The 57385-nt window shown below is 38.1% G+C and carries 49 protein-coding genes and 1 riboswitch; of the genes, 14 read left to right on the top strand and 35 right to left on the bottom strand.

Annotated features, from left to right (window positions below):
* Positions 1-146: 146 nt before the first annotated feature.
* The 7 genes from IC621_RS22080 to IC621_RS22050 all read right to left on the bottom strand — a co-directional run bounded on the left by IC621_RS22080 (position 147) and on the right by IC621_RS22050 (position 10488).
* Entirely contained in the window at positions 147-1562 is a 1416-nt protein-coding gene (locus tag IC621_RS22080; RefSeq protein WP_191161510.1) for a response regulator, read from the bottom strand.
* Positions 1559-2986, bottom strand: coding sequence for a sensor histidine kinase (locus tag IC621_RS22075; RefSeq protein WP_191161508.1), 1428 nt, complete (start codon positions 2984-2986; stop codon positions 1559-1561). Before IC621_RS22075 ends, IC621_RS22080 begins: the two co-directional genes overlap by 4 nt.
* The gene (locus IC621_RS22070; RefSeq protein WP_191161505.1) at positions 2983-3978 is read right to left on the bottom strand and encodes a sugar-binding protein; all 996 of its coding nucleotides are present in this window, start codon (positions 3976-3978) and stop codon (positions 2983-2985) included. Before IC621_RS22070 ends, IC621_RS22075 begins: the two co-directional genes overlap by 4 nt.
* A gap of 398 nt (positions 3979-4376) precedes the next feature.
* Entirely contained in the window at positions 4377-5300 is a 924-nt protein-coding gene (gene hprK / locus IC621_RS22065) for an HPr(Ser) kinase/phosphatase (RefSeq protein ID WP_191161503.1), read from the bottom strand.
* Between the two features lie 1065 nt (positions 5301-6365).
* Positions 6366-7601: a PucR family transcriptional regulator gene (locus IC621_RS22060; protein WP_191161501.1), complete on the bottom strand. Its 1236-nt coding sequence runs from the start codon at positions 7599-7601 to the stop codon at positions 6366-6368.
* 336 nt (positions 7602-7937) lie between these two features.
* Positions 7938-9485, bottom strand: a complete 1548-nt coding sequence (gene pruA, locus IC621_RS22055; RefSeq protein ID WP_191161499.1) for an L-glutamate gamma-semialdehyde dehydrogenase — start codon at positions 9483-9485, stop codon at positions 7938-7940.
* Between the two features lie 85 nt (positions 9486-9570).
* A complete protein-coding gene (locus IC621_RS22050; protein ID WP_191161498.1) occupies positions 9571-10488 on the bottom strand; it encodes a proline dehydrogenase family protein in 918 nt (305 codons plus the stop codon).
* 417 nt (positions 10489-10905) lie between these two features.
* Here IC621_RS22050 and IC621_RS22045 point away from each other — a divergent pair, with 417 nt between their 5' ends.
* Entirely contained in the window at positions 10906-11379 is a 474-nt protein-coding gene (locus IC621_RS22045; RefSeq protein ID WP_191161496.1) for a Rok-like winged helix domain-containing protein, read from the top strand.
* 386 nt (positions 11380-11765) lie between these two features.
* Here the strand turns inward: IC621_RS22045 and IC621_RS22040 are convergent, their stop codons facing one another.
* A complete protein-coding gene (locus IC621_RS22040) occupies positions 11766-12812 on the bottom strand; it encodes an aldose epimerase family protein (RefSeq protein WP_191161494.1) in 1047 nt (348 codons plus the stop codon).
* 159 nt (positions 12813-12971) lie between these two features.
* Here IC621_RS22040 and IC621_RS22035 point away from each other — a divergent pair, with 159 nt between their 5' ends.
* From IC621_RS22035 to IC621_RS22020, 4 genes are all read left to right on the top strand, one after another.
* Complete coding sequence (locus IC621_RS22035) at positions 12972-13577, top strand: YesL family protein (RefSeq protein ID WP_191161492.1); 606 nt, start codon at positions 12972-12974, stop codon at positions 13575-13577.
* A 197-nt stretch (positions 13578-13774) separates the two neighbouring features.
* Positions 13775-14038, top strand: coding sequence for a hypothetical protein (locus IC621_RS22030; RefSeq protein WP_191161490.1), 264 nt, complete (start codon positions 13775-13777; stop codon positions 14036-14038).
* Between the two features lie 440 nt (positions 14039-14478).
* A complete protein-coding gene (locus IC621_RS22025) occupies positions 14479-16047 on the top strand; it encodes a catalase (RefSeq protein WP_396653102.1) in 1569 nt (522 codons plus the stop codon).
* Positions 16048-16575: 528 nt separating this feature from the next.
* Positions 16576-17502, top strand: a complete 927-nt coding sequence (locus IC621_RS22020; RefSeq protein WP_191161486.1) for a patatin-like phospholipase family protein — start codon at positions 16576-16578, stop codon at positions 17500-17502.
* Between the two features lie 301 nt (positions 17503-17803).
* Here the strand turns inward: IC621_RS22020 and IC621_RS22015 are convergent, their stop codons facing one another.
* The 9 genes from IC621_RS22015 to IC621_RS21975 all read right to left on the bottom strand — a co-directional run bounded on the left by IC621_RS22015 (position 17804) and on the right by IC621_RS21975 (position 28475).
* A complete protein-coding gene (locus IC621_RS22015) occupies positions 17804-18889 on the bottom strand; it encodes a hypothetical protein (RefSeq protein WP_191161484.1) in 1086 nt (361 codons plus the stop codon).
* 617 nt (positions 18890-19506) lie between these two features.
* A complete protein-coding gene (locus IC621_RS22010; RefSeq protein ID WP_191161482.1) occupies positions 19507-20523 on the bottom strand; it encodes a 4-hydroxythreonine-4-phosphate dehydrogenase PdxA in 1017 nt (338 codons plus the stop codon).
* A gap of 41 nt (positions 20524-20564) precedes the next feature.
* Positions 20565-22067: a tripartite tricarboxylate transporter permease gene (locus IC621_RS22005; protein WP_191161480.1), complete on the bottom strand. Its 1503-nt coding sequence runs from the start codon at positions 22065-22067 to the stop codon at positions 20565-20567.
* A gap of 181 nt (positions 22068-22248) precedes the next feature.
* Positions 22249-22770 carry a tripartite tricarboxylate transporter TctB family protein gene (locus IC621_RS22000; RefSeq protein ID WP_191161477.1) on the bottom strand — a complete coding sequence of 174 codons (522 nt, stop codon included), beginning with the start codon at positions 22768-22770 and terminating at the stop codon, positions 22249-22251.
* 21 nt (positions 22771-22791) lie between these two features.
* Positions 22792-23784, bottom strand: a complete 993-nt coding sequence (locus tag IC621_RS21995) for a Bug family tripartite tricarboxylate transporter substrate binding protein (protein ID WP_191161475.1) — start codon at positions 23782-23784, stop codon at positions 22792-22794.
* A gap of 46 nt (positions 23785-23830) precedes the next feature.
* On the bottom strand, positions 23831-25300 hold the full coding sequence (gene gucD, locus IC621_RS21990; RefSeq protein WP_191161473.1) for an alpha-ketoglutaric semialdehyde dehydrogenase GucD: 1470 nt from the start codon (positions 25298-25300) through the stop codon (positions 23831-23833).
* 198 nt (positions 25301-25498) lie between these two features.
* Positions 25499-26449: a U32 family peptidase gene (locus IC621_RS21985; RefSeq protein ID WP_396653101.1), complete on the bottom strand. Its 951-nt coding sequence runs from the start codon at positions 26447-26449 to the stop codon at positions 25499-25501.
* A gap of 25 nt (positions 26450-26474) precedes the next feature.
* Positions 26475-27677, bottom strand: a complete 1203-nt coding sequence (rhmD, locus tag IC621_RS21980) for an L-rhamnonate dehydratase (RefSeq protein WP_191161469.1) — start codon at positions 27675-27677, stop codon at positions 26475-26477.
* A gap of 21 nt (positions 27678-27698) precedes the next feature.
* Positions 27699-28475 (bottom strand): IclR family transcriptional regulator, encoded by a 777-nt coding sequence (locus tag IC621_RS21975; RefSeq protein ID WP_191161467.1) that lies wholly within the window; start codon positions 28473-28475, stop codon positions 27699-27701.
* Positions 28476-28951: 476 nt separating this feature from the next.
* On the opposite strand from IC621_RS21975, the gene IC621_RS21970 reads away from it, so the two are divergent.
* From IC621_RS21970 to IC621_RS21960, 3 genes are all read left to right on the top strand, one after another.
* Positions 28952-31069 (top strand): BglG family transcription antiterminator, encoded by a 2118-nt coding sequence (locus tag IC621_RS21970; protein WP_191161465.1) that lies wholly within the window; start codon positions 28952-28954, stop codon positions 31067-31069.
* 16 nt (positions 31070-31085) lie between these two features.
* Positions 31086-31355: a PTS sugar transporter subunit IIB gene (locus tag IC621_RS21965; RefSeq protein ID WP_191161463.1), complete on the top strand. Its 270-nt coding sequence runs from the start codon at positions 31086-31088 to the stop codon at positions 31353-31355.
* Between the two features lie 203 nt (positions 31356-31558).
* Positions 31559-32821 (top strand): PTS ascorbate transporter subunit IIC, encoded by a 1263-nt coding sequence (locus IC621_RS21960; protein ID WP_191161462.1) that lies wholly within the window; start codon positions 31559-31561, stop codon positions 32819-32821.
* A gap of 503 nt (positions 32822-33324) precedes the next feature.
* Here IC621_RS21960 and IC621_RS21955 read toward each other — a convergent pair.
* Positions 33325-34134 (bottom strand): HAD-IIA family hydrolase, encoded by an 810-nt coding sequence (locus tag IC621_RS21955; protein WP_191161461.1) that lies wholly within the window; start codon positions 34132-34134, stop codon positions 33325-33327.
* Positions 34135-35128: 994 nt separating this feature from the next.
* On the opposite strand from IC621_RS21955, the gene IC621_RS21950 reads away from it, so the two are divergent.
* Positions 35129-36799: a hypothetical protein gene (locus tag IC621_RS21950; RefSeq protein WP_191161460.1), complete on the top strand. Its 1671-nt coding sequence runs from the start codon at positions 35129-35131 to the stop codon at positions 36797-36799.
* 63 nt (positions 36800-36862) lie between these two features.
* On the opposite strand, the gene IC621_RS21945 is transcribed toward IC621_RS21950, so the two are convergent.
* Positions 36863-37885, bottom strand: a complete 1023-nt coding sequence (locus tag IC621_RS21945; RefSeq protein WP_191161459.1) for a histidinol phosphate phosphatase domain-containing protein — start codon at positions 37883-37885, stop codon at positions 36863-36865.
* Entirely contained in the window at positions 37875-38675 is an 801-nt protein-coding gene (locus tag IC621_RS21940) for a DeoR/GlpR family DNA-binding transcription regulator (protein WP_191161458.1), read from the bottom strand. The genes IC621_RS21945 and IC621_RS21940 overlap by 11 nt, the downstream gene beginning before the upstream one ends.
* A 425-nt stretch (positions 38676-39100) precedes the next feature.
* On the opposite strand from IC621_RS21940, the gene IC621_RS21935 reads away from it, so the two are divergent.
* Positions 39101-40300, top strand: a complete 1200-nt coding sequence (locus tag IC621_RS21935) for a metallophosphoesterase family protein (protein WP_191161457.1) — start codon at positions 39101-39103, stop codon at positions 40298-40300.
* Between the two features lie 80 nt (positions 40301-40380).
* Here the strand turns inward: IC621_RS21935 and IC621_RS21930 are convergent, their stop codons facing one another.
* The 6 genes from IC621_RS21930 to IC621_RS21905 form a co-directional block, all read right to left on the bottom strand.
* A complete protein-coding gene (locus IC621_RS21930; protein ID WP_191161456.1) occupies positions 40381-40662 on the bottom strand; it encodes a hypothetical protein in 282 nt (93 codons plus the stop codon).
* 380 nt (positions 40663-41042) lie between these two features.
* Positions 41043-42173 (bottom strand): iron-containing alcohol dehydrogenase family protein, encoded by a 1131-nt coding sequence (locus tag IC621_RS21925; protein WP_224752729.1) that lies wholly within the window; start codon positions 42171-42173, stop codon positions 41043-41045.
* On the bottom strand, positions 42155-42979 hold the full coding sequence (locus tag IC621_RS21920) for a MetQ/NlpA family ABC transporter substrate-binding protein (protein ID WP_191161455.1): 825 nt from the start codon (positions 42977-42979) through the stop codon (positions 42155-42157). The genes IC621_RS21925 and IC621_RS21920 overlap by 19 nt, the downstream gene beginning before the upstream one ends.
* 116 nt (positions 42980-43095) lie before the next feature.
* On the bottom strand, positions 43096-43767 hold the full coding sequence (locus IC621_RS21915; RefSeq protein ID WP_191161518.1) for a methionine ABC transporter permease: 672 nt from the start codon (positions 43765-43767) through the stop codon (positions 43096-43098).
* Entirely contained in the window at positions 43757-44770 is a 1014-nt protein-coding gene (locus IC621_RS21910; protein WP_191161453.1) for a methionine ABC transporter ATP-binding protein, read from the bottom strand. The genes IC621_RS21915 and IC621_RS21910 overlap by 11 nt, the downstream gene beginning before the upstream one ends.
* A 113-nt stretch (positions 44771-44883) precedes the next feature.
* Positions 44884-44989, bottom strand: a riboswitch (SAM riboswitch).
* A 565-nt stretch (positions 44990-45554) separates the two neighbouring features.
* Positions 45555-46070 carry a GrpB family protein gene (locus IC621_RS21905; RefSeq protein WP_191161451.1) on the bottom strand — a complete coding sequence of 172 codons (516 nt, stop codon included), beginning with the start codon at positions 46068-46070 and terminating at the stop codon, positions 45555-45557.
* Positions 46071-46213: 143 nt separating this feature from the next.
* Here IC621_RS21905 and IC621_RS21900 point away from each other — a divergent pair, with 143 nt between their 5' ends.
* The gene (locus IC621_RS21900) at positions 46214-46453 is read left to right on the top strand and encodes a phage holin (protein ID WP_224752728.1); all 240 of its coding nucleotides are present in this window, start codon (positions 46214-46216) and stop codon (positions 46451-46453) included.
* Between the two features lie 223 nt (positions 46454-46676).
* Here IC621_RS21900 and IC621_RS21895 read toward each other — a convergent pair whose 3' ends face one another.
* A complete protein-coding gene (locus tag IC621_RS21895) occupies positions 46677-46988 on the bottom strand; it encodes a DUF2651 family protein (RefSeq protein WP_224752727.1) in 312 nt (103 codons plus the stop codon).
* A gap of 373 nt (positions 46989-47361) precedes the next feature.
* Between IC621_RS21895 and IC621_RS21890 the strand changes: the two genes are divergently transcribed.
* Complete coding sequence (locus IC621_RS21890) at positions 47362-48126, top strand: SurA N-terminal domain-containing protein (RefSeq protein WP_191161447.1); 765 nt, start codon at positions 47362-47364, stop codon at positions 48124-48126.
* Positions 48127-48173: 47 nt separating this feature from the next.
* On the opposite strand, the gene IC621_RS21885 is transcribed toward IC621_RS21890, so the two are convergent.
* Positions 48174-48464 (bottom strand): DUF5316 domain-containing protein, encoded by a 291-nt coding sequence (locus tag IC621_RS21885; protein ID WP_191161445.1) that lies wholly within the window; start codon positions 48462-48464, stop codon positions 48174-48176.
* A gap of 277 nt (positions 48465-48741) precedes the next feature.
* Between IC621_RS21885 and IC621_RS21880 the strand changes: the two genes are divergently transcribed.
* Positions 48742-49332, top strand: coding sequence for a DUF421 domain-containing protein (locus IC621_RS21880; RefSeq protein WP_191161443.1), 591 nt, complete (start codon positions 48742-48744; stop codon positions 49330-49332).
* Positions 49333-49594: 262 nt separating this feature from the next.
* Here IC621_RS21880 and IC621_RS21875 read toward each other — a convergent pair whose 3' ends face one another.
* The 3 genes from IC621_RS21875 to IC621_RS21865 form a co-directional block, all read right to left on the bottom strand.
* On the bottom strand, positions 49595-51067 hold the full coding sequence (locus IC621_RS21875; RefSeq protein WP_191161441.1) for a glycoside hydrolase family 32 protein: 1473 nt from the start codon (positions 51065-51067) through the stop codon (positions 49595-49597).
* Between the two features lie 12 nt (positions 51068-51079).
* On the bottom strand, positions 51080-52321 hold the full coding sequence (locus IC621_RS21870; protein ID WP_191161440.1) for an MFS transporter: 1242 nt from the start codon (positions 52319-52321) through the stop codon (positions 51080-51082).
* A gap of 591 nt (positions 52322-52912) precedes the next feature.
* On the bottom strand, positions 52913-53896 hold the full coding sequence (locus tag IC621_RS21865; protein WP_191161439.1) for a LacI family DNA-binding transcriptional regulator: 984 nt from the start codon (positions 53894-53896) through the stop codon (positions 52913-52915).
* 141 nt (positions 53897-54037) lie between these two features.
* On the opposite strand from IC621_RS21865, the gene IC621_RS21860 reads away from it, so the two are divergent.
* Positions 54038-54409, top strand: coding sequence for a GNAT family N-acetyltransferase (locus tag IC621_RS21860; protein WP_191161514.1), 372 nt, complete (start codon positions 54038-54040; stop codon positions 54407-54409).
* Between the two features lie 266 nt (positions 54410-54675).
* Here IC621_RS21860 and IC621_RS21855 read toward each other — a convergent pair whose 3' ends face one another.
* The 4 genes from IC621_RS21855 to IC621_RS21840 all read right to left on the bottom strand — a co-directional run bounded on the left by IC621_RS21855 (position 54676) and on the right by IC621_RS21840 (position 57127).
* The gene (locus tag IC621_RS21855; RefSeq protein ID WP_191161438.1) at positions 54676-55695 is read right to left on the bottom strand and encodes a DUF3231 family protein; all 1020 of its coding nucleotides are present in this window, start codon (positions 55693-55695) and stop codon (positions 54676-54678) included.
* Between the two features lie 169 nt (positions 55696-55864).
* A complete protein-coding gene (locus IC621_RS21850; RefSeq protein ID WP_224752726.1) occupies positions 55865-56047 on the bottom strand; it encodes an FbpB family small basic protein in 183 nt (60 codons plus the stop codon).
* Positions 56048-56117: 70 nt separating this feature from the next.
* The gene (locus tag IC621_RS21845; protein ID WP_191161437.1) at positions 56118-56288 is read right to left on the bottom strand and encodes a hypothetical protein; all 171 of its coding nucleotides are present in this window, start codon (positions 56286-56288) and stop codon (positions 56118-56120) included.
* A 62-nt stretch (positions 56289-56350) separates the two neighbouring features.
* The gene (locus IC621_RS21840; RefSeq protein WP_191161436.1) at positions 56351-57127 is read right to left on the bottom strand and encodes an arylamine N-acetyltransferase family protein; all 777 of its coding nucleotides are present in this window, start codon (positions 57125-57127) and stop codon (positions 56351-56353) included.
* Between the last annotated feature and the right edge of the window lie 258 nt (positions 57128-57385).

Raw genomic sequence — 57385 nt, 5'->3', positions numbered from 1 at the left:
TCTGTAAGATGAAGAAGGAGAGAGTTTGAGCAGGTACCAATCTAGCTATCTTATTGTCAGAATTCTGTGTGTTTCACAAACAATGGTGGAGAGACATTATTAAATAACTTAATATAATTCCGCCCAATTTTGCAAAAAAATTTCTATTACAAAAACCGCTTTGGTGCACATCCCACCACTTTTTTAAACACTCTGCTAAAATAATTAGGATCCTTGTAGCCGACTAAATACGTAATTTCTTTCAAGCTGTACTCTCTTGTCTGCAAAAGTTCCTTTGCCTTGTTCATCCTTATTTCTGTTAAATAATCAATAAAGGTCTGACCCGTTTCTTCTTTAAACAGCTTAGTAAAATAGGTAGGACTTAACTCCACTAACGCGGCCACCTCTTCAAGTGATATTGAGCCTTGGTAATGCTGATTAATATATTCTTTTGCGCGATGGACATGATGCTCACTTTCGCGGAATTCCATAACAGCCACCGTACAAACCCGAAGAAATTCCACCCACTCCGCTTTTCCTTTAATAGACGTTAGAGGCTTGAAATCTATCATTACCCCAATTTCCTCCAGCTTGCGTTTGATCAAAAATCCACTGTCCATAACAGAGGAAGAATCAGGGTCAACTTCTGCAAAATAGGCTTCAGCCTCAAAAACTACTTTTTCACTATCTCCCCTTAATAATGATTCACGTAAAAGATGTTCCAATGAGGGTTTTCCTTTTGTTTCTGTCACAGGAAATCCATATTCAATTTTTCCTTCCTGATTTTTCAATTGATTATATGCTTTGAATGCCTGCTGGTACGATTTTTTAAGCTCTCTAACTTGACTTACTGGAAAACCTATTCCAATCCGCACTTCTTCCTTCCAATGGATACAGAGCTTCCGCGCTAAATTTAAGATTTCAGCTTTTAAATCGGGCCCATTCCATTTTAAAATAAATAAAACTGTGATCTCTCCCCTTATTTTTTCAATTAAAAAATCCCACTCTGTAAACATTTGAAGTGTGGCGATTACCTCCTTCAGTTCAAATACACCGTCCATCACAATAAATAAACCTTCCTCCATGTTCGGAAAAAGCCTGTCCTTCAGATAATCCAACTCTTCTCCTTCATGACTATTGATCGCTTTCATGAAAAAATGCTGTTTCAGCAGGTTAGAACTTTCCGATTGAACATCCTTTTCCGCATGTTCTTGCTCAATTTCTTTTTGAACACGCAATAAGGCCTCAATCGTCTCCTGTTTCCGACTCGGCTTTAGGATATACTCCTTTACCCCTTCTTTCATCGCTTCCTTTGCATAATCGAATGATTCATAGGCGGAAACCATTATAAATTTTATTTCAGGGTAATCTTTACGGATCAATCGAATGGCCTCTAACCCATCGATCCCAGGCATTTTTATATCCATTATCATCACATCAGGCTGAAGAGAAGCGGCCAGCTCAATCGCAATACGGCCGTTCGCTGCTTCCCCGGCCACCTGTATGTTTGAAAAGGTTTCTTCGATAAATTTTTTCATAGCTTTTCTCTCTAGGATTTCATCATCCACGATGACGACCATCATTTGGCGTTTCCCCCTTTTGGCAGCCTAAGAGTAATCGTTGTCCCCTCTCCCAGCTTTGACAGAATATGAACCACATCCTCATTTTTATAAAATAACTGCAGCCTTCTGATTACATTTTTCAACCCGATCCCAGTCGAATGTCCGACATGGTTCTCCTCATCCCCTTGCATTAACAGCAAATTCTGTATCTTTTGTTTCCCCATGCCCACACCATTGTCGGATACCTCAACACTTACATGATCTCCATGATCTGAAACGCGAAGAGTAATAACACCTCCCTCTTCATAGCTTTCGACACCATGAATAAAAGAATTTTCAATAAGCGGCTGTAAAGTCAAGCTCGGCACCTTAAGATCCAACCCCTCTTCATCAATGGTAGTGACAAATTGAATCCGATCAGCAAACCTGGTTTTTTGAATATAAAAGTACTCTCTCACCACGTTTACTTCTTCCCTCAGCGTCACAGATTTTTTCAAATCTCCCAAGCTGTATCTGAGTAATGTCGAAACCGACTCTATCAACCGTGATGATACTTTCGCATCCTCCAAATAAGCCATTCTTGAAATTGTGTTTAATGTATTAAACAAAAAGTGCGGATTGATTTGATTTTGCAAATGCTTAAGCTCCAATTCGTTTAACAATTGATCAAGCTCAGACTTTTCCTTGATTTCCACAATTAACTCGCGAATATTCTGCCTCATGTGATTGAAAGTATCACTCAGCAATTTCATTTCATCGTTAGATTCCACCACAACCTCTTGCCCATCAAGCTTACCAACAGAAATTTCACGGGCAGCCTGTGATAGCCTGTGAATCGGACGGGTAATGCCTTTTGAAAACCAAAGGGCTAAAAAAACCGCCAAAAGTACAGTTGAAATAAACAAAAATAGAGTGAACCATTTAAACGCTTCATTCCGCTTCTTCATTTCTTCATAAGATACTTGATATTCAGAAAGCTCCAAATCAATTAGCTGGATCGTTGATTCCTGAATATATGAAGACGTGTTCCGTGTTTCCCTCAAGTGAAACGTATACTGATTCAAGTCGTCCCTAATCATAAAACCCATCGTTAATTCACTCTCAGTAATAAGCGTACTCATTAGATTTTGATATTTTTTTAATTGAATTTCATCTATTTCATCGAGCTTTTCACCCAAGCTTTCCTTATTTTGCAGAAATTCGAGCTTTAATGTCTGAAATTCTTTTAAAAATGACTGATCTTTTTCTACAACATAGGCATTGACTACATCATACACTGATGCAGCTTGCTGAGATATTTCATTTAACAAAAGGAATCGCTCAAAACTTCTGTTGTATTCATTCAGCATCCGGCTTGAGCTAAAGTAAATTGAAACAGATACTATATTAAAAAGAACTACAAATACGAAGAAATAGAGTAAAAGCTTATTTCGAATTGTTTTCATCGAAGCTGCCCCGTTCTGCCAGGATTCTCAAGAGGCAGATCCTTTTTACGTACTATCGTAGTTTCTGTATGCTGGACCTTGTCCATATTCTTCCCTTGTTTAAGGTTTACAAGTGTTTCTACTGCTTCAAATCCCATTAAATAAGGATGCTGCACAACCGTAGCATCAATCGTCCCCTCTTGAATCAATTCAATCGTTTCAGGCAAAGTATCAAAGGCCATTAGATAAGTTTCATCCACTTTATTCAACCGTTTCATAACTTGTGCAATTCCCGCACCATCAAGCGCACTAGTCCCGTAAAAAGCATTGATCTCCGGAAACTCCTTCACCATTTCATATGCTGCTTCGACCGCGCCCAGTTTCGTAATATGGGATTCCCTAGTCTCTATGAGGTGAATACGCTCCTCATTTTTCACTGCATCCTTAAACCCCTCTACCCGCAGCTTTTGATGAGATGCATCAAGCCGGCCAGTGATGACTCCAACATACTGCTCCCCTTTTGTATCAATCAAGAATGCCTCCCCAGCAAGAAATCCTGCATAATAATTATCTGTCCCAATATACACACGACGCCTGCTAAGCGGGGCATCCGTATCGACCGTAACAACCGGTATCTCTTTTTCAATGGCCTTATTAATTAAAGGGGTAAACTCCAGCTCACTTATGCCCTGAGTCATTATCCCATCTACCATGCTTGCTATTGCAAGGTCAAATGTCTTGATATGCTCATCCATATCCGCCTGAAAAGGGCCGAGATATTCCAAATAGATATTATATTTTTCAGCCGCATCTCTCGCTCCGCTCTCAACCAACCTCCAATACTCGTTATCTACCTCTTCAGGGATAAGAACAAAGTGATAACGATAGTCTATTTGTGCTGCTTCGTGCTTAGCTTGGATGTGAAAGGTCTCTTTCCCGAAAAAAAGCATTACACATACACTGCATCCTAATAGAATAAAAAATAGAATTTTAATTAGAATCTTCCACTTCATATGATAACACCTCTATTGAAAGCGTTTTAATAATTATCATATAAAAGAATAAAGAAAATGAGTAGATGGAATATGAAGGCGGTATCATTTGTTGGCCAAAACGAAAGCCGGAATATTTAATTGACCTTTACAGTTCATGTTTAACAGAAGAGCAAACTGAATAATAAAAATGCTTGATTATCAAATCCAATACACTTTTTCCTTTACTTATCATTGTTGTTTGCGATACGGAGTCATGAAAATTTTTTTAAATGAGGACGCACAAAAGGTATTGTTTATCTAGTGATAGATGCAGAAATTCACAACGATAAAATTTAAAATACATATTCCAACTCTATAAAAAACTTTCAATCATTTATTTTTGACTTTTACAGCTTTTGAACTAACACAATGGATCATTACCAGCTAGAATCAGATTCTAGCCGTTTCATGAACTCTTCTGCGGCACTGTATCCTTGCTGCTTCAGAAGCCAGTTATTTGCGGCAGCTTCAATTAACCCCGCCACATCACGACCAGGCTGGAGCTGAATCTCAATATGAGGAATTTGAACGTCCATATATTCTGTAAATGTAGGTTCGTGCTCCAATTCATTATTAAGAGAATTTTTCTGCCATTTTGTCAGTTCAATATCAAGAGCAATCCTCGTTTCATCTTGAAAAGCTTTTCTTCCATATAAGCGGACCACATTCAACAGCCCGACACTTCGCAGGGCGAGAAATTCCTTCGTTTTCCCATCATGAGTACCAAGAATGGTCCGTGGGCTGAGCTTTTTCAACACAACGATATCATCAGCAACCAGCCTGTGGCCTCTGCCAATCAATGTGTGTGCCGTTTCGCTTTTGCCGACACCTGATTTTCCTCGAAGTAAAATGCCCATTCCATACACATTGACACACACTCCGTGTATAGCGATTTCTGGAGCTAGTGTCTTTATCATATAAGCATCAAGTTTCGTAATAAATTCAGAAGTCGTTTGAGGTTCGTTTGTACATAACAACGGGATTCCCTCTTCTACACAATATTGAGTCAAATACGTCAGCCCTTCCTGCCCGGCAGTAACAATAAAGCAAGGCGGGTGGTATTTGACGATATTACCTATTCGAATCTGACGCTCCTCTATGCTTAACTTATGCAAATAAGTAATTTCTTTTCTTCCAAGTATTTGAACACGTTCAGTTGGAAAAAAATCAAAGTGACCAACGAATTCCAAACCCGGACGATGAGACCGTGATTGCGTAATCGTTTGTTGTAGTTGATTTTCTCCAGTCAATACTTTCAATGAAAACTTTCGAACTAAATTTTCAATCGTTAATAATTTCACGTCTATGACACTCTCCGTCCTTAATACCTTTCTGATTCTTGATTATACTTGAAAAAAGAGAAATCTCAACTCAGGTACCTTTCTCTTTCACAATCAATCGTCCGAAAAAATCTGATAATATGATCGTACTTTATAATCATTGTTATTTCTAGTAAATATCTATTCTATGAAAAAAATATAAACTTATACGTTGATTTATCATGTAGGGATTATCTTTTACAGTTGATCTTTTATGTTGTCACGTATTATCTCTGCTGGGCCCTTAAGAAAAGCGCAAGCGCCTTGTTCAGCCCCGACAAGCATAAGACGCAAATGAAATGAAGGTGTTCTTTACCTTCAATTCATTTGTGGCTTATGACCTCGAGGGGCTAGGCGCTGGAGCTAGACACGAAAACTTGGTACAAAAACTTATACTTTCTTATCTTTGAACGAAAAGCGCAAGGCGCTAATCCTTCGGCGACAAGCATAAGACGAGCCGGCATGAAGGTTGTTCTTTAACCTTCTTGACGGATTGGCTTATGACCTAAGGGCCGATGGCGCCTGGAGCTAGACAACGACAACACTCTTTAACACGTTAATACTTTAATTAAATTAAATTTTCTGATCTTATAAGAAAAACGCTATGCGTCTTTCTGAAGGTGGGAGGTCGGAGGTGGGAATTAATGAAAACAGCGAAAGAGCTGATTTTTTTTCTATACTCTTTAACTTTTTAGGGTGCTCGCTTCATTTTGACTATATTTCAAACGATTTCTTTTTGTTCATTCCATAACAAATAGCTTTTTGCTCTTGATCACCCACCGATCGTTTACTTATCTTCGATTTTTCCCCTTATATCTTCGAAATCTGAAATTTATCTACGAAATCGGCAGACTTATCTTCGAAAATCTCAAAATATCGATTATTCGACATAAATCATCAAAACTAAGTAGTGTACAAATTACATATATTGTTATTAAACCGCCAATAATGAAATAACATATACATTCTGATATTATGACAAAAAGACCTTCCATTGAAAGGTCTTTCATTTTGGAAAAAATTCGCATTATTACGCAGACGCTTCGTTTATTTCCGGCATTTATTTAACATTACATCAACAAAAAGCTGACATCTTTGATTAAAGTCCGAGAATTCAATCGATGTAAGTTCAAGAATCTGCTTGATTCGATAGTTTAAGGTGTTTGGGTGAATAAACATTTGCTCTGAAGTTGGCTTAAGTTTACAGTTGTTTAATAAATAGACTTCCAGGGTTTTTACTAAATCTGTTTGACTTTCCTTGTCTTTTTCTTTTAAGATTTCTAAGTTTTTATTTACATAATTCGTTTGAATATTTTGATCATTAATGGCTCCAAGATAGCGGAAGATGCCGAGTCTGGCATATTCGTACGGAACGTTTTCCTGTGTGCCAAGCATTTCTGCAATAGTTACCACTTCAAGCGCTTCTTTATAGCTATTGTATAGCGATAATAAATGGTTATACTCGCTTCCAATTCCAATATAAATATTGGAATATCTATCAGAATCAAAATGTGTTAATAAATTTTGGACGATTTGCATGGCTGCAGAGGCTGTTGAGTACTTAGTTGAATAGCAGCCAACAATTATGACGATATTTGACTGGTCAATCACTACATGACTCACATTATCTTTTAAGTTTAGATAGGATCTGATTGTTTCCTTTAGTTCCTCGACAAGCTCTTCTTCAGCATGAATGGCATTTAATACCATCACACTGTAAATAGAGGGCAGGACAACATCGAGCTGGGCAGCTTCCCACTTTAGCTCCTTTTCACTCTTAAAGCCGTTATGAATCGCTTTTCTAAATAAATGCTCGACTTCTTCCTCTTTTTTTTGTTTCGATTTATTATTTTTATTAATGATTTTTCCGACATGGAAGGAGGCTTGATAAAGGAAATCAAGCTCTTCTTCCGTCAGCCTTTCTTCAATTTCCTGGATCCAAATATAACCCATAATTGTATCCTTATATTTTGCGCTCACAACAACACGCTGATTTAAGCCTATTTCCTTCATTTCCTTTATTCGAAAAGGGGTGGGTATAGTTTTAAGCTGATCAATGATTCCTGTTTCAACAAATTTTTCAAAAATGTTTAAAGGACATTTCTTTGAAAATATCGTCTGTTGATTAGCTGAATCAAAATGGTTAATATAATAGGAATTGTAAGCTAATAAAAAGAAATGGTCACTTTCAAGAATGATTGGCTTTTTTAGCTCGGTACTAATATAATCAATGATTTGATTGATATCGGATAATGAAAAGACTCGTTCTAATAGCTCATTCATTGTATTACCCCTACATGTTTTTACCCCTATCATACTGTGCCGTCAGCTAATTGTATAGTTTCTTTGTTAGATATTCTTCTTAGAGAATTGTCTTAATAATAATTTTAAGAACGAAAAGCGCAAGGCGCCCTTATATCAGCGACAAGCATTAGACGAGACGGCAGAAAGGTTGTTCTCTAACCTTTTTGACTAATTGGCTTATGACGTAAGGGCCGATGGCGCCTGGAGCTGGACAGTGATAACTTACTTTAATGCATTAATACTTTAATCTACTTAAACTTTATGAAACTATAAAAAAATAGAAAGCAGATAAAACCCCTGCTTTCTATCAATTAATTAATACATCTCACTAATCGTTTTAGCTTGCATATGGAGTGTTAAATAGTCAGGACCGCCGGCTTTTGAATCCGTGCCAGACATTTTAAATCCGCCGAATGGGTGATAGCCGACAATGGCTCCTGTGCAGTTTCGATTAAAATATAGGTTTCCTACATGGAATTCGTGCTTAGCACGCTCAATGTATTCTCGATTTCTCGTAATCACTGCACCTGTTAATCCATATTCTGTATTGTTTGCAATTTTAAGAGCCTCATCGAAGTTCGCTGCTTTTGAAAAAGCTACGACTGGGCCAAAGATTTCTTCTTGCATGATGCGGGCGTTTGGATCTAGATCGGCAAAAATGGTTGGTTCAATAAAGTAGCCTTTTGAATCGTCGCCTTTTCCGCCGCTTACAAGCCGGCCTTCTTCTTTGCCGATTTCAATATAACTCATTATTTTATCAAATGAACCTTTGTCGATAACAGGCCCCATATAAGTTTCAGCTTTTTCCGGATTGCCTACAACTTGATCTTCCGTAATTTCAATCACACGCTGAAGTACTTGATCATATACATCTTCATGGACGACAGCACGAGAACCTGCAGAGCACTTTTGTCCGGCAAAACCGAAAGCAGATGTGAAAATCGATTGTGCGGCAAGCTCAATATCACAATCTTTATCCACGACAACTGTGTCTTTTCCGCCCATTTCCGCAATAACACGTTTTAAATGCTGTTGACCTGGCTGAACCTTCGCCGCCCGCTCAAAAATACGTGTTCCAATTTCACGTGATCCTGTAAAGGTGATGATGCTCGTTTTCGGATGGTCTACTAAATAGTCGCCGACCTCAGAGCCGTTTCCAGGTACAAAGTTTACTACACCTTTAGGTAAACCAGCTTCTTCTAAAACTTCAACAAATCGCGCAGCAATAACAGGTGTTGCACTTGCCGGCTTCAATATGACTGTATTCCCTGTGACAATCGGTGCAACAGTAATGCCGGCCATAATGGCAAATAAGAAATTCCAAGGCGGGATCGAAACTGTTACACCGGTTGGTGTATAAATATATTTATTGACTTCTCCCTCGCGGCTGTTAACTGGCTTCCCTTGTGCTAGTTCAATCATTTGTCTGGCATAATACTCCATAAAGTCAATAGCTTCAGCTGTGTCGGCATCAGCTTCTTTCCATGGCTTACCAGCCTCTTTCACTAAAAGGGCCGTAAATTCGTGTTTTTGGCGGCGGACAATTGCAGCTGCTCGAAATAGGATATTCGCTCTTTCTTCCGGGTTTGAATATCTCCACTCTTCGAATGCTTCTGCAGCAGCTTGAATAGCCATTTCCGCATGTTCTTGTGTTGCTTTTGAAACAGTCCCAACGATTTCTTCCTTATTAGCCGGGTTAATTGAAGTAATTTTTTCTACCGTCGAGATTCTTTCACCATTTATAACAAGCGGGTAATCCCGTCCCATCGTTTCGTTCACTTTGGCAAGCGCCTCTTTGAAGGCAGTTTTGTTTACCTCATTAGTAAAATCAGTAAATGGCTCGTGTTTATAAGGTGTTGTCACTGTGATCGACTCCTTTTTGTTATGTTTTGGTCTTATTTATAAAAACATCAGCCAGACGCTGATTGCTTCTAGTGTTCGAATATCTTTATTTTTTTGTCATCCCTTTAAAGGCAAAAACGATGTTGGATGGCCGCTCCGCAAGCCGTCTCATAAAGTAGCCGTACCAGTCATTCCCATACGGAACATAGACGCGCATTTTATAGCCTTCCTCTACTAATTCTTTTTGAGTTTTTGACCTCATCCCGTAAAGCATTTGAAACTCAAATTGGTTTGGACTAATGTCATGCTCTTTTACTATTTTTTTTGTATAGTCAATGATGGCATCATCATGTGTTGCCACCGCCGTGTAATTTCCATTTAATAGATGGACTTTGATTATTTTCTTATAATTTTCATCCACATCCGCTTTATTAGGAAATGCCACTTTAGGAGATTCATTATAAGCACCTTTTACAAGACGTAAAAAAGGGCTGTATTGATTCAGGTCCTCAATATCCTGTTCTGTTCGATATAAATAAGCTTGTAAAACTGTACTAATATTGTTGTATTTCTGTTTAAAATCTTTAAATATATCAAGCGTTTTTTGACAACGCTGTTCGTCTTCCATATCGATTGTCACCATAATACCTTGTTCTTCGGCGGCTTCTAAAATTCGCGTCATATTTTCATAGACAAGCTCATGGTTAATATCTAAGCCCAATGAGGTCATTTTTAACGAAACTTGTGAATCCAAGCCTTCAGAAGCAATCATTTTAATCGTTTCAATACATTCTTCCGTTCTTTCTTTCGCTACCGAAGCGTTCGTGACGAATTCTCCTAAATGATCAACCGTAACGGCTAAGCCCTGATCATTTAGATCCTTAATAAACTTAATGGAGCTTTGAAAATCAGACCCGCCGATAATTTTCCCGGCCGCAATTCCCTCGCCCCAATTTTGTGCGGCACGATTTAATAGTGTACTTTTAGAAAGAAACAAAAAGAAATTCTTCGTAACCGCTTCCATGCAAATATACCCCCTTAGTTAAAAAAGCATATATTATAAACTCTTCTTACCATTTGGATAATATTATCTTAATCATAATTTTACATTTGACCACTCATCATCACAATGTTTGAAAAATACAAGAATTTTGTTAAACAATTGTGGTAAAAACACAAATAGGTCATAATACTTCTTCAAAAAACCGGAAGAATGTTTATAATATAAACTAGTTATTACTCTTACAATACCCTCTTCTTAAAATCACTAATCATAGGTCAATCGTTTATTCTACTTGAGAATTAATTTCCTTAAAGTGGGTTTAATAGAGAGAAAGTCTATAAAATATTTACATTTTAGACCTTTTTTCTACATTGCGAGAAACATGAAAGCTTAGTTACTTTTCAGGTAAATTAAAGAATAATATATTGGAGGGATAATATGTTTGACGAAAGAGCCGCTTTGAAGATGAGATTGGAGCAAATTCAAGACCTAGAGCTTCGGATTATTCAAGAATTTCAGAAAGAAAGAGATCTCATTTTTCATAGAATTAGAGAATTGGATGATGAAGTGCCAGCAGTTTCGGTAACTGCCAAGCCCCAAACCGCAATGACGGAAGTCAAGAAGGACTTAGAAAAATCTGAAGGCATTGCAAGTAAAACAAACAATTTGCCTCTGGTTCAATCCAGTAAACGAAATCATACCGACTTAACAAAAGAGGCTATTAAAGTATTAAAAAACCATTCAGCTTCTATTAGCGGAAAAGAACTAGTGACAACCGTGGAAAAAAACACAGGGAGAAACATATCAAATGTTACGCAATTCATGAACCGAATTATGAGCCTTGATTCAAATGTGAAAAAGCCATATAGGGGTCAATATATATATGAAGAGCTGGGCTCATCGGCAGATTAATACATGAATTTCCCCCACTAATGGATTAGCCTGGAGCCCACAGGATGTGAGTCTCACACGAGGACATCAGATCGTGGTGCTCTTCTTTGTGTGGGGACCTTTTTCTGGACACCTGCCTGTCGGAAATAACCTTCCACCTTCCTTCTGATTTCATCTAAAGCTATGGACTCGGGATTTTATTACACAATAAGTGTGGGATATAGTTAAGAGCCTAAGAGCCTACGGGTGAAAGCACTCCTCTCAAAAGACCTTCCTGGTTGTCTTGTGATCCGTTATGTCAGTGGTTAGGCGAGGGAGCTGGACAACGGTAGTTCATTCATTCTGCTAAAACTTAAAAAAGGAGATACTCTATTAAAGGGGATCTCCTTTTGATGCTTTTTCTGAGATTATAATGTACCAAACTGATAGGTTGTAACAGAGGAATATTGCTCATCCTTATCCAAAATAATGGAAGGAAAATGAGGATGATGGATCGCATCGGGTAGTCCTTGGGTTTCCAAGCAAAGCCCCAAGTGTGGATTGGATAAAACCCCTCTAATTTTAAAATGCCCATCAAGCTGATTTCCAGTGTATAAGACGACACCTGGTTCATCTGTTTCAATCGTTAATGAACGGCCGCTCTCCTCATCCCAAAGCACGATTTCTTTATCATGATTGGTATTTAAAAGAAATGGATGATCATATCCATTACCTGCCAGCAAGATTTGTGGATGATCACTTTCGATTCCATCCCTTACTATTCGGGCATGCTGAAAATTAAATGGGGTCCCTTCTACTGATTTTATCTCTCCGGTAGGTAAAAGCTGCTCATTCAGCTCCAAAATACTGTCGCTTTTGATTTTCAAGGAGTGATCTGTAATCTTCCTTCGTAAATTGCCTGATAAATTGAAGTACGTATGATTGGTCAAGTTCAATAAGGTTTTCTGATCAGATTTTCCTTTATAAGAAATAACCAATTCATTGGTGTTAGTCAAGGTATAAGTGACACTTATTTGGACATTGCCAGGATATCCTTCTTCTCCATCAGGACTCAAGTATGTAAATTGCACACTGCCTTCGTTCTCTTTCTCTAAAACCTTTGCTTCCCATATAACATTATTAAATCCTTTAAAACCTCCATGTAAATGGTTACCGTTTTCATTTTTGGGTAAAACATAATTTCTGCCTTCTATTATAAAGCTGCCTCCTTTGATTCTTCCAGCTACTCTCCCAACTACTGCTCCAAAGTAAGGAGAATGATTCCTGTACTCTTCTAGAGAGTCAAAGCCCAGAACGACGTTTTCAAGTCGGCCCTCAGAATCAGGTGCGAGAATTTTCGTAATAATGCAGCCATAATTCAAACAAGTTATTTCCATCCCATGATCATTTTTCATTGTAAATGCATAAACGGATTGTTGATCTGTTTCCCCGAATATTTCTTTAGTAATATCCATTTCCATCCTCCAAATGAATTGCTTTTAATATACTAGTCTTCTTTTTTCATTATAAACTGCTGTCGCTTCAAGTAAAGGCTTTCATGCAATCTATCATTTTTAGATAAGATATGGTATTTTTTATTTAAGAATATTCAGAAAAGGAAGAGAGGCTATATGATGGCAACTGATAGTAAATTTTACAACAGACTTGATTTCATGACTAATTTCTTTATCCTAAACGTCATTTGGCTTATTATGTGCATTCCTGTTATTACGATCTTCCCTGCAACTGCAGCCATGTTTAGTGTTATTAGACGATGGGTTCTTCATAAAGATGGCGGCGCCGTTCGCCCCTTCTTTCACTATTTTAAAGAAAACTTAAAACCAGGGCTTCTCTTTGGGTTGATATGGGGGTCACTTTTCGCTTTATTTTATGCCGACTATATGCTTATCGTTCAGATGGAGTCATTGCAAATCATTCTGCTTCCACTTCTTTTATTAATCGTTTCGCTTTTTCTCTTTACAACCATGTTTTTATTTCCAGTCATGACTCATTATCAAACGAGCTGGAAGGGGATTATTAGAAACTCATTTTTACTTTCAATCGCTTATTTTCCAACTACTTTACTAGCGATTTTAATTCTTGGGCTTGCCCTTAGTCTTCTTTATCTATGGCCTGTTACGTTCTTGTTCATCTTCAGCGTATGTGCATACTGCATTTTCCGGCTTTGTTATCGAGTTTTTTTAAAGGTAGAAGAGAAAAAGGAGAAGGAGGCTGCCTAAACATTCACTTTTTTAAAAAAAGGGGATATATAAAAATCGATGATTGTAATGGATCTAGACTTCTCTTTCTCACCTAACCAATTATAATTGAAACTTTACTGTTCTCAATACGTAAATGGTACAAAAGGGAGGGGATTTCCATTAGAAAGTTCATCAGTTTTATTGTCACATTAATTGTATTATTTGGTATTAACTATTTGATAACAACTGTGTTTGATGTTGGATTTATTGATTTTTCATTTGCTGTTGGATTATTCGGTGTAGTCGTTATTCACTTTTTCAATTCAGAAGGTGGTTTTTCTAGTAAGCATTTAGATATGAAGGTGCAAGGGGAAACAGGTATTAGATTGCAGCATCATGAAGGGAAAAAATTCTCCCCATCGATTGCTTTTTATACAGCTATTTTATATACAATTGCAGCAATCATAGCTCTTTTTATCACTTATAAAGAATATTTTTAAATTCAACTCAAGAGAAAATTAAAAAGGCTTCCCTGATAGGTGAAGCCTTTCTTTAGTTTGATCCTTTTGTACTGTAATCAGATCAATTGCACAGTTAATGGGTACGAGAAATTGCTCGCTTATCTCATTAATTGCACCGTCAGTGAATTATTTAATACTTTAATGAAATTAAACTGCTTTCTGAACCAATAATAAATAAATACATAGGGCAACTCCCTAAAGAGTTTAAATAAATTAAATCCATCAATTGTCACGAAATAAATAACTTAAAGCTTTTTATCCTTTTTAATGAAAATATGTAAGAATAAATGTTATCCCTTTTTGAAAGTATAATCAATAATTACCAATTTTCCCAAGGGGGATAAATAATGGATAATGAGAAAAAATCAATGGAAAATGGAATTTCAGCTGCAGGTTCAGGGGATTCCTTAGATAAACGAATGGCGGCAGGTGAAGATGAGTCCACACTTACAACGCGTCAAGGACATCCTGTAAAGTACAACCAAAACATTCGCACAGTAGGAAATCGGGGACCAGCTACACTCGAAAACTACCATTTCATTGAAAAAATTTCACACTTTGACAGAGAACGAGTTCCTGAGCGTGTCGTGCATGCACGGGGGGCAGGGGCTCATGGATATTTTGAGACATATGGAAAAGTCGGTGATAATCCGGTTTCCAAATATACACGTGCAAAGGTATTTAACGGTGCAGGTAAAAAAACACCTGTATTTGTTCGCTTTTCATCTGTTATTCACGGCGGACATTCTCCCGAAACATTGCGCGATCCAAGAGGCTTTGCTGTCAAGTTTTATACAGAGGAGGGCAACTGGGATCTGGTTGGCAACAATCTTAAAATCTTTTTCATTCGCGATGCTATTAAGTTTCCAGACATGATTCATGCATTCAAACCTGATCCTGTTACAAATATTCAGGATAATGAGCGATTTTTTGACTTCTGCAGTAATTCACCTGAAACGACCCATATGGTTACTTTTGTATACTCACCATGGGGAATACCGGCAAACTACCGCCAGATGCAAGGATCGGGTGTCAATACATATAAGTGGGTTAACAATGAGGGAAAGGCTGTCCTTGTCAAATACCACTGGGAGCCGAAGCAAGGAATCAAAAACCTAACTCAAGCTGAAGCAGAAGAAATTCAAGGCAAAAATTTTAATCATGCAACACAAGATTTATATGAAGCAATTGAGCGTGGGGAATATCCAGAGTGGGAGCTTTTCGTTCAAATTTTGAGCGATGATGATCATCCTGAACTTGATTTCGATCCTTTGGATGACACAAAAATTTGGCCTAAGGAACAGATTCCGTGGTTGCCTGTGGGCCGAATGGTTTTGAATAAAAACCCGGAAAATTACTTTGCCGAGGTTGAACAAGCTGCCTTTGGCACGGGAGTTCTCGTAGACGGATTGGATTTCTCAGATGACAAAATGCTTCAGGGTCGAACACTCTCCTATTCGGATACCCAGCGTTACCGCATCGGGGCAAACTACCTGCAGCTGCCGATTAATGCACCTAAAAAACATGTTGCAACCAATCAACGGGATGGCCAAATGGCCTATTATGTTGATCAAGCTCCAGGACAGAACCCGCATGTAAACTATGAACCCTCATCATTAAACGGGTTAAAGGAGGCACCAAAATCAGGAGAAGAGTATACGCCTCATATTGAAGGCCAACTTGTTCGGGAAAGTATCGACCGAACAAATGATTTTAAGCAGGCTGGCGAAACGTACCGGGCTTTTGATGACTTTGAGCGGGAGGAGTTAATTCGTAACCTTGTCGATGGCTTATCTTCCTGTAATTCCGTTATTCAAGAAAAAATGATTGAGCATTTTACGAAAGCTGACCCGGACTACGGCCGCCGTGTCGCCGAAGGTTTGAAGCAACATGGCAGCAGCCATCATCATGGGCCGCTTGGCGCAGCGCACACTGATGAAGCCGTTAAAGATGCAGAACATAAAGGTCATAGTACTGACACTTATTAAAATTTCCAAAATTAATGTGGAAGAAAGATTAGAACTTATTTTCTTTCCAACTTACCAACTTACTTACAACTCAATATTGTTGGAGCGTTTTGAAATTGGCCATCTACAATATGCCTTCTCAGTTGTCTGTACCTTAGGGTTAAAATCGTAAAGAACTTATACTGTTCTGTAATCGTAAGTAACGATTTTTTATCCCGGGTATATATTAGGTTCACTCCTGAAAGTTAAATAACTACCTTTTACCACCGTTTCATTTGGAACGGTGGTATTTCTGTTTAAGATGTTAAATTTTTTTGTTGTAAAACCTCGTACAATGACTGTTTATTTCATTACAAAGGCTACTTAAATTTCTTTGCTTGTCACTTTTAGAGAAAAGAAATAGCCATCCTTTGCGCTGCCTCATCCCCTCCCAATTACCCGTCAACCTTAATAAAAAGGTGATAAATGACTCAATTAACATAAAATTGAAGGACTTTTTTGTAATTTTATGAAATTATAGAGGAAGAAATCGACGAAGAGGTGACAATATTGAAGGCAGATGGTGTTTTTGAAGGCGGAGGGATACGGGGAATTGCCTTTGCTGGAGCGATACAAGCAATGGAGGAGAAAAACGTTGAGTGGCAAAGATTAGCTGGAACCTCGGCGGGGGCTGTGATTGCGGCACTAATAGCAGCCGGCTATAAAAGCCATGATATTAGCGAGAGCCTGGGTGGAATGGACTACTCTAAATTTCGTGGCAAGACCATTTTGAATCGGATTCCTCTTATCGGCAGCTTTCTAGAACTAATGATTCATCTAGGAATTTATAAAAACGATTATTTGGAAGCTTGGGTAGACACAATGCTTGCTAAAAAAAACATTCACACGTTTGCTGATCTTCCTGATGGAAAATTGAAAATTATCGCATCGGATATTTCAAACGGCCAAATCCTTATTTTACCTGACGATTTGCACCGCTACGAAATGACGCCAAAGGATTTAAAAATTTCAAAGGCTGTCATGATGAGTGCTTCAATGCCATTTTTCTTCCGGCCGGTTATCTGGAAATCTAATCTTCCACACAAATCTTATATACTAGATGGCGGATTGCTTAGCAACTTTCCCATCTGGATATTTGATACAGATGAACCACGTTTTCCAACATTCGGTTTTCGATTTATAAAGGAAGAAATCAACATGGGATCTGTTATCCCAACGCCCATTCACCTTTTCAAAAACATATTTAAAACGATGCTTCAAGCTCATGACCTCCGCCATATGAACGAAGAAACAAAAAAACGTACGATTCTCATTCCGACCGATGGGATCACAGCTACTGATTTTGATCTGAGTACCGAAGAAATCGCATTCCTCTATGATTCTGGCTATTCATCAGCAAAAGAATTTTTGTCGAAGTGGGATTTTGAGGAATACAAAGCGATACGCAAAGAAATGGAAAAGAAGAAAAGAAATTAGGTATTGATGAAATCAGCAACTTAGCTGATTTCTTTTTATAATAGCCAACCTTTTTCTTTAGGTGCAATTATTTCGATAATGGCGCAATTATACTGCTTACGGTGCAATTAATCAGTTAACGATGCAATTATTTCGATCACGGTGCATTATTCAGCGTGACGGTACAATTATCCAGGTGAGCAGCGCTTTAAAGAACTTAAACGCTGATTATATAATAAAAGCAAGTTATCAAGCTGGAGTTAATGATAACATTAAGACGATTTTTCCTTTTAACTTTGGAAAAATCGTCTATTATTGGTTTTTATGCCGGGTTACTTCTTCTGCAATGGGCGCATTGCCCTCTGCGCCGATAATAGTAAGCAACGGCAGCTAGGCCGAGAGCCGCTCCCCAAGGTACCCAGAAAACCATAGGTCCAACAGCACCCCAGATTTGGCTTACTATTATATTATCCACTGGCATGAGCCCAAGTGTAACGGTAAAAAATGCGAAGGTAAAGACAAAACCCGCAGCAGTTACTGCAATGGCTACAAGAGAAGCAGGAATCACAGCAAGCAGGATTGGCACCCTCCTGCTGCCAATGATCGGAAACCAGCTCGGAAATACCTCCCCCCACTTCTGAATCAATCCAAGCGTTAGGAGACCCCCGCCTATACATACAGAGCCAAATACCCATTCTGTAATATGGTGTGTTGGATTTACGCTTGAAAAATCCTCCAGGAACTTTGGATCAACACCAAATGGTATACCCAGCGCCCAGGCAAATCGCGAAAGTGCATAAGGGAGCGGAGCTAACGCAGCGATATACGTAATTGGCCGAGCCCATTGAACGAGCAGAATTTTTTTGCCGTCTTCTGTCCGACCGCAATGTTCGCAGGCATTACTTGTTGTTCGCTGGTAAGCAATAGCAGTAAAGCTCCAAACAAGTGCACCCATAATACAAATAATTTGATTGAACATCATCCAGTTAAAGTCAAATTTAAATAAAAATGCATAGGCCATCACCATAATCAGGCTGATATCAGGTATAAAGAGCAGTAACGAAACAGCAAACCCCCAAGCATAGGTGAGGATCAACCACTTTGGAAAGACCCTCACCCTCGGCATCTGCATGGCGATACCTATAAATATGCCCAGGATACTAAGGACCACAAACACGGCACTGGCTGCTTTAACCGGCAGATAAGTGACCATTGCCCTAAACAAGTCCATGCTTGCATCAAAGGGATATCCCGCCCCTCCCAGCAGCCAATAGAGATGCATAGCCCCATAAAGGACTGACCACAGGATGGCAATACGTCCAATCCAAGATGGCCAGCTTTTAAAACCCATTCCAACATTTTTCTCCATCTGAGACGAAGTTGAATTCATTACTGTTTTGGAATCCATTAAACATACACACCCTTTTGTTTTTACTTTTCATCAACATTCAAGCAGCTATTTCTTAAAGGAATTGAAGTAATTTCAACCATGCTTCCATACTAACCACTGAAGCTTAAAATGATGGCCAGCGTTGTTTAAGTTTTGTTTAATTTTTTTGGGATCTTATTGAACAACAGATTACCTTGATGTGTGGTTTTGTATTGAGAAAGATGTTATAGGATAGTTTTCCTAAGGAAATTCCAAAAAAAAACCGATTCTCACTTTTTGATAAGAGGATCGGTTTCTGCTTAAATTACTTAGAGAAAAAATTAATCTTTAAACCAAATCAGGTTACTTTTCAAAATCGGCAACCTTTATGGTGTATAATCATTCCATCATATAAGTATTTAATTAATGGCTCTATTCAAAGCAATTGCTACTTTTTAATATTCTGATCAGAAGAGTATACGGGCACAATGACCGCTTTGGGTGACCGTTTTTCCTTTTTAAGTGTCGGCGGGCATCATACTCTTCTTTTGGTGACAGACTGCTCTTTTCCCAAGTGATTGTTATAGTAACCAAATCAACAAGGACCCATTCAAAGTTTACGAAAACAGTCTAATTAAAAACCCGCCTTTTCACTATCATCTAGCCAGTGTCGATTTCTCACTTACCATCTTTACAGCTAATTTCATAGCATGAATTGTGGCTCCAGGGTTCGCTGTTCCTTTCCCAGCAATATCATGTGCCGTACCATGGGCTGGAGTAGCTAACACAACTGGCAAACCGCCATTTACCGTTACCCCTTTATTGAAGCCAAGCATTTTCATTCCTGTTTGTGCCTGGTCATGGTACATTGCGAGTAAACAGTCGAAGCTTTGTTCTTTTTGAAGCCTCAAAAAGACTGTATCAGAAGGGTATGGTCCTTCAACTTGAATTCCTAGATCTCGAGCTTCTGCGATAGCTGGTTGAATAATGTCGATTTCTTCCTTTCCAATTAAGCCGCCGTCACCAGCATGAGGATTCAGTGCACATACCGCAATTACAGGGTTCTCAAATCCTGCCCTTTTTAAATTTTGTTCAGCAAATTTTATCACTTCAATGACTCGTTCCTTTGTTATTTTCTCAGCTACATCCTTAAGAGGGATATGCGATGTAGCACGAGTTACCCACAAGTCTTCCATCACATTAATTTCTCCGAAGCCCGATTTATAGTCGAAGAGGGATGCTAATAAATGAATATCGTCTTCAAATAAATAGCCGCCTTTATATAGGGCGTCCTTATTTAAAGGACCATATACGATCCCATCCAGCAATTTGTCCTTTGCTAAATCAACAGCATAGGTTAATAGTTTACCAGAAGCTGCTCCAGCTAAAGCTGAAACGTTCCCAAGCTCGTAATCCTCAGGTGAAAGAGAAGGATAATGCAGCAAATAAACATTATTTGCATGCCGATCGATTTCAGATATATGCTTAACCGATTTATAATTTATTTCGGTATTCGCAATTTCACTGCCTTGCTTAAAAATCCGTTCATCACCAATTAATACCCAATGTGCCTTTTCTCTAACAGATTCATCTTGAATCGCTTTTGCTATCAATTCTGATCCAATTCCTGTTGCATCTCCATACAACAATCCCATTACAGGCTTTTTACTCAACATAATCCCTCCAATATTTATTTTAAGGTTCCCATAATACCTTAGGTTGGAATCCCGGTATTTTCATCGTTTTTCTTCCTAAACCTCGCCTTTATCAAAGGGAAAATCAATGCAATAAGAGCAATGGCTAAAAGCGTAACACTTATAGGTCGGGTGAAAAATACGCTATAGTCACCACTAGACATTTCTAGTGATCTTCTAAACTCTGCTTCGCCTATTGGTCCCAGCACTAACCCTAAAATAATAGGAGCAAGTGGTAATTTAATTTTTTCAAACAGGTAACCTAGAATTCCAAAAAGAAACATGATCATGACATCGAAATAAGAGTTCCGAACTGAAAATGTCCCAATTGTACACAGAATTACGATAATCGGTCCCATGATATGATAGGGAATGACTGTGATTTTTGAAAATAAACGGATAAAGGGCTTTGATAAAATCAAAATCAATAAATTAGCTACTAATATCCCGATAAAAATGGTGTACATCAGTTCTTTATTCGTATTAAAAAGCATCGGACCAGGCTGCATTCCGTGAAGGATGAATGCCCCTAGAATAACAGCTGTGGTTGCACTTCCAGGAATACCCAAAGCTAATAAAGGAACCATTGCTCCGACTGCTGCTGCATTATTAGCTGTTTCAGGTGCAGAAACCCCTTCAGGTATACCTGTCCCATATTCCTTTTTGTTTTTAGACCAACGAACCGCTTCACTATAGCTTAATATAGAGGCTGTAGTTGCTCCCACCCCTGGCAGAATCCCAATAAATACACCTAACAAGGAGGATCGGGCAATCACTTTATAAATCCTTTTAAAAATTTCTATTTCGAAAATCTTTGTTTTAATTTTACCAAATGACTTTTGTTCTACATTCTGCTCCCTCGATTTTCTTAGAAATTCCGAGATTGCAAACAATCCAATTAATACTGGAATAAGCCCAATACCGGATAGCAAAGCAGGCTCACCAAAAGTAAACCTCTCTGTACCAGTTAGCGCATCCAATCCAAATGTTGCTAAAAATAATCCAATCAAAACAGCAATTAAGCCTTTAATTAAATCGCCTCCACTTAATGAGGCTACGACAGTCAAGCCTAACACTGCTAATGCAAAGTATTCCGGAGAAGAAAATTTCAAGGCAGATTGTGCTAATAATGGGGTTAAGAATATTAAGAAAATAGTTCCTATTAACCCTCCAATAGCTGAACTAAATATACTGACTCCTAAAGCTGTTCCTGCCTGCCCTTTTTGAGCCATAGGATAACCATCAAAAACAGTTGCAATCGCTTCAGGAGTTCCAGGAGTTCGAAACAAGATGGCACTTATTGAACCCGAAAAGACTGAAGAAGCATAGATTGCAGTTAGCAAGAGAAATGCGGCAGCAGGATCCATTGTATAGGTGATGGGCAACAGAATTATAACGAGCATCGTCCCGCTAATACCTGGTATCGCTCCACCTAAGAACCCGATTAATGTTGCAACTACTAAAATTAATAGATTAACAGGCTGTAATACGCTTGATAAGCCGCCCAGTAACCCTTCCATCATCATAAACACCCCCGAGCTTTTTATTCACAGCTGTTTCGTAATCTTAGCTGGGATTGATAAGTATTTATCCTTTCGAATACTTTTATCTCTCGGAGACGGGAGGTAGAAAGTGAGAGTTGCAGTATTCGGAGACATTATCTTTTATATATCGAAAGCAACTATCTTAGAGAAAAGACCCTGATTAATAGATCAATGAACTTAAATAGCGAAAGACCCCGACCCCTCTAGGAAAGTTAATGGCCAAAGCTGATATAAATAATGCCGTGATTAGAACAGTGGCAATAACAGATAACAGTATGGACTTTCCCCAGGATGAAATACCTAATAGAAAAGAAATCACAGCAATGTACAAAAATGTTGATAAAATAAAACCTAATATAGGTATAGCCACTAAATAAAGAAACAAACTACTGACAATAGATACACCAAACACAGAAGCAAGACTAGATACTTCCTTTTCTTCTCCGCTTACTTTCTCCATTAACTCTTCATCATCTTCAAATATGATTTCCTTTTTTGAAAACTTTGTTCTTAAGGCTAAGCATACCGAAAGAATGATCATGCTAATTAAAATCACATTAGGCCAAAAAGACGGCCCAATGGAATAAGTTGATTGAGACTGATCCATACCTTGGGAAAGGAGCAGGAAGACAATAGAAAACGCTAAAACCGATCCTGAGAGAATATAATTTTGTTTCGTCATGTACTCTCACCTCACCCGTAATTATTGAAGTTCCTTTACGATCCCTTCAAACATTTTTATGTTTTTTTCTAATTCCGCCTTGTAATCTTCTCTGTTCATCCAACCCGGTCGCAAATCTAAAAATGAAGCTTTTTCATATTCTTTATATGCCTTTGTTTCAGAAGCTTTTTTGATGGCATCTTCCAGCTTTTTAACAATCGCTGGATCTGCTCCTTCTTTAATAAAGAAACCCCTTTCATTTCCGAGCGTTAAATCCCAGCCTTTTTCAACTGATGTTGGTACATTGGGAAAAGCCTCAAGCTTATCTTTAGACAACACCAACAGCGGGGTTACTTCTTCTCCTTCGTAAAGAGAATTTGCTGGTCCAGGCTCATCGAAAATTGCATCCAAATGCCCTCCCAATAATCCTGCATGATTTTCACCAGACCCTTTCATTGGTACAAAGTTTAAATCAACACCTGTTTCCTTTTCAAACAGACTTGTTGTGATTTCATCCATTCCGAGAGCACCTGTACCGCCTATTTTTAGTTTGCCGGGATTTTTTTTAGCAGCAGCTATAAATTCCTCGATGTTACTAAACGAACCTTTTTTAACCCATAAAATATAAGTATCATTTTGCACACGGGCAATAGGTGTGAAGCTGTCTAAACCATGCTCATTTGTACCTGCAGCTGTTGTGATCGGAAACGCTGAATCTGCCACAAGTGTGTATCCATCAGCCTGCTGACTATAAGCACTTTGGAGGGCTACAACTCCTGCTCCACCTTCTTGATTCACAATATTTATATTAGTATCTAAGATTGTTTCCAGTTCCTTAGCAATAGCTCTTGCAAATTGGTCTGTTCCCCCGCCTGCTCCATGGCCTACAAGAATTTCAATATTTCTTTCGGGATAGGAAGCTGCAGCACCCCCTTCTCCACTCGTTGATTTACTTTCTCCAGCACCGCATCCTGCCAATAACATCCCAATTACTAGTGAAATAACGGCTAGCCATGCTCTCTTTTTTACTATCATAGACTTTTCTCCCCATTCATTTTTTAATAGTCTCAAGCGTATTTCTTTATTCTTGAATGTATACAGTCTTTATAGAAGTAAAAAATTCAATTGCTGCTTGGCCTTGCTCTCTGGAATGTGAGCTTGACTGCTTCATCCCGCCGAACGGGACCTGGTACTCCACACCGGCTGTTTCAGCATTCACACGAATTAGCCCGACCTCGATATCTTGAATAAAATGAATCACACTTCCTATATTTTCAGTAAATATAGAAGCACTTAACCCAAACTTGACATCATTGGCTTGTTCAATCGCTTCGCGGAATGAAGAAAATTTAGTCAAAGCAATGACAGGGCCAAATATCTCCTCCTGGGCAATCGTCATCGTAGAACGAACATTTTCAAACACTGCTGGCTCCACGTAATATCCAAAGCGATAATCGCCTTCTAAAAGTCTGTTCCCTCCATATATAAGGTCTGCTCCTTCTTCTATTCCTTTTCGTATATAGGACAATACAGACTCCATTTGTTTTTGGCTGGCACAAGGGCCCAGCCAAGTTTGCGAATCCAAACCATTACCAACTATTAGTTTAGCAACCTCCTCCAGCAATTCCTTTTTAAAAGATTCATAGATTCGTTCATGGACAAAAACTTTGCTAGTCGCTGTACATTTCTGACCAGTAGATTTCATTCCCCCGTTTATTGTTGCTTGAACAGCTCTAGGGATATCTGCATCTTCTAAAACAATAATCGGATTTTTCCCGCCCATTTCCAGTTGATATTTCGTTCCTCTATCAAATGCTGCTTTCCCTATTGCTTTTCCAACCGCATTTGACCCGGTAAACGTTATTCCATTAATACCAGAGTGTTCTGAGATTTCCTTTCCTACTACACTTCCTGATCCATGAACAAGGTTCATGACTCCATTCGGCAGATTTGCTCTTTCCATGCATTCAACTAATTTTGTTGCCGTAAATGATGCTTCTTGTGCCGGCTTAAAAATAACCGTATTTCCGTAAATGAAAGCCGGTGCTATTTTCCATGCAGGAATTGCAATTGGGAAGTTCCATGGAGTGATGACGGCTACGGTTCCTAATGGGGCTCTCGTCGTGAACATAAGAGCATTTTTTGCTGTCGAAGGCACGACATCCCCAACTTTTCGCACTCCTTCTCCTGCATAATATTTAAAAATATCAATCGCCCGCTGCACTTCACCTTGAGACTCAGGATATGTTTTTCCCATCTCTTGAGTCATGATGGTTGCAATATCATTCTTTGCCTTTTCTAATTCTCCTGCTATTTTATATAGATACTCACCTCGGACTGCACCAGACAATTCCCGCCATGATTTTTTTGCCTTATTAGCAGATTCTACTGCATGATTTACATCGTTTATTGTTGAGTTTTGTAAATAGGAGATGATTTCCCCATTCGCTGGGTTAATATTTTCTAATACACCCCCCTTTTCGGATGACACCCATTCTCCATTAATAAAATTCAAACACTTTGAAGTCTTTTCTAGGGTAGACTCAGTCATAGAAATCCCTCCTTAATTGACATTCGCTTTTTTCTATGAGACTTTTTAGTAAATGCAATCGGTGAATCGCCGATTGCATTTAGTCACACTCTGAACTCCTATCTCAAGAGATCCTGACACACAGAAGTAGATTTTTAATTGCACCGTTACTCGGATTTTTGCACCGTTACCCGAATAATTCCTCGGTTACCCAGCGAATTAAAGAACTTTTTTCATTGTAGTATTTACTGGGATCCCAAGCCCCTCAGCACCTTTTTTTGATATAACAGCATCTGGACAGTATTTCTCAATAATTTGCATACCCAGGGCTGCGCGATGTACTCTTTCTTTGCATAGATCAATATTAAGTGCTTCTAAATGTTTACCAGATGGATACACATCAGGATGATTTTTTAATCCGAACTTGATGTATACAGGAGCCAATATACGGATAAGCTCTGGAATTTCGTAATGGCGAATAAACCCGCCAAAGTTATCAGGGACTTCAACATATAAATCTATTGGAATATCAACTGCTTGCCGAATAGCTGCTAATTTGGGAAGAGTCAGTGCAGTTGGGACATTGTAGGTATCCGCTCCAATATCTTGCATCAATTTAATAGATACAGGATTTGAAGCCATCATTTGAACCGATACCTTTATGACGAAGTTCTGTGGAAGAAGACCTTTATGTTTCATTTCTTTTGTTAATAAAAGAAGGCCCTCATCTGCCACTAATGCACCTCTTAATCCCAGCCGCGCTCCTCGTTGTAAATCCTCCATCGCATAAACTAGCTGGTCAATGCCTTCGTGTCTTAAAGCAACAACTTTTCCAGAAGTCGTAAAAGGCTGAGCACTAATATCAAAGGTTCCTCTCGGACCAGTGAAAAGGCTTAATTCCATCTCTTGTTCGGAGCACATATCACACATATTTGTAATTTCATCATCGGTTAACATCATTATTCCACTACCTTGGGAAACCCGGTGTATAGGAACCTTAAGCCTCTCATTTTCTTCTAATAAGGCTTCGAGAGCTAGAGGTCCTTCTACGCTTGGAATTTCGATTCGATATTGTGCCCCATCTGGGAAGCGCTTACAAGAAGAAGGCAGATTATATAAATCACCACTTGGAAACCCCAGTGATGTCAATAGTTCTTTTGATGCTTCCATCACCATCATCCTTTAATTAGTAGTTTTAAGAATGGATTTTATTTGAAGACTTTGTTATTTCGATAAGACCTGCTTCTTTATTTAATTCGACCCCGAAGCCCGGAGCATCACTTAGCTTTAATCGGCCGTTCTTAGGTGTTGGTTCATCTTTTATGAGAGGATAATATTGAGGTACTACACTTTTGGCATCCGGGCTTACCATTAAGTATTCTGCAAATGGGCTGTTGTTTTTCGTAATAACGTAGTGATAGCTGTAAACTCCGCTTCCATGAGGTACGACCATTTTTCCGAAGCTCTCAGCTAAATTACCAATCTTAATTAACTCGGTAATGCCCCCGCACCAGCCTACATCCGGCTGTATAATATCAAGATCACAAAACTCTAGTAACATTCTGAATCCATACCGTGCTGCATCATGTTCCCCGCCCGTGACCATCATTTTATTGCCAGCACTCTTTTTCAGTTCGCGATAGCTCCAATAATCCTCAGGATTAAAGCATTCTTCAACCCACTTAAAACCAAGCTCTTCTGATTTTGCCATCAGTTTCTTAGCGTATGGAAGATCTAATGCCATCCAGCAATCCCACATCAGCCAGAAATCCTCACCAACACGCTCCCGCATTGCTTCAGCCTGTTCAATATTTCTTCTTAACCCTTCCTCCCCATCTGCTTGACCATATGTTAAGGTCATCTTCCCGCCGATAAAGCCCATTTCTTTCGCTAAATCCGGACGAGGACCTGTCGCATAAAACTCAATTTCCTCTCTTACCTTTCCTCCTATCATCGAGTAAACCGGCTCACTGCGAACGCGGCCCAACAAATCCCACAGTGCTAAATCAACAGCTGATATCGCATTCATGACAAGACCTTTTCTTCCGTAATACATCGAAGAACGGTACATTTGATCCCACATTTTTTCGATATTTTCCACTGGCTGACCTACAATAAAACGGTCTAGATGGTTTTTAATAATCCATGCAGCAGGATATCCACCCGTTGAGATTCCAAAGCCGATTTCTCCTGTATCCGCTTCTACTTCTACGACTATGGTTTTCAAAGCATTGATTCCAAAGCTTGTACGTGTTTTTTTATACTCAGGGTATATGCTCATCGGTGTTGCGATTTGTTGGACAATCCAATGGTCCTGGTCTTGGTCGTGGTAATCTGCCCCTCCTCCTTCAACGACATAAGCCCTGATATCAATAATTTTTGACCTAAGTTTGCTCATTTTTATTCTCCTTTCCGTTTTTTATTTTGTATTTGTTGGAACAGTGTAGCCTGCATGCTTGGACAACCTATGAGAAAGGTTCAGAATTTCCTCCTTCGCTTCTTCTTTTTTCTGCTCCCAGTTAATCGTCATGATTGTAAAACTCACAGCAGCAATCATCTTTTTTTCATAATTATAGATTGGAGCTGCTACACAATGAAAACCCTCTGAGGCCTCTTGATTCTCGATAGCAAACCCATTCTTTTTTGCTAATTGAATATTTTGATAAAGATCTTCAACGGTTGTCATCGTAAATGGTGTTTTTGGTTCCAGCTCACCAGAAGGATAAATGGCCGTCAATTCAGAATGTGTATATTGAGATAATTGCATTTTTCCAATGGCGGAAGCATATGCAGGGAAACGCATGCCTGGATCCGTAATAAGGCGAACTCTTGAATCCCCTTCCATTTTTCCTAAGTAGACAACATTTCCATCTTCAAGGATTCCTAACTGTATATGTTCATTGATTTTCGCAACTGAACTAGCAGCTTCTTTGTAAAAGGATTGAAGGATATTAAATTGGCTGAAATAAGCAGCACTTAGTGCGCCTATTGCAGGCCCTAGTGTATAAGCATCTCCTTTTTCCTTTGTAACCCAACCTAATGCTTCTAATGTATGAAGAAGAGAAAACAAAGAACTTTTATTAATGCTTAAACTTTTTGAAATGTCAACCAACCTTAGTTGGTTAGGATTTTGAGCAATTTCATTTAATACTCGACTTGCCTTCTCTATGGCTGGCACCCAATATTTTTCAGCCATACGTTTTCTAACCCCCTTTTTAAGTTTATTATAGTAAACTTAGTTTTTTATATTGAACCTAAGATCATATTAGCATATTTTGAATAATTGTCAAACATTTTTGAAAATTAAAACACAATTTTTTATCACTTTAATTGTTGTAAAAAAAACTCAAGCTAGAAAGTCAGCTTGCAAGAATAATTACCATTTAAACCTATATGTGCATCCCCTTTTTATTCTCCGTTTTCCTATCCTTTAGCGGTACCCAAAGATTATTTAAGATTGTACTTTCAGCTGCTTCATCCATGCCCCAAAGTAATGATTATTATTTAGGTTCAACTCTTGCAATAAATCCCTTACAACATTTGGACTTATATTTGTGTATAGAGACAGTATACTAAGGATATGAAGAGATCACTCTCTTTTTAAAAAGTATCATTCTTGCAAACTTCATGAAGGGTTTCTTGCAACATGCTCCCATAAGGAGGAGGGTGCTGATGACATTAGATCACCGCTGCATAGAGATTTTAACCAAGATCATTCAAACACCGCGTTATGTACAGACTTCAGAAATTATGGAAGGACTGAACATTTCAAAGCGAACAGTTTATTATGATGTTGAGAAAATTAATGATTGGTTAAAAGACAACCATTTTGAACCGCTTAGCTATGTCCGTTCTGCAGGATTTTATGTATCAGATGAAGCCCGCATACAAATTAAACAAACGGTTAATCAACTAGAACATCAGCAAATATACGAGTATTCTCCTCAGGAGAGGGAGGCATGGGCAGTTATCCTGATACTCACCCGTGAAAAACGGATTTTATTGCAAACGTTTCTAGATCGCTTTCATGTAAGCAGAAGTACAATCCTCGCTGATTTGAAGCAGGTCAAACGGGATTTACGCAGCTATCAAGTGACTTTGAATTTCAAAAAAGAAATAGGCTATTATATTTCGGGTTCAGAGCAGAACAAAAGGAAAGTGTTGGTTGCCTATATAACTCAACTCATCAATACTCATGGCTGGAGTCATCTTTTATCGGATATTCAGAGAGGGATTGAATCGGGTGGTCTTCTTTCTCCAAATGTGTTTAGCCGGCTTACGTTCGAACAGATTTACAACATCCTAAATGAAGCGGAGCAAGTGATTGGAGTTCGGTATGCGGACGATGTGATCCGTCATTTGAGCCTGCACATTGTCTCGTTTACAAAACGGTTCACACAAGGGAAATATGTATCAATGGATGCGGTAGAAAAAGAAGTGATCGAGAAAACGAGGGAATTTGAAGCGGCAAAATATATTTGTCAAAAGATTGAAAGCGTTTCCTCGGTTTCCATACCAGAAGATGAAATTTTCTATATGACCACCTACCTGCTTGGAGCAAAGATAAGTGAGTATGAACACGAACCACCTGAAGATCTGGATGCTCTTAATCTTAAACAAATTATTAGGAATATGGTCGATGATTTTCAAACATATGCATGTGTTCTATTTGAAAAAAGAGTAGATCTTGAGAAAAATCTATTTCTTCATTTAAAGCCAGCCTACTATCGGACGAAATATGGCATTGAATTAGAAAATGCACTTACTGAGTCGGTCAAGTCTAAATATGAGGATATTTATGTCTTAACTGAAAAGGTCATACATCATTTTGAATATGTTCTTGGTAAGAAAATTTCCAATGATGAAATCGCGTATGTGGCCATGCACTTTGGCGGCTGGATCGAAAAAGAAGGCGTTGTTGTTCAAACTAGAAAGAAAGCAGTTGTGGTGTGTGCAAGCGGAATTGGAACATCCCGGCTTGTTCAGAAGCAAATGGAAGACTTAATTCCTTCTTTAGATGTTGTGGATGTAATGACAAGAAGAGAATATGAAAATAGCCAGCTGGATAATATTGATTTTATTATTTCAACTACACCTGTAGAAAAAAAAAGAGATGTGCCTTTATTCATCGTAAGTCCCATTTTATCTAATGCAGAGAAAACGACTTTGCTTGCACAAATCCAATCAACACCAGAGAAAGCACAGACAGATCAGGTCGATTCCTTACTTGCCATTATGAAAAAGCACGGTGTCATCACCGATGAACAAGCATTGCAGCAGGAGCTGAAGCAATACTTCATAACCAATCAAACCGCACTAAAAGAGGTGAGAAAAAAACCGATGCTACATGAAATTTTAACAAAAGAGACGATTCAGTTTGTGGATAAAGTGGAGAATTGGCAAGAAGCAATAAGGCTTAGTGCAGAGCCTTTGCTAACAAACGGAAGCATACGTAAGGATTATGTTGACGCAATGATTCTCAATATAGAAAAGCTTGGGCCGTATGTTGTCATTGCGCCGAAAATTGCTCTTCCCCATGCCCGGCCTGAGGAGGGTGTGAACAGCATCGGAATGAGCTTTTTAAGAATAAAAGAGGGCTGTTCATTCTCTGAAAAGCCTGAACATCGTGTAAACCTAGTCTTTGTGCTTGCAGCTATAGATAATGAAACCCATTTAAAAGCTTTATCACAATTCTCAACCATGCTTTCAGATTCCGGCAACCTTGAAAAACTGGAACAAGCTGAAACGTCTTCAGATGTATTAACAATTATCCAAAAATATTCAAATTAATAGGAGGAAAATAAAAATGAAAAAGATTTTAGTAGTATGTGGAAACGGATTAGGAAGCAGTTTTATTGTAGAGATGAATGTGAAGTCTATCTTAGGTGATTTGGGAGTTCAAGCTGAGGTGTCTCATACTGATTTAACAACTAGTAAATCAGAGAAAGCTGATTTATATATTGGATCAAAGGATTTAGTTGAATCTCTTGATGATGGTACAAGAACGGTTGAAGGCCTAACAAATATTTTAGATCAAAACGAGCTTAGAAGCGTGCTGGAAAAGCATCTTTTATAAAGGCTGTTTTCACAAACTTTGTTGCTATTTTTGCAAAGTGATGATTTCGAAAGTTAAAGTATCTGCCCGGGGTGGGAGATCGGAGGTAGACTAGAAGCAATCGGGGATTTACCGATTGCCTTTATTCAAACATTCTATTTTATCTCAAATACAACAATCTTTTAAAAATGAGTTTTTTTAAAAGTGATTGGGAGGGTTTTTAAATGATTGATTTTATTATGAAGGATGTACTGGGGACCCCTGCCATTCTTGTAGGATTGTTTGCCTTTTTTGGATTGATTCTGCAGAAAAAAGGAGTTGCTGACACCGTTTCAGGAACATTAAAAACGATCATGGGTTTTGTCATCCTTGGGGCTGGGGCAACAATATTAATCGGCGCCCTTGATATCTTCGGAAAAATGTTTGAAAAAGCATTCAGCATTCAAGGGATTATCCCAAACAACGAAGCCATTGTTGCCATTGCCCAAGAAAGCCTTGGAACGGAAACAGCGATGATTATGCTGTTCGGAATGCTTGTGAACATTTTAATCGCACGGTTTACACCTTTTAAGTACATTTTCTTAACAGGGCATCATACGTTATTTATGGCATGTTTAATTTCAGCTGTATTTGCAACAGGCGGAGTAACAGGTGTTCCATTAATTATTATTGGATCTCTTATACTAGGAAGCTTAATGGTATTCATGCCTGCGATCTTGCAGCCATATATGAGACAGATCACTGGAAATGACAATCTTGCACTAGGTCACTTTGGATCATTCGGTTATTTTACCTCTGCATTTGTGGCAAAACGGGTTGGTGACAAGTCTAAATCAACAGAGGACATTAAAGTTCCTAAATCATTAGGATTCTTACGTGATACATCTGTCGCAATGAGTTTAACGATGACCATTTTGTTCCTAATTGTGGCTCCATTAGCAGGTAAAACGTTTGTCGAAGCTGAACTAAGCGGCGGTACAAACTTTCTCGTCTTCTCCTTTATGCAAGCGATCACATTTGCAGCTGGTGTCTATATTGTGCTTGCCGGGGTAAGGATGTTAATCGCTGAAATTGTCCCTGCCTTTAAAGGAATTGCCGATAAAGTGGTGAAGGATGCAAAGCCTGCATTAGATGCACCTGCTGTGTTTCCTTTTGCTCCCAATGCTGTAATCATTGGATTTTTATCAAGCTTTATCGCAGGTATTCTATCAATGTTTATTCTTCCTTTACTCGGATTGAAAATTATTGTACCAGGATTAATTCCGCATTTCTTTACAGGAGCAGCTGCCGGTGTATTCGGAAACGCAACAGGCGGCAGACGAGGAGCGATTATTGGAGCTTTTGCAAACGGCCTTTTAATCTCTTTTTTACCAGCACTATTGCTGCCAGTACTAGGCTCGCTCGGCTTTGAAGGAACAACCTTCGGAGATTCGGATTTTGGTATTGTTGGAATTTTATTATCCTATTTGATTCAATTGTTTACCTGATCACACATAGTGATTCTGACATAAGCGGGGGGTTTCTTTATCCCCTATTGATGGTCAGTCTCTCTTCGTAATGACCACAATGGACCTTAAGGCCCATTGAATGCGGGTCACACAGACGTTGCCACAATTGGTGCAGCATTGCTTCATGATTGGCTGCCCATTTGAGATAAAAGCCTTGAGTTCTCTTTACGAGACCAAGGCTTTTTTAGAGAAGGAAAGGACTATTTTTTCACTTTTATTAATAAGTCCCATCTTTCCTTCCATGAAAAAACCTGAGTCCATGTATGTCGGTTAGGTTCTTATAATAGCTTTCCTTCTATGGTTGGATATTGCTGTTTCAAGTGTATTATTTTCAGCAATTAACAATACTTTTTCGTTTTCATAAAAAAAGCAGCTTTTTCCAAGAATTATTGCAATCACAAACTCTTCAATCGGTATCTTCTAACCCTTGCTTCTACATAGGCGATCCTTTGTTTGCGAAAATAGATTTTGCATAGGTTCCCCTAATTTAGTTGGATTAAATCATGGATAGACTCCACGATATAATTAGGTTTACTTCGTGTTAATACAATGTCCAACTGCTCTTTTTTTGTATTGCCTGAAAGAACGAGCATCGTTTTCATTGAGTGCATTTGACCCATGAAAATATCAGATTCAACACTGTCCCCAATCATCAGGCACCTCTCAGGTAATTGTTCTAACCGCTCTAATGCAGCCTCTGCCATAAATGTAGATGGTTTTCCAAAAGTCATTTCTGTCTTTCTTCCTGTTGATGCTTCGATTGCTCCGATCATTCCAGCTACATCTATGGAAAGACCACTTTTAGCAGGAAACATCTTGTCTGTGTTTGTAGCTAGTATTCTAGCACCGGCTCGTACGGCTTGAAATGCACAATTCAAGTCATGATAAGTAAGGGTTTCATGCAGAGTAATGACGAGAAAGTCAGCCTCTTCTGGAACTGTCGCAATTGAAATACCATGTGTCTCAAGCTCCTCCTGCAAGCCTGGATCTCCAAACGGCCATACACGACTTGCCGGGTAATGTTTTTTGAGAAAGCGAGCTGTTACGGTTGAAGATAAGATAATTTCGTCCTCAACAGCTGCAATTCCAAGTTTTTTCAGTTTATCACAACACATTCTTCTCGAATAATTCCCTCGATTGCTGACGAAAACGAGCTGTTTTTGGTTTGATTTAATGTAAGCCACCGCTTGATCTGCTCCTGGTATCAGAGAATCTCCCTTAAAAATTGTCCCGTCAAGGTCAATCAAAAATCCGTCTACTTCCTCTAAGAAACTTGCATTTGTGGTCATCATGTTCTGCCTCCAATTTTATAGAACGAAAATACAGCTCGCCCGTCTATCGGCGACAAGCACAAGACAAGACGCTTACAGGTTGTTCTTTAACCTTCTTGACGGATTGACTTGTGACCTCGAGCCGATGGCGCAACGAAAACTTACTTTAACACTTTAACCATCTTTAATTTTCTTATCCTCTTAAAAAACCCGCTATTGCGGATTCAAAATCTAACCCTTCATATTTATTGCAAGACGAATAACATTCCACGAAAGCTTCAGCTCATTTTCATACGTACAACTAATGGGTAAATTCAATGAACATACATTTTTCTTGCCTTAGCATACACCCTGCTTCACAGCCTCTTGCAGTCTTCTACCCATACATACAAGATAAGATTGAAGCTTGATTGTTCATTCTTCCACTTAATTTGTACGTATAAGATATAAGTAAATCTTAACACCCACTAGTTTTTTTTCAACTAAAATTTCAGAAGAATTTATTAACTCTTCTTTAGTCTGCTTCTAAAGATAAACTTTTTAATGGTTTTAATCTTCCATTTCAGCGAAGTATAATATCTAAAAACCCTACTAAACGTTGATCTTAATCCTTCAAAATTAGTATATTTTACATATTTATCGCTTCAATTTTATTTCCCCAAATAGATTATGCACAGACCCAAACTAGTGTAAGACCTGTACGTATGAATTTTAAATTTATCTAACACATCTAAAAAGTACATTTTCACTAAAGAATGTCCACGATGTAAATCAATATTTTTTTCATAGTAATTCAATACTTGAAATACTTTAATTAGTAGGATGGGAGGACCCATGGATGTGATGAACGATTAGCTAAAATCATTTTTTCACTGAGATTTTGGATGGGATCATAATTCCCCATGTAAATGTTATTTCTTTATATTGCAAGAATAAGTCTAATGAAACTTTTCATTCATGTACACCGTATAAAAAAGTAAATAAAGTGTGAGACATCTTTGAAAGGAGACTCTTTATGGGAAACATATTTCTATTTTCACTCATTGTTGGGGTAGTTTCTGCCCTCATCCTAATACCTATATCTAAGAATAAAAAAGAGGGAAAATTCTCAATATCGAGAGGCCATATTACTGAAGTTATTCTTATCGTACTAGGCGTGTTTGCCTTCTATTATTTTAGTAATATCGATCGGAACCTCTCTTCTTTGTGGGTGTTCGTCATTATCATTACTGGAGCAGGAGCATTAATTGCCTCTGGGAAGGAAAGGATGATAAAAACAGCCCTCTTCGCAGGAAGTCTTCTCATCGGAGCTTATTTTCTAACGGCTGTTTTTTTTAATGCCGATGAAAAATATGAGCATACAAAAATGCAAGAAAAAGTGGAAATTGAAGCCTTTGATGAGGCCGAAACCCCGGCAAGCGTTCCGCCTAAGTTTGCTCGAAACAAAATGAAAAAAGCATTCGGCCAAGTTCCGAATACAAGCTATTACGAGCTTGGTAATCTGCAAATCCAAAAAGTAAACGGGGAATTTGTATACATTGCTCCTGTGGAATTTTCCGGATTTTTCAAATGGTTAAATGGGGATCAGACACCTGGTTATTTTACGTTAAGTGCAACTGATTCTTCAGCTAATCCTAAATTTATGAAGACAGATATGGTTTACACCCCTTCCTCCTATTTCAATAAAAATATTGAACGTCATATTAGGATGAATTATCCAAACCATATTTTTTATGGGGAACCACAATTAGAAATTAATGATCATGGAAAACCTTATTACATTCGTACATTTGGTGAGTTTGTATCTGCCAGAAACGGATTCGCTGCGAAAGGTCTTGTTGTCGTGGATCCTAGCAACGGAAAAATGAATTCTTATAATCTTGCAGATGTCCCTGAATTTATTGATGGCGCCGTATCACCTGAAGCTGTCAGCCTGCAAAATAGCTACTTCGGAAACTATGTCCACGGATTTTGGAACAGTAAATTCGGTAAATCAGATGTGAAGCTCCCTTCAGATGAAGGAACGGAAGCGAATGTCATCCCGATATTTGATGCAAAAGGAGAAATGTATTATTTCACCGATTTTACAAGTCCAAAGGAAGGTGTCGATTCGATGCTAGGTTACTCGCTAACAAACGCAAGAACCGGGAAAGCGACCTATTACACTGGTAACCTAGAAGAATCCTACATGGATTCAAAGGGGGCACTGCAAATTATAGAGAAGAAATTCATTGAGAAGAAATGGGGTGGAGAAATGCCGGTTCTCTATAATTTCTACGGAGAGGCCAGCTGGTTAACACCTGTAATGGACTCTAACGGCTTTCTTCAAAACTACTTTATTGTATCTGCAGCTAATCCGGAAATTTCTGCGTTTGCAAATACCCCAAATGAAGCGTTAAAGCAATATAAAACGGCCTTGCAAAGAGGGGGAAGTACGGTAGATGGCAGCTCCAATGCTGAAGAAAAACAAATGAACGGAACGGTAGTAAGAGTCTATAAAGAAAAGTCAGGGGACTTCACAATCGTTTCTTTCTTATTAGACAACCGTCAAAATTATACGATTTCATCTGAAACAAACCCACTCGCAATCTACCTGCAGGAAGGTGATAAGGTAAAGGTTACCTACTTAGAAACAGGTGAGGTATTTCTTCCAGCAAAAGAAATCGAAATTGAAGGTCTGGAATAATCAAATCTAAAACACGATGAAAAGACTGAAGCTTTTCATCGTGTTTTTTTCCATATTTTTCGACTAAGAGGTAGAGATTTCTGATAATAATCGAAGCGGCTTCATAATACGCTCTCGCTTTTTGAACGTAGCAATCTCCCTTATGCCTTTCTCCACTAACATTGCTGCATTTTCACTGGCATAAGCACCTAAATCATCAGGAAAGTGGGCGTCTGAAGAAAGGGTAACTGGAACATTTTCTTCAAGTAACAAATTAAGAAATGTTTTACTTGGACACATTTCTTTGACCGGAAAGCGGTAATATAAGCCTGCATTTACCTCTGTTGCCACATCCATCTCCTTCAATGCTTTTACGATTCTTTTATAAGACGGAATTAATGATTCTTCATGTGGGCGGTATCCAAAGACTTTTAAATTATCTAAATGGGACATAAAGTCAAAGAGTCCGCTTCTAATTCCCTTTTCGACGATTCTAAAAAAATGTTGATACAACTCGTTTAGATCATATTTTTCAAAACGATCTTTCATTTGCGGATTATCAAATCCCCATCCATGTAAAAAGTGAACGGAACCATTGATATAATCCCAATCATGACAGGAGAGTAATTCCTTTAATTCGTTCTCACTATTTTCAAAATAGTCAGCTTCTATCCCAACTCTTAAGAGGATTCCTTGCTTTTCCCATTTCTCTTTAGCCGCAGAAACAGCTTCGAAAAAATGATCCATCCTTTCCGTCATTACTTGCCCTAACCATTGATTTTGTAATTGTCCAATCGGGCTTTCATCCAGCACCATGTATGTTTCAAAATATTTCCTGCTATCTGTAAATCGATATAAATGATCGACTATGCCTACTTCCCTTATCCCTTTCCTTTTAGCACTCTCTAAATATAAATCAAGCCAGCTCGAATCATAAGCTCCCTTGTGCACTCTATCATTTAATTTGGATAGTGTATCCTTCATCCATTTAATCGTATGCCTGCTTTCAGCTGGATAGGAGAATGTATGAATGGTCTGACTGGTTCTCTCCAACCACTTGAAAGAATAAGGTCCTTCCTCAAGGTGAACATGATAATCAACCTTCACCCCGACCACCTGCCTTTATCCATTCTACTTTTGCTAACTTTATTTCTTTAGACCACTCATCAGGCGCTTCAGTATTTGAAATGAGATAATCAATCGAAAAAAAAGAACCTATTCGATAAAATGCCTTTTGATGAATTTTAGAAGCATCAGCCACTACAAAAACTTGATTTGACCTCTCAATCATAATAGAAGATGCCTTTGCTTCATCAGCATCAAAATCACATATTCCTTCTTTGCTTATTCCTCCGCAAGAAATAAACGCCTTATCAAAATAAAACTCTTCTAACATCTGGTTCGTTAATGAACCGCTGAATGAACGCTGAAGCGGATTGGAGTTTCCTCCAATTACAATTATCCGCCCATCAAACAAATGGTTTTCTAATCGGATATTTAATATGTCAGCTGCAGCTAAAGAATTGGTGACGATTGTGACATTTTTAACATTTTTTATGGATCTTGCGATATGAAAAGCTGTTGTGCCTACATCAAGAGCAAGGACATCGCCATCCATTATGAACGTAGCAGCCGCCTCACCGATTACTTGCTTTTGATAATCAAAAATACCAAGTTTTTTATTGAAGTGTGGTTCCTTTAAAATTTGAGAGTGTTGAATAGCCCCTCCATGAATTCTTCGCAGCCTTTTCTCTTTTTCAAGTACACTCAAATCTTTTCGGATCGTTTCAGGAGTGACGTTTAATTTGGATGCCAATTCGACAACACCAACTTTATGTTTGATTTCAAGCTCTCTAATGATGACTTTCTGTCTTTCGATAGTCGAAGCCTTATCCATCTCTTCCCCCCCAATCATTTCTCTCTTTTTGTTTTGTTTTGATTTATTCATTTAATAATAGGAAAAAAACATAAAAAAACATCCTATAAAATATTAATATTTTGTAAATATATCAAAAGCCATTCAGAAAAAAGGGAGATAAACCTCATATTGCTGTAGTTTTTTTAAATAAACCCTTTGGTTTTAAGAGGAAATATCAATCGTTTTTCATTCTATTTTTGGTTTTTTTACTTTTTTTTCACTCAATATTTATAATCTATCAACATTTCTATCCTACGATTGAGTAAGGAAAATGATAGGGATACGGGCGACAAAATTCTGATTTGGACAAGCAATACCTCTTTTTGTTGTTTCAGATTTGTGTTTTCGTTACTTATCAAGTGCTTTACTTTATAAAAATCACGTAAAGATTAGGAGGCATTTTTATGAGTGATCAAAATTCAGGCAGAATGATGGACAGAAAGGACTTTATAAAAATAAGCGGATTGAGTACTCTTGCGTTGACACTTGGAACAACAGGATTACCTGCTGATTTTTTAACCAAAACAGCAGAGGCAAAAAAGTATGACGAAGCTAAGCTGAAATTTAATCCAAATGGAAAGTTCAAGGTCGTACAGTTTAATGATACACAGGATGATGAGCGCATTGACCGCCGAACCATTCAGCTTATGGAGAAAGTGCTTGATACAGAAAAACCGAATTTTGTTGTACTAAATGGCGACAATATTACCAGTGGATGCGACTCGGCTCTTGAGATGAAACAAGCCATTAACAACGTTGCCCAGCCGATGGAGAAAAGAGGAATTAAATGGGCAATTACCTACGGAAATCACGATGAAGATTCTACTCCGAACAGCGGTCTTGATGAGAAAGATATGCTGAAGATCTATATGTCTTATAAATACAATATGAACCAACCTGGAGAAAAAGGGATTACAGGAACAGGAAACATGAACCTGCTCATAAATGATTCCAAGGGTAAAAAAGCAGCGTTCAACCTATGGCTGCTTGACAGCGGAAGATATGCACCAAAAACTATTGCTGGTCAGGATTTTGAAGGCTATCCTACCTGGGATTGGCTCCGCATGAACCAGGTTAAATGGTATTATGAAACTTCTACAAGTTTAGAAAAAAGATTTAATCGCAAAATACCTTCTCTCATGTTCATTCATATCCCTCTTTGGGAGCATCGTTTTATGTGGTACGGAAGTGTTGATGGGAGAACAGCAGCTAACCATGAAGCGGCAGTGAAAAAACATAATATTGTCGGAGAACGAAATGAAGACGAATGCCCAGGTCCTATAAACAGCGGCATGTTTTCAGCCATATTGGAGAGAAACGATGTTAAAGGTGTCTTTTGCGGTCATGACCATATTAATACTTACTCGGGCAATTATTACGGAGTTCTACTTGGCTATGGAGGCAGCGCTGGCTTTGGTACTTATGGTCTTTCAGGTGCTGAAAAGAATAGGCTGCGCGGCGCTAGAGTATTCAATTTAAATGAAAATAAAGAGGGCGTTCTCGAAGAAACCCACATGGTCTTTGCCAAAGACTATGGAATCGATCTGACAGCAAATGATCAAAGTATGGATCCTGCACCATTAAAAGAACCGGTAAAAGCTTGAATTAAAATTGGAGAACTGTCCATCAGTAGCACTTCCAACTGATGGACAGTTACTCCCCACCCTTTCTAAATAATCTTTAACTACTCAGTAATAGGTGAACCGGTTGAAGTATGTTCATCCATCCAATTCAGAGTTGAATTTGAAACATCTTCCCAATTAGGAATCTTATCACTATGCTGTTCAACCCAGCTCATACAAAATTGCGGGTCAATATTATGCTCTTGGCACTGAGATAAAAAAGATAGAACATTGGATTCATTGCAGTTTTGCCATGTGCCGCAGGATGTTCTCCAAATGTCCTCCATTGTCTTCTGTATAGAAGAATTCCCTGTAGAATTGGTGGATTGATCATTGTTAGGCATATGAATTCCTCCTGGTCATCTGTAAGTATCATTGACAGTTTGTCCAAAAAGATTGAAACAATGTAAGGAATTTTTAATGATCAAAATTTATTCTATAAAAAGCAAAGATATCTCCTTCAGGATGACAACCTATTTTCATACTTTCAATTAAACCTTCTCCTTAAATAAGAAAAGCGCAAGCGCCTTGTTCAGCCTAGGGCAAGCATAAGACGCAAATGAAATGAAGGTGTTCTTTACCTTCAATTCATTTGTGGCTTATGACCTCGAGGGGCTAGGCGCTGGAGCTAGACACGAAAACTTGGTACAAAAACTTATACTTTCTTATCTTTCAAAAAAGCCTATCGAAAGACATCTGTCCTTCGATAAGCTTTTCCTTAGTTTTAATTAATAAAATTGGAAGCATTCATCTTCTCCAACTTGGCAATGGCCTCACTGACTCTTACGGCTGTGACATCCCCTATCGGCATGACATGTATTGACTCTTCGGGTATTGCCGATTTTTCTGCGATGAATGCTATCACTTCGTCATTAATAACCTTTATACCTAAATGGCGAAGTGACACAGGTAAACCGAGCTCGTGATAAAACGGCAGGAGTTGTTCGACTTCCCCCTGCTTTCCCTCCAACATAAGCTGCACTAGAATGCCATATGCGACTTTTTCACCATGTAATGCTTGGTGTGTTTCCTTTAGAACAGTCAACCCATTATGAATCGAGTGAGCTGCTGCAATCCTGCCATAATGATCACCAAATCCGCCGACCATGCCGCCAAGCATGATAATCGCCTCACTTACTTTCATAAAGTCCTCGTTCAATACGCCTGCTCTCGCTGCGTTTATCGCTCTTTCTGAATGCTGAAGCAGGACATCCTTGCACATTCTCGCCGTATAATGGGAAACTTGCAAAGGCACAGATTTATTTTCGATTCCTGCCATTTGAACATCTGCTTCATACCATTTGGCAAGTGTATCGCCAATTCCGGCAATTAGCATATTTATCGGTGCATCCAACAATATTTTAGGTTCAATTAACACTAGGCTTGCACTCACCGGATAAACGTCATATCGAATAAATCCTCCTAATTCATCATAAATAACACTGATAGGAGTCCATGGAGCACAATTGGAGGCGAGAGTCGGGATCAGTACTGATGGCTTTTTCGTCAAATGGCAAGCCGCCTTCACGAGATCGAGTACTTTTCCCCCGCCAATACCAATGATCCCGTCAAACGAACCATTGACGACAAGCTCCGCGAGGGTCTCAATCTGGGAGAGCGAGCATTCCCCTCTATAAGTGTGTTCCTCACACTCAAGTGATGTAAAACTCGGTAAAAATGATTTAGCTGCTAACCATGATTTATGGCCATGAACAATAAGTACCTTTTGAAAACCGCGTTCCACCAGCTTTGCCTCGAGCTCATTTAATATCCCCTCTTGACAAATATATTCACTTGGTGCTCCATGTACAGAAATGGTCTCTATATTCTTCACTCTTACTTGCTTTCCATCCATTCAGGTTTTCCAAATCCTTTAAATTCTTTGTCAATGGTTTTTTCAAAATCCTCTGTCTCTAATACTGCTTTGATGTCTTTAGCAAATTGAGCATCTTTATTTTCTGTTTTTACAGCAACAACATTGCGGTATTCATCAAGCATATTTTCAAGAGACAGTGCACTAAGCAAGTCCATTTTGGCAGCCAATGCGAAGTTCCCAGGTACTGCAGCCAAATCTGCACTTTCCACAGAACGAGGAAGCTGACCAGCTTCAATTGGCTGGAATTTCAGGTTTTTCTTATTTTCAATAATATCCTTTTCAGAAACCGTAATCGGGTCTGCACCTTCATCTACAGTAATCAAGCCTTCATCTTCAAGAGTTTGAAAGGCCCTTGCTGCATTTGTAGGATCATTCGGGATTGTGATCGTAGCGCCGTCTTTTACTTCATCCAATGATTGATATGTGTTTGAATAAATACCCATCGGTGCAGTCGGTACAGATAATAAAGCTGTCAAATCCATATTATTTTCTTTTGCAAAATTTTCTAGGTAAATCGTATGCTGAAAAAGGTTTGCTTGAATATCTCCATTATTCAGCGCTTTGTTCGGTTGAATATAATCGCTGAATTCGACTACTTCCACTTTGTATCCTTTTTCTTCTAATCCAGGTTTAATCGCTTTAGTTACCATATCGCTGTAAGGACCGGCTGTTGCGCCGATTTTAATATCTTTTGTATCTGAGCTCGTTTCGCTCTCATTGCCTCCGCATGCAGCCAGTACTGATGCAGCTATTAGTAAAATAATACCTAAAAACCATTTTTTCATAAAGTTCTCCTACTTTCTGTATCTATAATTTTGACTTTTCTCGTAAAGTATTTAGTGTTGCTCGGGTACCACCAATTGCCTTTATTTAACTATCTTTTATTTTTCAAGAAAGAGCCTTACCTTTTATCAACAGCTTTGGCAATAGTATCACCAAAAATCTGGATTACCTGAACTAAAATGATTAAAATGACAACTGTCGCAATCATGATCGTGTCATCATAACGATAATATCCAAAGCGAATGGCCAAATCACCAATTCCACCCCCGCCAACAACACCAGCCATTGCTGAAAATCCAATTAAACTGATGAGGGTTAACGTGACACCTGAGATAATCCCAGATTTGGCCTCAAGCAGGAGCACATCCTTAATGATCATCCACGGAGTAGCACCAGCCGCAATCGCTGCCTCAATCACACCTTTATCAATTTCACGGAAAGCTGTTTCCACAATGCGGGCAAAAAACGGAATGGCCGCAACCGAGAGGGACACACTCGCCGCAGTTGGCCCAATCGTTGTATTTACTAGATAATTTGTTAATGGAATTAAAGCCACTAATAAGATAAGAAACGGTACAGATCTCACCATATTGACCACAAAGCCCAATATTATTTTGACCAAGCGATTTTCCCAGAATAATCCTTTGTCGGTGACAAATAAAAGGATACCGAGAGGCAGACCAATCAGGACAGCTACCGCCAAAGAAATGGCAATCATATAGATCGTTTGAAGAAACGCCTGATTTATGTCAGGAATAGTTTCAAGGAGATGATTAATATCAAACTCCATCACGTAACACCTCCACTTGTGCAGATCGATTTTTTATAAACTGGAGCGCTTTTTCGATTTCTTCGTTTTCTCCCTTTAGCTCCATAACAAAAATACCGAGAGGCGATTCTTGTATATATTCAATCGAGCCATGCAGGAAATTGCCTTTCACGTTAAATTGCTGAAGTGTATCGGAAATGACACCCTCCCCAGCTACCTCACCCCTGAACAACACTTTCACAATCGTACCTTTGCATTTATTTAAAATAACCTCAGGCATTTCAAAAGAAACTACGCTTTCAATGAATTCTTTTGTCAGTTCTTCCTGCGGGGTCGCAAAAATGTCATATACCCGGCCTTCTTCAATCACTCGGCCTTCTTGCATAATGGCCATCCGGTCGCAAATTTCCTTTACTACGTTCATCTCATGGGTAATCAAAATGATCGTAATATTGAGCTCTTTGTTGATTTTCTTTAACAGATTCAAAATCGACTTTGTTGTAGTCGGATCCAGAGCTGAAGTCGCTTCATCACATAATAGGACATTTGGATTGTTGGCAAGGGCCCGTGCAATGCCGACACGCTGCTTTTGACCGCCGCTCAGCTGCGAAGGATAGACATCCCGTTTATCAGCAAGGCCAACCATTTCAAGCAGATCTTCAACCCGATTTTTAATTTTGCCGGGTGGTGTTTTGGCAGCCTTCAAAGAAAAGGCAATATTCTCAAACACCGTTTTCTGGCTGATTAAATAAAAATGCTGAAAGATCATGCCAATTTTTAACCGAGCCAAGCGTAAGTCTCCATCCTTTAAAGAAGTAAGATCGATGCCGCCTACAGTTATTCCGCCAGAAGTCGGCCGCTCCAATAAATTGATGCAGCGAAGCAACGAACTTTTACCCGCACCGGAATAGCCGACAATCCCGTAGATTTCACCTTCTTGTATAGTAAGCGAAACATTATCTACACCTTTTACATGACCATTCTTTGTTTTATAAATCTTAGAAAGATTTCGAATTTCTATCATAAAATGACCTCCTTTCATCAACAAACGCAGTATAACTTGAAAAAAATATCCTTAACTGCATAAAAAAATGCCTCTTTCATCTGAAAGAAGCATCGAAACAATATCTTTATCTCGGCTTATCTTTCAGAATGAAAGTCATTCTGCAGGAATTGGCACCTTCCCAAACAGGGGGTTGCCGGACGTCATAGGGCCTAGTCCCTCAGTCACTCAGGATAAGTTTAAATTTTAAGTTAAATTAAACGTAAGTAGTATAATACTAAAATGCTGATATTTTGTCAATCGATACAACGCACTATATGTAAATATGAAAATGTTACCATTTTGAATGAACCTTTAAATTGATATATAATCTCCGCTTAACTATATCAATATTAATGCATGTGGTGAGGCGATTTAGGTCCGAGTTTTCTACCTCTCTATGAGAGACTTCTCCTTCTATGCACTAGTTTGGGCATTCTATGCATGACTTTTATGGTTCTATGCTCGAGTTCTGGATTTCTATGCACGACTTTCTCGATTCTATGAACGAGTTCGGTTCTATGCACGACTTCCCCACTTTTGCGAAAGGCAGTAGGCGATTGTAGCAGCTATAAATGGGACCAGAGTTGAAAATATGGATCTTTCACCAAATGTAACTTCTTGATTGAGATTATTGTCTATCGCAGACATAACAGGAGTATAAGTAACTGTAAGAATCCAACCAGATAAAATTTGAAAAACTATCATTATTAGTCCGAAACAAGTTATAAATATGAAATACTTTTTCAAAATTATCACCGCTTTTTCAAATGATTTTTTTCGCTAAGCTGATAATATTTCGTATAAACTCGGTTTTCGCTTCGGTGTAGGCTGAACGATTTAGCTTGTACTTTTGGGCTAATGCATTTTTCAAGTTGAAATACTCATCTCTTTTGTTTGGATGATTCCGTAAATAATCGCGGAATAGAATTTTTTCTTCCCATTCTAAGCTTTTATGCTCACAAACATGTAAGTGCACTGTTCCTTTTCCCCAAGGACCCTTACGGAAAAATTTCCGATCCGGAAAATTTTCTTTTGATACATATTCATAGTCTATCGAATTTAATGGCTCTACCAAGGATTTGTAATTAGCCAAATCATGAACGCCTGCCATAATATCTATAATTGGCTTTGCACCCAGCCCTTTAATCGACGTACTCCCAATATGCTGGATACCAACCAGAAAAGCTCCCACTGCCTTTAGTATGATCTGTTTCTCATCATGGTACCTCTTCACCCAATTTTCATTATACTTTTCAATAACTACTTCTATGTTCTCCAAGGTGTTACCGCCTCCAAAAATATTAAACCTTTCATATACTGTGCTAGTTCAATAGTTCCTAAAATCAGTTACTAAATTAATCAATTAGCCTCTCATAATCGGCTGGCTTTTTTCATTAATATATAGTACAAGGAGTGATGAGAATGAAAAAGGATGTTTTTACTTTAATAGGTGGATTTTTAACCTCATTGCTATTGTTTTTAGGGACGATTGGTGTTCAATTTGACTGGTTCACACAAGACAGCATTAACGCATTTGTTGTTCTTCTTTCCTCCTTCGTTGCATTAGTGGTGAACCTTTATGCTATTTGGAAGAACACCTATGTTAGTAAAAAGGCTCAAGAGCAGAAGAAAGTTTTGAAAAATCAGGGATTAATCAAGTAGACACTGGTGCCAGGCCCTAAATAAGGAACCTGGCGTTTTTTATTCAATTTTCCCCTCTTAAGAACTGTACAAAATATGAAGGTACTAGTTATAAAAATTCCCTAAATTCCCAATACAGTAAATAGAAAATAAAATGCCGGGGAACCAACTTATATTCAACGGTTTCGGCTTATACTTCTCCCGAAAAAAGACTAGGTTTCGAAGAAGCTTGTCTTAGGGATTATCATTTAACTGCTCCCTTTTTTACAAACAACATGATGAAACATACAAGTACAGCAATTAATGTATAAACGATGACCCAGAAAAAGAAAGATTCATTGAAGGTTGTAAAGGATAGAATTGTAAAAAGGATAAGCGTTATCCCAGGCACGATGTACCACTTTTTTGTTACCAGGAAACCTATTATCGACGAAATAATAACGATTATAGGACAACCAAATAATACAAAAGTAAACTCATTACCAAGGTTAAAACAAAATGAAATAAGAGCTGCCATTAAAACTCCTATTACCAATGCTTTCATTAATAAACTCATAATACCCCCGCTCGCCCAATCATAAATTGGTAATTTTTAATACTTTCATTCTACTATATAATGTTATTTTCTAAATAGGGCCTAAATAGACTTTTCTCCATTACTCAGCAAGCAAAACTGGTGATTACAACATAATTCCGCAATTTGGTGTATTTAACAATTTATTTTAAGCCCTAAGCTGTCCCACTTGTTTTTTCATCCCATTTTATCTCTAGCAGTATATACAATCATTACAAAGCATTTCAATACTGTTACAAATTGTAATGGGTGCGCTCACAAGGTTTCTTTTTTAGTTAATATCCTTTATAATGCGGACTAGATGATTTTTTTCAATAAGAAAATTATACTTCTAGATCACGGAAGGAGTTAGATTATGAAGAAAACCATGTACATCCTTATTACTGGACTATTGGCTGTTGTGTTAACAGCATGTGGATCAAATGAAGAGAGTAAAAATTCAAATAAAGAGGCTAAAACAGAAACAACGCAAAATGAGCAGCAGAAGCAAGAAGAGCAAATGAAAGAAATGCAGAAAAAGTTAGAAGCACAAAAAGTTGAAGATAATAAGACAGTTGCTGTCGTTAACGATAAGGAAATCCTCGGCAGCGATTATAATGCCTTGTTGTCTTCTTCACAAATGCAGTTCCAGCAAATGGGACAAGATCCAACTTCTAAAGAAGCAGCAAAGCAAGTTAAGGAGCAAACAATCGATAGTTTAGTGGGACAAACGCTCCTGCTTCAAGAGGCAGATAAAAAGGGCTATAAAGCGTCAGAAGACGAAGTAAAAAAACAACTAGACGAAACGAAGAAAAATTTCAAAAGTGATAAAGAATTTAAAGATGCTATGAAAAAAGCTGGTTTAGACATGAATAAACTAGAAACTCAAATTGCTGACAATATTAAATATACACAGTATGTTGAAAAAGAAATTCCTGTAGATGAAGTAACAGATGAAGAGATTCAGACTTATTATGATCAAGTTTCTAAGCAAGGAGAAAGCAGTGGTCAAAAGCCTCCTAAGCTTGAAGAAATAAAACCTCAAATCAAACAACAACTTGAGCAGCAAAAGAAGCAAGAGAAGCTCACCAAACAAGTAGAAGAGCTTAAAAAAGGTGCAAAAATCGACATTAAAATCTAATTTCAGCATATTACACTAAAGAAGAAGCTCCAGCAGCTTCTTCTTTTTTAACTAAATAAATAAAAAACAACAGATCCAACAAGGTTAGGAACACTAAATGCCGCATAAAGAAAAGCATAATTTGTGCGCCTCCTACGGTCTTCTTGGTCTTCAGAGTGCTCATTGGCTCTAAATGGATCTCCATTTATAAAGGCTCCTATTAATAGCCCGCTAATAAGTAAAGCGGTCAATCCTGCAGATCCAGAAATTTTGTAAATAAGGGTCCAATCATTTAGCATCACTGAAAACAATACTCCGACTACCAACAGAAATGAACCTGCAAGAAATGATTTCTCCATCTTTTTGCCCCCATTAAATTCCTTTTAATATTCTTTCGCTATGGCCCTTGTAGTTGATGGAAGATTTTTTCTGTGTAAAAGATACTCTTATTTTATTTTCGAAAAATGATAACACCACATTTTTGGTTATAACCTTAAATGTTCTTCTTTATTGAGGAAATTCCTGCTCTATTAATGTTTAAGGTATATCAATTTATCCTAATACAAAAGATAGTAACACTGGAATTAATGCTTGGTATAGTAACAGCCTTCATTACATGTGCGAAGGAGAGTTAAAATGAATATAAATCTGATTTGGCAGCCAGTTATTATCTTTATAATTGGTAGTCTCCTATTAAGGATTAGTGGAAGAAGGTCCATCTCTCAGATGACAATTCCGCAAACAGTTATTATGATCGGGATCGGGACATTGCTTATTCAGCCAGTCACCGGAAATGGACTTTGGCCGACTTTTGGGGTCGCAGCTCTATTAGTCCTAAGCTTAATGGTTACTGAATTTATCCAATTTAAGTTTGATTGGCTTGAAACGTTCATTTCAGGTAAAGCTTTGCCAGTAATTGAAAACGGGGTTTTAAATGAAAAAAACTTAAAAAAACTCCGTCTTCCCGTAGATAAATTAGAAGCACGTTTAAGGCAATCGGGGATTGCATCGATAAATGATGTTCAAGTCGCTACACTTGAGCCAAGCGGACAATTAGGATATACACTAAAAGAAGAAAAGCAGCCTGCCACAAAGGAAGATATTCAAAACCTTATTCAATTGCTTCAAACTGGTGTATTGCCAATTTCAAGCAGCTCTTCTCAAAATAATATTTTTACTGAGACGATAAATAAAAATTCAACTAGTATACCGAAGCATTTACAATAAGAGGCAGTTTTGATTCATGTTCAAACATTTAATCAACGAAAAGCGCAGAGCGCCCGTCTATCGGCGACAAGCACAAGGCGAGCCGTCAAGAAGGTTGATCTTTAACCTTCTTGACGGATTGACTTGTGACCTCGAGCCGATGGCGCTCGGAGCTGGACATAGATACCAATCTTTATCACGTTAATACTTTAATTAACTTAAATTTTCTTAACTGACAAAAAAAGAAACAAGTGACAGAGGTAGTCACTTGTTTCTTTTCATATCACTTCCAAACATCCTTCAACTTCCAATAAGTGAATTCTTCTATTTTTACATCACCATTTTCAGTAAATAGCTCAATACCTAGCCTTTCCTCTCGAGGATATATACGGCTTGTCATTGTCGCTTGTCCATTGTTAACGAAAACTTCAATAGAGGAACGGTCGATAAATACATGCACGGATAACTGATCGCTTTCTTCAAGAATGGTATTTCTCACACCGTCTTTCTCTTTACCAAGCTTGGAGCAATCTAGTGTTAGCTTTTGATGATCTAATTGATAAGTTAATACTGCCTCTTCTTGTTCTATCCCCCGAATTTTTATGCCAACAGATTGAGCACTTGTATTTTTCAAATCAAAAGTCGCTTTTATTTCAAGGAGTTCTTCTTTTATTTCGGCTAAATAGCTTCCGGAAATGATTTGATTCGTACTTACTTCATGCTCTGTTTCTCGTAATAAAGCCAATTCTTCAACCGGATTCATTAATAGTTTATTATTAGAACCCATTGTCACGACACGAGGCAGTGTTAACGCTCCACACCAACCATCAGCTTTTGTCGGCATGTCTGACTCCCACATATCCATCCAGCCAATAGCAATTCTGCGGCCTTTATCATCTAAAAATGTTTGAACGGCATAAAAGTCGTGTCCATTATCTAACTCAGTAAACGAACCATGCTCGAACTTGTTTGTGTTGTAATCATACTCTCCAACTAAATAACCTGTTTGAAATAGATTTTTATATAAATCTCCTTTTTCTTCGATACCTTGAGGAGAAATCAGTAACACATACTTACCATCTAGTTCAAAGAAATCTGGACATTCCCACATATAACCAAGGGTGCCGTCACTTTGTGCTAATACGCCGATATATTCCCAATTCCGTAAATCAGAGGAGCGGTACAATATGACTCTTCCAACATCATCTTTCGTAGAATTTCCTAAAATCATATACCATGTATCATCATGCTTCCAAACCTTTGGATCGCGGAAATGATGGGAGCTATCAGCCGGTGGTTCAGCAATGACAGGATTTTCTCCGACCTTTTCAAATGTCACGCCATCTTGACTTACAGCAATATTTTGGTTCTGATAAAAGAGATCCTTCTCTTTATCGATGTAATGATGCCCTGTATAAATTAATGTTAATTTCCCGTCATGATCAACTCCACTTCCCGAAAAACATCCATCTTTATCGCATGCATCACCAGGAGCTAATGCGACCCGGCAGTGCTCCCAATGAACGAGATCTTTACTTTTTACATGCCCCCAGTGCATCGGACCCCAATTCTCGTCATAGGGATGGTGCTGATAAAACACGTGATACTCACCATTAAATTGAATTAATCCATTAGGATCATTTATCCAGTTAGCTGGGGCCATAATATGGTAGCCTAATCTATAGCGATTGTTTATTTCTTGACTTGCCTTACTCAGCTTTTCTTCAGCATTTTGTATTCTAGTAGTGGTTAACATGATTACATCCTCCTAAATAGCTTTCTTTGAAACATTCACATTGTGAGTTAAATAATTTTCTTTTTTGGAATTGATTAACGTAAATATTGACAGGATCGTAAAGCAAAGGACTAGTATCCCCATTATTATATATGTTTGGCGGAAACCGATCCCATCATAAAGCATACCTGCTAATGGCGACATAATCGATGCACCAATTTGAGATGCAAACTGGAATCCAACTAGGTATAACACAGAAGACAAACGGGAATCAAAATTTGCTGCTAAATATTTAAAAATTGCGATTAACATGATAGGCAATTCCAGTGCATGGATGAGCTTCATCGAGGAAATTCCAATCGGACCCATAACAAGCCCCGACCCAACAATCCGAAAAGCCATTAAATATCCAGCTAAAACTAAGCTTTTCTTTGCACCAATCTTATTAACAATAAATGGAGCAAGGAACATCATACCAGCTTCCAAAAATACTTGGAACGAGTTGAGGTATCCAAAAACTTGATTTCCCATTTCTCTAGATGGAAATAAGGAAGAATAATAAAACGGGAATTGTTGATCGTAAACACTGTAGACACAAGTGACCCCGATAATATACATCATGAAATACCAGAATTTCCTAAGTTTAAAAAGCTTTCCTATATCTTTAAGGCTAACAGAGTCTGCTCTCTCAATCTCTTGATCTGTCATTTCAATTTTGATAGAAATAATGATCAAGACTAATATAATTGCTGAACAAGAGGCAACCCAAAAGTTAATATTTGGATTAATGTTGAACAATTGTCCTGCGAAGAATGTAGCCGCTGCCCATCCGAGGGAACCCCACATTCTTGATTTGCCGTATTCAAAGTTATACTTCCGACTGACCTTTTCAATGTACGATTCAATTGCGCCTATACCTGCCAAAAAGGCAATCCCTAAATAGAACCCGCCAACAACAGCGCCTAAAATGACATTGTATTTTAGCAGCGGCCCATATACATAGATATAAAATGGACCTACAAATATAAGTAAAATACTAATCATGAATAAAATATTTTTCTTTAACCCTATTTTGTCAGAGATATATCCGTATATCGGCTGTATACATAAAGCGGCGATAGCGTTTACAGAAAAGATAATACCTGTCTGTGCACCGTTCAAATTAATCTCTTGCCCCAGCCAAATCGAAAATAAAGAATAACTTGATGACCATGTGAAAAAGAAGAAGAAAAAATAAGCACTTAATTTCATATATAAACCTTTTGAGTTTGTCATTTCACTGCTCCTTTATAAGACTCTTTGAAAACACTTTCATAGATATTATATGTCAACCGCTTTCATGTGTCAACCGGATGATATATATAAAGTAAAACTTCCACCATCCCGGAAGCGAGAGTCTAAAAGGTGAGGAATAGTGAAAGCGCCTTGAACAGCTTAAGGCGAGCCTCACGAAAAGACTATCTTTTCCCTTTTGCGAGGCTTGGCTTGTGACTTCAGGCGGGCTAAGCGGAGGAGCTTGACAACGGTAACACTCTTTATCATGTTAATACTTTAATTAACTTTACCTTTCTGAACTGATAAGGGAAGGCTTCGCGTCGGCGAAGCCTTTTTTGATAAGATATCTGCACATTGGTGGGGGAATAATTGAACGGATAAAGAGATAATTGTCCGGTTACTGAAATTTTTGTACCGTTATCTGAGTATTTGCACCGTTACTAAAATATTTGCTTATTGTGACAAAACTGTGAACTCACCTAATACTTTTCGTTTAATCTCCTGTTATTTGAATGCTTAGAATTCTGGAGTGAGGAAAGAAAATGTAACATGATTTCCTGATTTTAAAAAACATCGCTTAAAATGCGATGTTCAAGTCGTTTTTCTTTCTAATAGCTTTACTGCAAGACGGGTTTCGTGTGGTAATTCCTCAAATTCTTCTGCTACTTTTTTTAACAATATGTCAATTGCTGTTTTAGCAATTAAGTCAATCGGCTGTTGGATCGTAGTCAATTGGGGCAACAAAGTTTGACCTGTTTCTGTACCATCATAACCGATTACTTTTAAATCATTTGGAATAGCTTTTCCGCGCTTATTTGCTTCAGCGAGGACAGAAGCTGCAATCAAATCATCACTCGCAAATACACCATCTAGTTGAGGGTGTTCGCAAAAGAGCTTTTCGATTACTTTTTGTTGGATTTGCGGATCAAATGTGTTTGGAATTTCATATGTTATTGGCAGTCTGCCGTACTTCTTCATAATATCCTCGTATGCTTTCCTTCTAAAGTTTGCAGGTGTTTCCAGTTCCCTTGGACCGCCAAGATGTACTATATACTGGCATCCTTTTTCAATTAACAGTTCTGTAGCCATTTTTCCACCGGAGTAGTTGTCAGAGCCAACTACCGGGATCGTTTCTGATAAGTAATGATCAATTGCTACAACGGGCAAATTTTGCTTATGGTAATGCAGAATACCTCTGTTATGTGTGCCAACAATAACACCATCTACTTGATTTCTCAGGAGCATTTCCGAGTATTTTTCTTCTTTATCTATTCGGTTCAAACTGTTGCAAAGCAACACTTTGTAGCCTAGTGAAGTACAAATATTTTCAATATGAAAGGTTAGTTCACCGAAAAAGGGATTGCTTGTCGTTGGGACGACTAGTCCTATTAAATTTGTCCGTTTGTTATATAGTGAACGGGCTAATTCGTTCGGATAATAATTAACTTCTTTCATTGCCCTGTAAACATTCTCTCTAGTTTCTTTGCTTATATAGCCGCGGTTGTTTAATACCCTGGATACTGTTGTTGGTGAGACACCTGCTGCTTTTGCTACATCATTAATTTTAGGCTTCATTCAAATCCTCCTGCCTTCATACTACCGTTCATTACTATTATACTTAGTTCCTTTCTAACTGCATAACAAAATCGCAGCTGCTAGTGGTTTAAAATAGTGGAACTAACAAACGAGCGTGAGTGGCAAGAAGCATTTCCTGTAATGAAGCAATTGAGAACTCACTTAGATGAAAAGAGCTTTCTAGAATTGGTGCAGGAAGCAACATTAAAGGAGGATTATCAATTAGTTGCTTTATATAATAACGACCGAATAGTCGCCGTAATTGGTTTTATGCCAATGGTTACTTTGTACAATGAGAGGTTCATCTGGGTTTGTGATTTAGTGACAGAGTCAGACTCCCGTTCAAAAGGTTACGGAGAAGAACTTCTTTCCTATGTACAAAATTGGTCCAAAGAAAAGGGGTACAGCATCATTTCCCTGTCTTCTGGATTGAAGAGAATGGATGCGCATCGCTTTTACGAAGAAAAAATGCAATATAACAAGGTTAGCTATGTGTTTTTGAAAAATCTTTAGTTTCTAATTTGGGAAAAGACCTTCTGGCGGAAGGTCTCTCATTCTCTACACCAGATGCATTTGAAACAAACACTCTGCCTCTTGCTGTAATTGATGTACCACTATTGCAAGGTTATTAGTTACTCTGTTCGCTCACCTTATTTCTTCTGCAACAAAGTCTATCACTTCGGAAGCAAAAGTAAGCAATTCACTGATCGTCTTAATTTATGGTCTATTATATAGTAGCAGTTTAAGAAAAGACCTTTTTATTATGAAATTTTAGCAGATCAGCCCTTGTCCTTATTTCTAGCCAATTGTTTTCGATCCTTTGTTCCTGGAGGTTCTTCAAGCCAATGGTGTTTAATCATAATATCAGCACCACTTTTTGCGAATTGGCCAATTTCTAATGACAATCGTTCATAGTTGACAACTAAGTCGCTTCGTTGGCTGCCCGCAGCAGCGGTTGCATAGTTCCCCATACCTGCAGCAGTTAATAACGACATATGAAACATCATTAATTTATCTGAAAATGTTTTTGTGGTTGAGTTACTGACACTGACATCTGGTAATCGAGGTGTAGGAATATCATTCTCAAGCAAGATTTCCGAAAAAACCTTAATATGTTTGTTTGAGATGTCTCTTCCGCGAATCATATAATCTTGAACTTCTTTGGTAGGAGAAGTTTGAGCAAAACTAAGGCACAATGTCGTCCCAAGCGAGTTAGTCATCACATTCATATATAAGTGAGCAATTTCAATGGAGTTTAATGGCCGTTTGCTGCTAAATGGATTTAACCCGCTTAAATATTTCTTGCTGTTAACATAATCTGTTTCTTTTGGAACTTCAATATAAGGGTGTCTGGGGTGTACTCCTTTTTCCATCGCAATTTCAGTTGTTTGGTTATAGAGAGTGGAGACTTCTGTCAACCCTTTTGTAAAATAAGCTCGAATGTCCCCTCTAGCGCTCATTGCAAGAAAACCGCCATAAGTGAGCAGCCCTACTTTGGCCATTTGATTTATATATGTTAAACAAAATAAATCAGAAAAGAGCCATGGGGCGTTCATATTCACATCCTGCTCCGTAAAACCATTAGGGACAGCGTATTTTTCTTTTTCAAAGGTAGTGAGTAAGTGGTTCAAATGCCTTGAAGAGAGATCATAGGCAAATTGAACAGCAGGCTTAATTTCAGTATCATTAATATGTTTTAACATATATCCTAAAATACATTTCGACATACTATCATTCATATACGCTGTCCAAAGACACCCAATTTCTGCAGATGTTAAATTTACATGTTGTTCGTTCAAAATAGCGACCTCCTGAAGAATAAATTCAATGTTAGGATTTATTCTTTACGAAAAGGGGCATAAATATTAGAAAGCAGGTGTTCTTAATGGCTTATAATTTAATAAGCAGCCTTTATTACTTTTAACGCCTAAAAAGCAGCAATCTTTCGCACAAAAAAAAACAGCAAAATCAGCTGCTTTTTTTAAATGATGAATTTGACACACGTTTTTCTATGCGTTTTTCAATTTTTTCTAATGCTTGTTTATCGTTAAGTACTTCAAGAATATTCTCTTGTACTAGCTCTTCAAATGATTTATTATTCTTAAGAGACTTTCGCACCTGCGATTGCTCCTTTCTTATGTGTAGTACCATAGTGATTTACACCTAAATTATACAATAATTCTGTTAATTGAAACCGTTTAAAATTCAACAACTTTGTGAACTATTTTACATGTTCAAAATCGGTTTCTGACCATTTCATTTGAAATTCAGAAAAAGAAAATTCACAGCAAATATTTTGTAAATCTCCTTTTGCTGATAAAGAATTTGCAGGAGCATTCAATAAAATTTGATAATCTCTCTGTTCTGAAATTAACTGTTTATTTGTTAACATCGCTTCCCTCCGAAATTTTTATGGAAACAGAACTAATCCGATGCTATTTTGTCTTCCCTACTTCAAATCCTAAAATGCTGTTTTGCCAGCTCTTTGAATCTCTTGTTATCAATTTTCTCCTTTGTAACATTACCATCAGCCCATTTGGTAAATGTAGTATTTGTCAGCGTTAAATTTCCAGAATATGTAATCCGTGTGATTAACGGATTTTTGTTGAATGGAGATTGTTCGTGCTCGGCGATGATCGTTTGAATTTCATTAAATTCTGATACATCAGATATTGGTTTCTTTGAATCATAGGCATAACCTGTTTTCCAAGCTGTATCCTTATGTGCCAGCTTCATTTCAAGTATATAGTCACCATGCTCACTAGCTGCTTTTTTAACGCGAAACTCACCATTAGGGGAAGTTACGACCTCTCCGGTTAACGGAACAGGTTTTAATGGCAAATTCCCTCCAAATCCAGTATCAACTATATATGTTTGATCCTCATGAGTTAAAAGGATGGTTACATGAGTTCTTCCAAGTGAAAGAAATTCCTGAGATGCATGATTGTAAACAACCCCTCGTGCTAAAGCTGCTCTAAAGCCATTTTCAATTAAGAAGAAATAGAAAATCGAATTTAACTCATAGCAAAGACCACCTTCATTTCTTATAAGAATCTTGTTGAACAAAGAATCTTTGGTGATCTCACTTACATTATTTTCAATAATGCATAAATTTTCAAAAGGTATGGTTTTTGCTGTTTTTTCAAGAACATAACCCAATGTTTCAAAAGTGACATTTTCATTTTCCGGGATACCGATTCGTTTGCGAAATAATGTGTTTAGCTCGCTCATTTGATCCACCATTCCTTCTGTTATATTGGTATATTTTCTTGCCATAACCGTTCAATAACCATCTCATTGTTGATAAAATGCAGCAGAAATACATCAGGATTACTTAAACGACCACCTGCTAAAGCAGGTGGATTTTGACATAAATGTCGACGACTAAAGTCATTAACTAAGACTGAAGTCATCTGAAAGACCTTAAGCTAAAGCCTACTAAATTAGACTGAACTCATTCTTCAATCCTGAATATGTCATTCTTTTCTT

The organism is Metabacillus arenae (genome assembly GCF_014773385.1).
GTDB lineage: Bacteria > Bacillota > Bacilli > Bacillales > Bacillaceae > Metabacillus_D > Metabacillus_D arenae.
Note: the sequence above shows the minus strand (reverse complement) of the source record. Positions and strands in the feature narration are given on the sequence as shown.

Excerpts from the sequence above, each read along its gene's own strand:
- rhmD (WP_191161469.1), bottom strand. The coding sequence starts at position 27,677 with ATGAGCAAACTTAGGTCAAAAATTATTGATATCAGGGCTTATGTCGTT.
- IC621_RS21890 (WP_191161447.1), top strand. The coding sequence starts at position 47,362 with ATGAAGAAAACCATGTACATCCTTATTACTGGACTATTGGCTGTTGTG.
- IC621_RS21925 (WP_224752729.1), bottom strand. The coding sequence starts at position 42,173 with ATGGATGGAAAGCAAGTAAGAGTGAAGAATATAGAGACCATTTCTGTA.
- IC621_RS21915 (WP_191161518.1), bottom strand. The coding sequence starts at position 43,767 with ATGGAGTTTGATATTAATCATCTCCTTGAAACTATTCCTGACATAAAT.
- IC621_RS21930 (WP_191161456.1), bottom strand. The coding sequence starts at position 40,662 with ATGCCTAACAATGATCAATCCACCAATTCTACAGGGAATTCTTCTATA.
- IC621_RS22035 (WP_191161492.1), top strand. The coding sequence starts at position 12,972 with ATGGCAACTGATAGTAAATTTTACAACAGACTTGATTTCATGACTAAT.
- IC621_RS21985 (WP_396653101.1), bottom strand. The coding sequence starts at position 26,449 with ATGGAAGCATCAAAAGAACTATTGACATCACTGGGGTTTCCAAGTGGT.
- IC621_RS21960 (WP_191161462.1), top strand. The coding sequence starts at position 31,559 with ATGATTGATTTTATTATGAAGGATGTACTGGGGACCCCTGCCATTCTT.
- IC621_RS21935 (WP_191161457.1), top strand. The coding sequence starts at position 39,101 with ATGAGTGATCAAAATTCAGGCAGAATGATGGACAGAAAGGACTTTATA.
- IC621_RS21900 (WP_224752728.1), top strand. The coding sequence starts at position 46,214 with ATGAAAAAGGATGTTTTTACTTTAATAGGTGGATTTTTAACCTCATTG.
- IC621_RS21970 (WP_191161465.1), top strand. The coding sequence starts at position 28,952 with ATGACATTAGATCACCGCTGCATAGAGATTTTAACCAAGATCATTCAA.
- IC621_RS22045 (WP_191161496.1), top strand. The coding sequence starts at position 10,906 with ATGTTTGACGAAAGAGCCGCTTTGAAGATGAGATTGGAGCAAATTCAA.
- IC621_RS21940 (WP_191161458.1), bottom strand. The coding sequence starts at position 38,675 with ATGGATAAGGCTTCGACTATCGAAAGACAGAAAGTCATCATTAGAGAG.
- IC621_RS21860 (WP_191161514.1), top strand. The coding sequence starts at position 54,038 with ATGAAGCAATTGAGAACTCACTTAGATGAAAAGAGCTTTCTAGAATTG.
- IC621_RS21880 (WP_191161443.1), top strand. The coding sequence starts at position 48,742 with ATGAATATAAATCTGATTTGGCAGCCAGTTATTATCTTTATAATTGGT.
- IC621_RS22070 (WP_191161505.1), bottom strand. The coding sequence starts at position 3,978 with ATGAAGTGGAAGATTCTAATTAAAATTCTATTTTTTATTCTATTAGGA.
- IC621_RS22075 (WP_191161508.1), bottom strand. The coding sequence starts at position 2,986 with ATGAAAACAATTCGAAATAAGCTTTTACTCTATTTCTTCGTATTTGTA.
- IC621_RS21950 (WP_191161460.1), top strand. The coding sequence starts at position 35,129 with ATGGGAAACATATTTCTATTTTCACTCATTGTTGGGGTAGTTTCTGCC.
- IC621_RS22040 (WP_191161494.1), bottom strand. The coding sequence starts at position 12,812 with ATGGATATTACTAAAGAAATATTCGGGGAAACAGATCAACAATCCGTT.
- IC621_RS22060 (WP_191161501.1), bottom strand. The coding sequence starts at position 7,601 with ATGAATGAGCTATTAGAACGAGTCTTTTCATTATCCGATATCAATCAA.
- IC621_RS22000 (WP_191161477.1), bottom strand. The coding sequence starts at position 22,770 with ATGACGAAACAAAATTATATTCTCTCAGGATCGGTTTTAGCGTTTTCT.
- IC621_RS21885 (WP_191161445.1), bottom strand. The coding sequence starts at position 48,464 with ATGGAGAAATCATTTCTTGCAGGTTCATTTCTGTTGGTAGTCGGAGTA.
- IC621_RS21920 (WP_191161455.1), bottom strand. The coding sequence starts at position 42,979 with ATGAAAAAATGGTTTTTAGGTATTATTTTACTAATAGCTGCATCAGTA.
- IC621_RS21995 (WP_191161475.1), bottom strand. The coding sequence starts at position 23,784 with ATGATAGTAAAAAAGAGAGCATGGCTAGCCGTTATTTCACTAGTAATT.
- IC621_RS22025 (WP_396653102.1), top strand. The coding sequence starts at position 14,479 with ATGGCGGCAGGTGAAGATGAGTCCACACTTACAACGCGTCAAGGACAT.
- IC621_RS21965 (WP_191161463.1), top strand. The coding sequence starts at position 31,086 with ATGAAAAAGATTTTAGTAGTATGTGGAAACGGATTAGGAAGCAGTTTT.
- IC621_RS21910 (WP_191161453.1), bottom strand. The coding sequence starts at position 44,770 with ATGATAGAAATTCGAAATCTTTCTAAGATTTATAAAACAAAGAATGGT.
- IC621_RS22005 (WP_191161480.1), bottom strand. The coding sequence starts at position 22,067 with ATGATGGAAGGGTTACTGGGCGGCTTATCAAGCGTATTACAGCCTGTT.
- gucD (WP_191161473.1), bottom strand. The coding sequence starts at position 25,300 with ATGACTGAGTCTACCCTAGAAAAGACTTCAAAGTGTTTGAATTTTATT.
- IC621_RS21850 (WP_224752726.1), bottom strand. The coding sequence starts at position 56,047 with ATGGTACTACACATAAGAAAGGAGCAATCGCAGGTGCGAAAGTCTCTT.
- IC621_RS21865 (WP_191161439.1), bottom strand. The coding sequence starts at position 53,896 with ATGAAGCCTAAAATTAATGATGTAGCAAAAGCAGCAGGTGTCTCACCA.
- IC621_RS22080 (WP_191161510.1), bottom strand. The coding sequence starts at position 1,562 with ATGATGGTCGTCATCGTGGATGATGAAATCCTAGAGAGAAAAGCTATG.
- IC621_RS22050 (WP_191161498.1), bottom strand. The coding sequence starts at position 10,488 with ATGGAAGCGGTTACGAAGAATTTCTTTTTGTTTCTTTCTAAAAGTACA.
- IC621_RS21975 (WP_191161467.1), bottom strand. The coding sequence starts at position 28,475 with ATGGCTGAAAAATATTGGGTGCCAGCCATAGAGAAGGCAAGTCGAGTA.
- IC621_RS22015 (WP_191161484.1), bottom strand. The coding sequence starts at position 18,889 with ATGGATTCCAAAACAGTAATGAATTCAACTTCGTCTCAGATGGAGAAA.
- IC621_RS21875 (WP_191161441.1), bottom strand. The coding sequence starts at position 51,067 with ATGTTAACCACTACTAGAATACAAAATGCTGAAGAAAAGCTGAGTAAG.
- IC621_RS21895 (WP_224752727.1), bottom strand. The coding sequence starts at position 46,988 with ATGAGTTTATTAATGAAAGCATTGGTAATAGGAGTTTTAATGGCAGCT.
- IC621_RS21955 (WP_191161461.1), bottom strand. The coding sequence starts at position 34,134 with ATGATGACCACAAATGCAAGTTTCTTAGAGGAAGTAGACGGATTTTTG.
- IC621_RS21870 (WP_191161440.1), bottom strand. The coding sequence starts at position 52,321 with ATGACAAACTCAAAAGGTTTATATATGAAATTAAGTGCTTATTTTTTC.
- IC621_RS21840 (WP_191161436.1), bottom strand. The coding sequence starts at position 57,127 with ATGAGCGAGCTAAACACATTATTTCGCAAACGAATCGGTATCCCGGAA.
- IC621_RS21845 (WP_191161437.1), bottom strand. The coding sequence starts at position 56,288 with ATGTTAACAAATAAACAGTTAATTTCAGAACAGAGAGATTATCAAATT.